Source organism: Sphingobium abikonense NBRC 16140 (genome assembly GCF_001598335.1).
In the GTDB taxonomy this organism is placed as follows: domain Bacteria; phylum Pseudomonadota; class Alphaproteobacteria; order Sphingomonadales; family Sphingomonadaceae; genus Sphingobium; species Sphingobium abikonense.
Genome location: NZ_BCYT01000015.1, coordinates 1 through 57,671, shown reverse-complemented (window position 1 = coordinate 57,671; position 57,671 = coordinate 1). Strand labels below are relative to the sequence as shown.

General features: G+C 62.4%; 38 protein-coding genes (1 of these 38 running past the window's edge). 16 read left to right on the top strand and 22 right to left on the bottom strand.

Annotated features, from left to right (window positions below):
- Positions 1 to 313, top strand: partial view of a M28 family metallopeptidase gene (locus SAB01S_RS14290; protein WP_062733770.1) — the end only. The gene continues 1,370 nt to the left of window position 1, outside the view; the window shows 313 of its 1,683 coding nt (coding positions 1,371-1,683); the start codon falls outside the window, past its left edge; its stop codon occupies positions 311 to 313.
- A 15-nt stretch (positions 314 to 328) separates the two neighbouring features.
- On the opposite strand, the gene SAB01S_RS14285 is transcribed toward SAB01S_RS14290, so the two are convergent.
- Positions 329 to 790, bottom strand: a complete 462-nt coding sequence (locus SAB01S_RS14285) for a DUF6265 family protein (protein ID WP_062733769.1) — start codon at positions 788 to 790, stop codon at positions 329 to 331.
- Between the two features lie 100 nt (positions 791 to 890).
- On the opposite strand from SAB01S_RS14285, the gene SAB01S_RS14280 reads away from it, so the two are divergent.
- Together SAB01S_RS14280 and aguB are read left to right on the top strand one after the other, a co-directional pair.
- Positions 891 to 1,877 (top strand): agmatine deiminase family protein, encoded by a 987-nt coding sequence (locus SAB01S_RS14280; protein WP_062733768.1) that lies wholly within the window; start codon positions 891 to 893, stop codon positions 1,875 to 1,877.
- A 106-nt stretch (positions 1,878 to 1,983) separates the two neighbouring features.
- A complete protein-coding gene (gene aguB / locus SAB01S_RS14275) occupies positions 1,984 to 2,832 on the top strand; it encodes an N-carbamoylputrescine amidase (protein WP_062733767.1) in 849 nt (282 codons plus the stop codon).
- A gap of 13 nt (positions 2,833 to 2,845) precedes the next feature.
- Here aguB and SAB01S_RS14270 read toward each other — a convergent pair whose 3' ends face one another.
- From SAB01S_RS14270 to SAB01S_RS14235, 8 genes are all read right to left on the bottom strand, one after another.
- Positions 2,846 to 3,529 carry a Fe2+-dependent dioxygenase gene (locus SAB01S_RS14270; RefSeq protein ID WP_062733765.1) on the bottom strand — a complete coding sequence of 228 codons (684 nt, stop codon included), beginning with the start codon at positions 3,527 to 3,529 and terminating at the stop codon, positions 2,846 to 2,848.
- A 62-nt stretch (positions 3,530 to 3,591) separates the two neighbouring features.
- Complete coding sequence (locus SAB01S_RS14265; protein ID WP_062733763.1) at positions 3,592 to 5,961, bottom strand: TonB-dependent receptor; 2,370 nt, start codon at positions 5,959 to 5,961, stop codon at positions 3,592 to 3,594.
- Positions 5,962 to 6,038: 77 nt separating this feature from the next.
- Positions 6,039 to 6,308 carry a ribbon-helix-helix domain-containing protein gene (locus tag SAB01S_RS14260; protein ID WP_062733761.1) on the bottom strand — a complete coding sequence of 90 codons (270 nt, stop codon included), beginning with the start codon at positions 6,306 to 6,308 and terminating at the stop codon, positions 6,039 to 6,041.
- Positions 6,308 to 7,030: an acetoacetyl-CoA reductase gene (phbB, locus tag SAB01S_RS14255; RefSeq protein ID WP_062733759.1), complete on the bottom strand. Its 723-nt coding sequence runs from the start codon at positions 7,028 to 7,030 to the stop codon at positions 6,308 to 6,310. Before phbB ends, SAB01S_RS14260 begins: the two co-directional genes overlap by 1 nt.
- A gap of 25 nt (positions 7,031 to 7,055) precedes the next feature.
- Positions 7,056 to 8,057 carry a ferrochelatase gene (hemH, locus tag SAB01S_RS14250; RefSeq protein ID WP_062733757.1) on the bottom strand — a complete coding sequence of 334 codons (1,002 nt, stop codon included), beginning with the start codon at positions 8,055 to 8,057 and terminating at the stop codon, positions 7,056 to 7,058.
- Positions 8,054 to 10,321, bottom strand: a complete 2,268-nt coding sequence (locus tag SAB01S_RS14245; RefSeq protein ID WP_062733755.1) for a xanthine dehydrogenase family protein molybdopterin-binding subunit — start codon at positions 10,319 to 10,321, stop codon at positions 8,054 to 8,056. Before SAB01S_RS14245 ends, hemH begins: the two co-directional genes overlap by 4 nt.
- Positions 10,322 to 10,360: 39 nt before the next feature.
- Positions 10,361 to 10,795 carry a CoA-binding protein gene (locus SAB01S_RS14240; RefSeq protein WP_062733752.1) on the bottom strand — a complete coding sequence of 145 codons (435 nt, stop codon included), beginning with the start codon at positions 10,793 to 10,795 and terminating at the stop codon, positions 10,361 to 10,363.
- Between the two features lie 68 nt (positions 10,796 to 10,863).
- Positions 10,864 to 11,637 (bottom strand): Mrp/NBP35 family ATP-binding protein, encoded by a 774-nt coding sequence (locus tag SAB01S_RS14235; RefSeq protein ID WP_245646494.1) that lies wholly within the window; start codon positions 11,635 to 11,637, stop codon positions 10,864 to 10,866.
- 271 nt (positions 11,638 to 11,908) lie between these two features.
- On the opposite strand from SAB01S_RS14235, the gene hflK reads away from it, so the two are divergent.
- The 4 genes from hflK (at position 11,909) to SAB01S_RS14215 (ending at position 17,230) form a co-directional block, all read left to right on the top strand.
- Positions 11,909 to 13,036: an FtsH protease activity modulator HflK gene (hflK, locus tag SAB01S_RS14230; RefSeq protein WP_174525661.1), complete on the top strand. Its 1,128-nt coding sequence runs from the start codon at positions 11,909 to 11,911 to the stop codon at positions 13,034 to 13,036.
- Positions 13,036 to 13,884: a protease modulator HflC gene (gene hflC, locus SAB01S_RS14225; RefSeq protein WP_062733747.1), complete on the top strand. Its 849-nt coding sequence runs from the start codon at positions 13,036 to 13,038 to the stop codon at positions 13,882 to 13,884. The genes hflK and hflC overlap by 1 nt, the downstream gene beginning before the upstream one ends.
- Before the next feature lie 136 nt (positions 13,885 to 14,020).
- The gene (locus SAB01S_RS14220; protein WP_062733745.1) at positions 14,021 to 15,520 is read left to right on the top strand and encodes a Do family serine endopeptidase; all 1,500 of its coding nucleotides are present in this window, start codon (positions 14,021 to 14,023) and stop codon (positions 15,518 to 15,520) included.
- A 99-nt stretch (positions 15,521 to 15,619) separates the two neighbouring features.
- Entirely contained in the window at positions 15,620 to 17,230 is a 1,611-nt protein-coding gene (locus tag SAB01S_RS14215) for a helicase HerA-like domain-containing protein (RefSeq protein WP_062733789.1), read from the top strand.
- Positions 17,231 to 17,379: 149 nt separating this feature from the next.
- On the opposite strand, the gene SAB01S_RS14210 is transcribed toward SAB01S_RS14215, so the two are convergent.
- Positions 17,380 to 19,515, bottom strand: a complete 2,136-nt coding sequence (locus SAB01S_RS14210) for a TonB-dependent siderophore receptor (protein ID WP_062733787.1) — start codon at positions 19,513 to 19,515, stop codon at positions 17,380 to 17,382.
- A 235-nt stretch (positions 19,516 to 19,750) separates the two neighbouring features.
- Between SAB01S_RS14210 and SAB01S_RS14205 the strand changes: the two genes are divergently transcribed.
- The 6 genes from SAB01S_RS14205 to rpoC all read left to right on the top strand — a co-directional run bounded on the left by SAB01S_RS14205 (position 19,751) and on the right by rpoC (position 33,678).
- The gene (locus tag SAB01S_RS14205; protein WP_062733743.1) at positions 19,751 to 21,058 is read left to right on the top strand and encodes an MFS transporter; all 1,308 of its coding nucleotides are present in this window, start codon (positions 19,751 to 19,753) and stop codon (positions 21,056 to 21,058) included.
- Complete coding sequence (gene cysK, locus SAB01S_RS14200) at positions 21,055 to 21,972, top strand: cysteine synthase A (protein ID WP_062733742.1); 918 nt, start codon at positions 21,055 to 21,057, stop codon at positions 21,970 to 21,972. Before SAB01S_RS14205 ends, cysK begins: the two co-directional genes overlap by 4 nt.
- A 10-nt stretch (positions 21,973 to 21,982) precedes the next feature.
- Positions 21,983 to 23,323, top strand: a complete 1,341-nt coding sequence (locus tag SAB01S_RS14195) for a cell wall hydrolase (RefSeq protein WP_062733740.1) — start codon at positions 21,983 to 21,985, stop codon at positions 23,321 to 23,323.
- Positions 23,324 to 23,394: 71 nt separating this feature from the next.
- Positions 23,395 to 24,723: an aminotransferase class V-fold PLP-dependent enzyme gene (locus SAB01S_RS14190; protein WP_062733739.1), complete on the top strand. Its 1,329-nt coding sequence runs from the start codon at positions 23,395 to 23,397 to the stop codon at positions 24,721 to 24,723.
- A 342-nt stretch (positions 24,724 to 25,065) separates the two neighbouring features.
- Positions 25,066 to 29,229 (top strand): DNA-directed RNA polymerase subunit beta, encoded by a 4,164-nt coding sequence (gene rpoB / locus SAB01S_RS14185; RefSeq protein ID WP_021226319.1) that lies wholly within the window; start codon positions 25,066 to 25,068, stop codon positions 29,227 to 29,229.
- 162 nt (positions 29,230 to 29,391) lie between these two features.
- The gene (gene rpoC, locus SAB01S_RS14180; protein ID WP_021226320.1) at positions 29,392 to 33,678 is read left to right on the top strand and encodes a DNA-directed RNA polymerase subunit beta'; all 4,287 of its coding nucleotides are present in this window, start codon (positions 29,392 to 29,394) and stop codon (positions 33,676 to 33,678) included.
- Positions 33,679 to 33,811: 133 nt separating this feature from the next.
- On the opposite strand, the gene SAB01S_RS14175 is transcribed toward rpoC, so the two are convergent.
- The 8 genes from SAB01S_RS14175 to SAB01S_RS14140 form a co-directional block, all read right to left on the bottom strand.
- Complete coding sequence (locus SAB01S_RS14175; RefSeq protein WP_218016156.1) at positions 33,812 to 34,717, bottom strand: polysaccharide lyase; 906 nt, start codon at positions 34,715 to 34,717, stop codon at positions 33,812 to 33,814.
- Positions 34,718 to 35,135: 418 nt separating this feature from the next.
- Positions 35,136 to 35,885, bottom strand: coding sequence for a CatB-related O-acetyltransferase (locus SAB01S_RS18985; RefSeq protein ID WP_281179054.1), 750 nt, complete (start codon positions 35,883 to 35,885; stop codon positions 35,136 to 35,138).
- 5 nt (positions 35,886 to 35,890) lie between these two features.
- A complete protein-coding gene (locus SAB01S_RS18170; protein WP_083951357.1) occupies positions 35,891 to 36,778 on the bottom strand; it encodes a sulfotransferase domain-containing protein in 888 nt (295 codons plus the stop codon).
- Between the two features lie 69 nt (positions 36,779 to 36,847).
- Positions 36,848 to 40,150: a glycosyltransferase gene (locus SAB01S_RS14160; protein WP_062733732.1), complete on the bottom strand. Its 3,303-nt coding sequence runs from the start codon at positions 40,148 to 40,150 to the stop codon at positions 36,848 to 36,850.
- 431 nt (positions 40,151 to 40,581) lie between these two features.
- Positions 40,582 to 42,867 (bottom strand): asparagine synthase-related protein, encoded by a 2,286-nt coding sequence (locus tag SAB01S_RS14155; RefSeq protein WP_062733730.1) that lies wholly within the window; start codon positions 42,865 to 42,867, stop codon positions 40,582 to 40,584.
- Between the two features lie 50 nt (positions 42,868 to 42,917).
- Positions 42,918 to 47,195 carry a glycoside hydrolase family 99-like domain-containing protein gene (locus SAB01S_RS14150; RefSeq protein ID WP_062733728.1) on the bottom strand — a complete coding sequence of 1,426 codons (4,278 nt, stop codon included), beginning with the start codon at positions 47,193 to 47,195 and terminating at the stop codon, positions 42,918 to 42,920.
- A 58-nt stretch (positions 47,196 to 47,253) separates the two neighbouring features.
- Positions 47,254 to 47,868 (bottom strand): hypothetical protein, encoded by a 615-nt coding sequence (locus tag SAB01S_RS14145; RefSeq protein ID WP_062733727.1) that lies wholly within the window; start codon positions 47,866 to 47,868, stop codon positions 47,254 to 47,256.
- Between the two features lie 144 nt (positions 47,869 to 48,012).
- Positions 48,013 to 51,123, bottom strand: coding sequence for a hypothetical protein (locus SAB01S_RS14140; protein WP_157078356.1), 3,111 nt, complete (start codon positions 51,121 to 51,123; stop codon positions 48,013 to 48,015).
- 334 nt (positions 51,124 to 51,457) lie between these two features.
- Between SAB01S_RS14140 and rfbA the strand changes: the two genes are divergently transcribed.
- The 3 genes from rfbA to rfbD are packed head-to-tail and all read left to right on the top strand — an operon-like array spanning position 51,458 to position 53,738.
- Positions 51,458 to 52,342: a glucose-1-phosphate thymidylyltransferase RfbA gene (gene rfbA, locus SAB01S_RS14135; RefSeq protein WP_021226325.1), complete on the top strand. Its 885-nt coding sequence runs from the start codon at positions 51,458 to 51,460 to the stop codon at positions 52,340 to 52,342.
- The gene (gene rfbC / locus SAB01S_RS14130) at positions 52,339 to 52,884 is read left to right on the top strand and encodes a dTDP-4-dehydrorhamnose 3,5-epimerase (RefSeq protein ID WP_009822218.1); all 546 of its coding nucleotides are present in this window, start codon (positions 52,339 to 52,341) and stop codon (positions 52,882 to 52,884) included. The genes rfbA and rfbC overlap by 4 nt, the downstream gene beginning before the upstream one ends.
- Complete coding sequence (gene rfbD, locus SAB01S_RS14125) at positions 52,881 to 53,738, top strand: dTDP-4-dehydrorhamnose reductase (RefSeq protein ID WP_062733723.1); 858 nt, start codon at positions 52,881 to 52,883, stop codon at positions 53,736 to 53,738. Before rfbC ends, rfbD begins: the two co-directional genes overlap by 4 nt.
- On the opposite strand, the gene SAB01S_RS14120 is transcribed toward rfbD, so the two are convergent.
- The 4 genes from SAB01S_RS14120 to SAB01S_RS14105 are packed head-to-tail and all read right to left on the bottom strand — an operon-like array spanning position 53,722 to position 57,396.
- A complete protein-coding gene (locus tag SAB01S_RS14120) occupies positions 53,722 to 54,933 on the bottom strand; it encodes a glycosyltransferase family 4 protein (protein WP_062733722.1) in 1,212 nt (403 codons plus the stop codon). The genes rfbD and SAB01S_RS14120 overlap by 17 nt on opposite strands.
- Positions 54,930 to 55,586, bottom strand: a complete 657-nt coding sequence (locus SAB01S_RS14115) for an ABC transporter ATP-binding protein (RefSeq protein WP_009822221.1) — start codon at positions 55,584 to 55,586, stop codon at positions 54,930 to 54,932. Before SAB01S_RS14115 ends, SAB01S_RS14120 begins: the two co-directional genes overlap by 4 nt.
- Positions 55,583 to 56,392 carry an ABC transporter permease gene (locus SAB01S_RS14110; RefSeq protein WP_062733720.1) on the bottom strand — a complete coding sequence of 270 codons (810 nt, stop codon included), beginning with the start codon at positions 56,390 to 56,392 and terminating at the stop codon, positions 55,583 to 55,585. Before SAB01S_RS14110 ends, SAB01S_RS14115 begins: the two co-directional genes overlap by 4 nt.
- The gene (locus SAB01S_RS14105) at positions 56,392 to 57,396 is read right to left on the bottom strand and encodes a KpsE/RkpR family capsule polysaccharide export protein (protein ID WP_245646492.1); all 1,005 of its coding nucleotides are present in this window, start codon (positions 57,394 to 57,396) and stop codon (positions 56,392 to 56,394) included. The genes SAB01S_RS14110 and SAB01S_RS14105 overlap by 1 nt, the downstream gene beginning before the upstream one ends.
- Between the last annotated feature and the right edge of the window lie 275 nt (positions 57,397 to 57,671).

The window sequence follows — 57,671 nt, the reverse complement described above, 5'->3', positions numbered from 1 at the left end:
AGGATACTACTACCGCTCGGACCATTTCAGCTTCGCCAAGCACGGCCTGCCGATGCTGTATTTCGAAGGCGGCGAGGATCTGGTGAATGGCGGCACGGCGGCCGGCATGGCAGCCGCGGAAGACTATACCAGGAACCGCTATCACGGCCCCAAGGACGAATATGATCCCAGTTGGGACTGGAGCGGCGTCGCGGCAGACCTCAAACTTTACTATGACGTCGGTCGCGCGCTTGCCGAAACCACCGACTGGCCCAATTGGGTCGAGGGCGATGAGTTCCGCGCCATCCGCGACAAGGATCGCGCCGGTCAGTAAGCCAGGGGCGAGGACCTATTTCCCGGCCGGGGAATAGGTCCAGCTCTGGGTCTGCGATCCATCCATTCGCGACGTTTCCGCCATCAACAGCCGCCCTTCGCGCCAGTAGCGGATACGTTGCGGATAATCATGATCGGGGTTGGCGAAGCTGATGTCGCGCACGCCCTGCTCGACCAGCTTGAATGGCGTTGTCGGTCCACCGTCGGGCGCGGCATGGAGTATTACTTCGCCCGCCCCATCGCGAATGATGCGGATGACCTCCCAGCCCAGCAGGCTTTCGCCGCGCCCGTTGCGGCCAACGCCAATCATCGTGCCGCCACGCGGCAGCGTCCACACTTCCTCCGCCCAGCGATCGCCGCGCTGCTGGACCCATTCGCCCGTCAGCCATTCGGGCAATTCGTCCGCCCATGCCTTGCCCGACGGCAAAAGCGACAGCAGCAAGGCCATCGCCACGGTCGGGATACCCGCCTTCCTCATCGCAACCCTCTGTCCAGACCGGTGATCGCGCGTTATGGAGCGCGCACCTTTTCCTGACCCATCATGATCCGGCATGCCAAGCCGGGCAAGGATATTGCACATGACCTTCCGCATGCCCGCCGAATGGGCGCCGCACGACTGGACCTGGATCGGCTTTCCGACCAACCCTGACGAATGGCCCGGCGCATTCGATGGCGCTCGCGAACAGATCGCGGCTTTCGCCAATGCCCTGCACGCCGGCGGCGAGGGCGAGGAGGTGCGCCTGGTCGTCGCGCATGACGAGGACGCAAGGGCCGCCCGCGATTTGGTCGATGCAGCTGTCCGCATCGTTGTCGCGAAATTGGGCGACGTATGGTTGCGCGACACCGCGCCGATCGCCGTGCTGAATGGCACGGGTGGGCGGGCGCTGGTTGATTTCGGCTTCAACGGCTGGGGCGGCAAATATCGGATGCCGGGTGATGAGGATATCGGCGCAAGGCTGGCGGCGACCACCGGCCTTCCCACATCGACGCAAAACTGGGTATTCGAAGGCGGAGCGATCGACACCGACGGCACCGGCCTGTTCGTCACGACCGAACAATGCCTGCTCAACCCCAATCGCAATCCCGACCTTGATCGCGGGAAGATCGAAACCTTGCTGGCGGGGAGCCTGGGCCTGTCGGACATGCTGTGGCTGGGGGAAGGCTTGCTCAACGATCATACCGACGGGCATGTCGACAATCTGGCCCGCTTCGTCAGGCCTGGCGTACTGGCGCTTCCCGTCGCCACGACTCCGGACGATCCCAATGCCGCCATCTATGCCGACGCGCGCAACCGCGCCAAGGCGCATGGGCTGGAGGTGGCGGACATCCCCTCCCCCGGCCTGGTGCTGGTCGATGGCGAACCGATCCCGGCCAGCTACATGAATTTCTATGTCGGCAACGCTGCCGTCATCGTGCCCGTTTATGGCCAGCCAAACGATGAGGCGGCGCTCGATGCCTTCCGCCCCTTCTTTCCCGGACGGGAGATTGTAGGATTGCGCAGCGACGCCATATTGTCGGGTGGCGGCAGCTTCCATTGCTGCAGCCAGCAAATGCCCAGTCTCTGATGTTCAACCCCGTTCGTCCTGAGTAGCCATTGAGCGAAGTCGAAATGGCGTATCGAAGGATGCTTCGATACGAGGCACGAGCGGTATGACATAAGCAGGAATTAGAATGACCAAGGTTACCGTCGCCGCACTTCAGCTCGCCTTTTCCGACGACAGGGCTGACAATATCGCGCTGGTCGCCGACCATGTGCGCAAGGCGGCGATGCGCGGCGCCAAGATCATCCTGCCACCCGAACTGTTCGAAGGCCCCTATTTCTGCCGGGTCGAGGACGAAGCCCTGTTCGCCAACGCGCTGCCGACGGACGAGCATCCCGCCGTGCAGGAAATGCGCAAGCTAGCCAAGGATCTGGGCGTCTACATTCCGACCAGCTATTTCGAGCGCGACGGCCAGCATCATTATAATTCGCTCGCCATGATCGATGACCAAGGCGAAATCATGGGCGTCTATCGCAAGAGCCATATTCCCGATGGGCCAGGCTATGAGGAAAAATATTATTTCCGGCCCGGCAATAGCGGCTTCAAGGTGTGGAAGACGCGGTACGGCACGATCGGCGTCGGTATATGCTGGGACCAATGGTATCCCGAAACCGCGCGTTGCATGGCGCTCATGGGCGCGGAGATGCTGTTCTACCCCACCGCCATCGGCTCTGAACCCTATGATGCGGAGCTTGATACCAGCCGCATGTGGCGGCGGGCGATGATCGGCCATGCCGTGTCCAACTGCATGCCTGTTATTGCCGCCAATCGCATTGGCGAGGAAGAGGGCCAGAGCTTCTACGGCCACAGCTTCATCAGCGACGAATGGGGCGATTATGTCTCCGAAGCCGATGCGAAGGACCATGGCGCGCTCGTCGCGACACTCGACCTCGACCGCGCGCGCATGCACCGCGCTGGCATGGGTTTCTTCCGCGATCGCCGGCCCGACCTTTATGGCCGCATAGCGCAAGACATCTGACCCCGCGGACGACCTAGACGTCGGCCCAGCGGCGCAAGAGATTATGATAGACCCCGGTCAGGCGGATGACTTCGGCATGGCCCTGCCCCAGCTGGGCGGCGACGCCCTGCACACTGCGATCGAGGTCGAACAGCATCTGCCGCGCGGCGTCGTCGCGGATCATCGACTGGAGCCAGAAGAAGCTGGCGACCCGCCGTCCGCTTGTCACGGGCTCGACGCGGTGGAGCGAGGATGAGGGGTAGAGGACAGCATGTCCGGCTGGCAGCTTCACCTGCTGCACGCCGAACTGGGTTTCGATCGTCAGCTCGCCGCCCTCATAGGCTTCGGGCGGCTCCAGAAACACCGTGACGGACAGGTCGGACCGCACGCGAAAGCCGGTGCCGGCCTGAATGCGCACGGCATTGTCGACATGCACGCCGAAGGATTGCCCACCCGCATAGCTGTTGAACAATGGCGGAAAGATGCGCAGCGGCAGCGCGGCCGCGATGAACAGCGGCGATCGCCCGAGCGCATCAAGGATCATCTGCCCCGCCTTTTTGGCGGCAGTGCCGTCCTCTGGCAGTTGCAGGTTGTTCTTGGCCAATGCGGATTGATGGCCCGACGTGATGTTGCCATCGACCCAATCCGCCGCATCGATAATCGCGCGGATGGCTGCAACGCCCGGCAAATCGAGAAGATCGGGGATGGCGATCAGCATGGCAGGATCGTTAGGGGAAAGCGGGGCGACGAACAAGCAGTCCGCCGCCCTCCCCCAATCAGTCAGAAGCTGTAGAACAGGCTGAACCGCGCGGCCCGCGCTTCCCCCGGCGTCGCCCAGCCGCCCGACACCACGCCCGTGTTGGAACTGACATTGTTTCGAATGCCGGTATAGTAGCGTTTGTCGAACAGGTTCTGGACGTTCAGCTGCGCCGTCAGGCCGTTGTTGAAATTCCACGACAGGAAAGCGCGATGGACCCAATAATCATCCGCTCGATACTGGGTGCGGTTAAGCAGATTGGTCTGGTTGAGCGCGAAGCTGCCCTGATAGGTGACGCCATAGCCGACCTCCAGCCCAATGGGCGTGCGGTAGCTGGTGTAGAGGCTGCCCGAATGCTTGGGCGTCTGAATCAGATCATCGCCCTTTGAAGGGTCCGGCAGGGCCGCGCTGTTGTTGCAAGCCGGCCGGGGATTGGCGAGGCAGTCGTTGGAGATGCCCTGAATGATCTTGCTGTCCAGATAGGTGTAATTGGCGAAGACCAGCCAGTTTTTGGTGATATTGCCCGTGAGGCCCAGCGCCACGCCATCGACGCGCGAATGGCCGTCCAGCACCTGGAAGGTGGCATTGGTCGCCGGGTCATTGGTCGACACGCGATAATTGGTACGCTCGTTGCGGAACAGCGCCGCCGTCGCCAGCAGTTTGCCACCCATCAGGTTCGCCTTGGCCCCGATTTCGTAGCTGCGCGCGGTTTCGGGCGCGACATCGCAATAGTCGACCAGCGACGCCCCGGACCCGCTGGTGCAACCCGCGCGCACCGTAGCGGAAGACGGCGTCTTGCTGTTGGCGAACGCGGCATAGAGGCTGGTGTCGGCCGTCGGCTTGAACACCGCGCCGATGCGATAGGAAAAGAGCGTATCCTGGCTACGCTGCCGCATACCGGTAGTTGTGGCGCCGCCGGCCGCCGGCGTCGCAATGCTGTCTGCGCGGAAGATGTTGCGCACATCTTCATAGCGCAGGCCACCATTCAGCTCGAACTGGCCGAATTCGATCGTGTCAAAGGCGTAGACCGCGATGTTGCGGCTGTCGCCATAGCTGCGGCCCGATGGGATATAGTTTGTCGGCCCGGTCCAGTCCGTATCGGGGTTGGCCAGGTCGATATCCGCCTGAGCCAGCACGCCACCGCTCGCGTCGCGCAGAAGATTGCCGGTTTCGATGCGGTAATCCTCCTGCGTGGCCGACGCACCGATGACCAGCGTGTTGCGCATCCCACCAGCGTCGCCGCTGACGATCCGCAGGTCGGTCTGGGTATAGAAAAGATCATTAAGCTGGTTGCGGACTAGTCCGCGCGGCCCGGACGGACGATAGGTGCCATTTGCCAATCCCGTCGGGCAGGCCAGCGGTGTCACCAGATCAACGTCCGTGATCGGCTGAACCCCGGTGGACAGGCAATAGGTGCCCTGCGGCGCGCTGGTGACACTGTCCTGCCGGACGCGCTGCCAGCGCCCCAATGTGCGCAGCGAGACGGCATTGCTAAACTGATGCGCAAAGATCGCGGTGAACCGATCGATATCGATATCCTGGCGATCGAGATTGGCGATCCCGAAATAATTGCTGGGGTCGACATCCGCCAGAGGGCCGTCATTGATGGCGTTTTTGAAATAGGGCACGCCATAGACAGGCTTGTTACGATCTTCCTGATGGAGATAGGCAAGCGTCAGGCTGGTCGGGCCGTCCATACCCAGCGTCACCGATGGCGCGACGCCCCACCGCTCAAACCGCTCGACATCGCGGCCCGGCACATCATTGCGATGGATCATGGCATTGAGCCGCACGCCGATGAAATCCGATACCCGCTGATTGCTGTCGATCGTCGCGCGATAATAATCGTCCGTGCCGATGCCGGCTTCGACGATGGTGAGGTCGCTCTGCTGCGGCGTCTTGGACACAAGGTTGATGGTGCCCCCGACCGAGCCGGACCCGTTATAGACGGAATTTGCGCCATTATAGACTTCCACCTGCTGCGTGTTGAAGGGATCGGTACGGCTATATTGCGCGCTGTCGCGCACGCCATCCTGGGTGATGTCGTTATTGGCGGAATAGCCGCGCAGGTTGATGCTGTCGCCATAGCCGCCCCCGCCCTCGCCAGCGCCGAATGTGATGCCCGGAACCGTGGACAGAACGTCGCGCAGCGTCAGCAGGTTCTGCTTCTTGATGGTCTGATCGGATATGATTGTGATCGTCTGCGGCGTGTCGATGATCGGCGCGATATTCTTGGGATTGACCAGTTCGTCGGCATAGGTAGCGCCAGTAACGACGATGGAATCCTGCGATATGGCCGCCGGCGCGGCTTCGGCGGCCAGCGACGGCCCCGCCGACAAAATCCCCACACAGCCCATCGCCAGATACGACATGCCCTTGGCGTCTGAAAACATCGATACCCCCCAACATCATGCGTTGCGGAGCTGCTATTGCGAATCGCTCTGACTGTCAACGCTATTGAGAATAATTCTTATAAGCGTTTTGGGGTATGTTCGGCGAAGAGCCAGCACCGGATCGCGCTCGCCAGATTGGGCGCTGGGTCGGCTATCATGCGCGCAAGGTCGATCCGCGCGATGAGGGCGTTTACCGGGATGGATTGGTCCGCCGCCGCTACGCGCAGCGCGTCCCAGAATATCGGCTCCAGGCTGATGGCGGTCTGGTGGCCGGCGATAGTCACACTCCGTTTTACGGGCGGAGCAAAGGGCGACCCGCCGGACTCGTCAAGGTCGCCCATGTCCATCAATACATATGCTGGCCGCCGTTGATCGACAGCGTGCTGCCGGTCACGAAGCCGCCATCCTCGCTGCAGAAAAAGGCGACGCCGCGCGCAATTTCATGGGCTTGGCCCAGCCGGCCGACCGGGATCTTGGCGACGATCTTTTCCAGCACCGGGGCAGGCACGGCGGCGACCATGTCGGTGTCAATATAGCCGGGCGCAATCGCGTTGACGGTCACGCCATATTTCGCGCCTTCCTGCGCCAGCGCCTTGGTGAAACCATGGATGCCCGACTTGGCGGCGGCATAATTGACTTGGCCATATTGGCCCGCTTGGCCGTTGATCGATCCGATATTGACGATGCGGCCCCAACCGCGCTCACGCATGCCGCCGAAACAGGCTTTCGCCATGTTGAAGCAGCCACCCAGGTTGATGCGCATGACTTCGTTCCAGTCGTCGAAGCTCATTTTCGCCAGAACGCCGTCGCGGGTGATGCCGGCATTGTTGACGACGATATCGACAGGCCCCAGCGCTTCGGCAACCTGCGCGCACCCGTCGAGGCAGGCCTGGTGATCGCCCACGTCCCATTTGAAAGCGGCAATGCCGGTCTTGTCCGTGAACGCCCTGGCCTTTTCGTCGTTGCCGGCATAGTTGGCGGCGACGGCATAACCCATTTCCTTGAGCGCGAGACTGATCGCCTCCCCGATGCCCCGCGTTCCGCCGGTTACGATCGCCACTCTCGACATATCAGCGTCCTCTTCCAAACAGGGGTCAGTCCATCCAACCCGAAAGTTCGCGGCTTATAAGCCTCTGATAGAGGGTGATAGCCTCCGCGGACGCGTTTAGACAGGGCAAATAGGCGAAATTTTCCCCGCCGGCGGCCAAAAAGGCGTCTTTTGCGCGCAGGGCAATTTCTTCCAGCGTTTCAAGGCAGTCTGCCGAGAAGCCGGGTGTTGCCACGGCAATATTGCGGACACCGTCGCGCACCAAACTGGCCAGAGTCGCTTCCGTTTCCGGCTCCAGCCATTTGGCGCGGCCGAAGCGCGACTGGAAACTCATATGGACCGGCAGCGCCAACGCCTCCCCCAACAGGCGGGCGGTCTTCACCGACTGGCAGTGATAGGGGTCGCCCAGCTTCAGCGTCCGTTCGGGCATACCGTGAAAACTGGCGAGCAGCGCATCGGGGCGGAACGGCAAGGCGGCGATTGCCCCTTCGATCGAATGGCGCAGGGCGTCGATATAGGCGGGGTCGTCATGATAGGGCGGCAGCGTGCGCACCGCTGGCTGCCAGCGCATCTTTGCGAGGGCCGCAAAGGCCGCGTCATTGGCCGTGGCGGTCGTCGCGCCGCTATATTGCGGATAGAGCGGCGCCAGCAGGATGCGGTCGCACCCGGCCTCCTTCATCGCCTTCAATCGATCGCCGATCGCGGGATTGCCATAGCGCATCGCCCATTCGACCAGCACCCCGCCCCCCATAGCCTGCCCAAGCGCCTGAGCGGTGGCCCGGGTATGGACGGCGAGCGGCGACCCCTCGGCCGTCCACACCTGCTGATAGGCGTGCGCCGATTTCTTCGGCCGCGTCGTCAAAATCGCGCCGCGCAGGATCGGCTGCCACAGCAAGGGCGGAATTTCGACGACGCGCCGGTCGGACAGGAATTCAGCCAGATAGCGGCGGACCGAAGCGACGTCCGGCGCGTCCGGCGTGCCCAGATTGATGAGCAGCACGCCAATCTTTGGCGCGGGGATGACGGGGTGTTCGGCGGGAAGGGTCATGGCGTTCCTACAAGGGGCAGGCTGCGGATGCGCTGGCCAGTCCAGGTGTATAGCGCGTTGGCGATGGCGGGCGCGACCAGGGGCGCGACAAGGTCGCTGACGCCAGTGGGCGCGGCGGTGCTGCGGATCAACTCCACCGATATCTCGCCGATATCGGCCAGACGCGGCAGGTTCATGCGGCCCAGTATCGCGCGCGTCGGCAGGCCGCGTGCATAAGGGACCGACGCGCCGGTCGCGAAGGCAAGGCCGAAGACCAGGCCGCTTTCGATCTGCTGGCGCATGATGTCCGGATGGACGGGATCACCAGCGTCCACCGCCGCGATGATCCGGCCGACCGCGATCCGATCGCCCGCCATGGATGCCTCGACCATGATCGCGGCATAGGCGCCGTCGATCATATGCGCCGCCATTCCCTGCCCGCTGCCGGCAATGCCGCCCTGCCACCCCCCCATCGCCGCTGCCGTGGTCAGGCAATGGGCGAGCCGGGGATTGCCGCCGAGCATCTGGATGCGAAAGGACATGGGCTCGATATTGGCGAGATGCGCCAATTCGTCGATGAAACTTTCGGAGAAGAAGACGCCGTGCAGATGCGCATTACCACGCATGAAGCCAAGCGGCAGGCCGACGTCGGCCGGGTAATGATCCACCGCCCAGTTGGGGATGGCATAGGGCGGCGCCATGCCCGCGACAGCGAGCCTGTTCGCGCTGTCCGCCGCATCCCGCGCGGCTTCATGGGGCAGCTTGCCATCGGCGATGCGCGCCCATGTCTGCGTCATCGCGCAGGGTGCGGCGACCTTTGCCAGCCAGCCCTCAATCGCGCCATTACGACCGACCTTGGCGGCCATGCGCGCGCGCGCCGGCGCGCTCCGTCTGTCCTGAATGACATCTTCCAGTCGCGACCATAAGAGTTGCACGGGCCGTCCCATCTCCCGGGCGATCAAGGCGGCCTGCACGCCCACGTCCCAATCCATCGCCCGGCCAAAAGAGCCACCGGCATGCAGCGGATAAAGCGTTACGGCATCGCGGGTCATGCCAAGCGCATCCGCGATGGCGTCACGCGCCAGGCCCGGCGCCTGGGTCGCCATCCAGATTTCCGCGCCGTCCGAAGTGACGCGCGCGGTCGCGCAGGGCGGCTCGATCGCGAGATGGAGGGAGGCATCGACCTGATATTCGCTGGCAAGGATGGTCGCGCCGTCAAACACCGGCTCCAGATCGCCCTGCGCATAAAGGCGTCGGCCCGATGATTTGGAAAATGCCGCCTCCAGCGCGGCGTCGATGCCGTCGCTGCCGACCGGCGTTCCCCGCAGCGTGAAGACGGGATCGGCGAGGTCCAGCGCCTTGTTCGCCGCCCACCAGTTGCTTGCCACTGCGGCGACCCAGCGATCCTGCTTCACCAGCTTCAAAAAGCCCGTGACGCCGCTCGCAGCGCGGTCGTCCAGCCCGGCAAGGACGGCGTCACCGATCGGTCCCTGCCGGACCGATGCGAACACCATGTCGGGCAGGCGGATGTCGGCGGCAAAATTATGGGTGCCGTCAATCTTGGACGGGGTATCGAGGCGCGGCAGATCCTGCCCGGCCAGACGCCCATCCTGTCCTTGGCGATAGGGCAGGATTGGCGGCAGATCGAAGGCAACCGCCTCCCCCGCCACCTCGCCGATCTTCATGCGGCGCTGCGCGCCGTCGGAGATCAGGCCTTCCTGTATGTCGCAGCTTTCCCACGGAATGCCCCAGCGCGCGGCCGCCGCCTTGCACAGCAGGACGCGGGCCGCCGCCCCGGCGTCGCGATAGGCGTCATGGAACATAGGGATCGACGTTCCTGCGCCCGTCAGCATCAGCGCGCTGCGTGTGGCATATTGGTCGATCGCCCAGCGACCGGCATCGCCCAGCAATCGGGTCCAGTCGCTGGCCAGCCACTGCCGCGCGAGCAAGTCATTGGCGTATAGCGGACTGATCGGCGCGCTCTGCACCGCCACCGTGCGCCAGTCCGCGCCCAGTTCGTCCGCCAATATCTGCGGCAGGACCGTCGTCACCCCCTGCCCCATTTCGGTTTGGGGGACGACCACGATGATCTGGCCCGTCCGGTCGATCTTCAAGAAGGCGTTGACGATGGTTTCCGTGGGTCCGGCAGCCAGATTGGGGGCATAGGTGCGCGGCCAAGCCCCCCAGGCGAGCAAAAGCCCCGCCGCCGCGCCGCCGCCGATCAGCAGCGTGCGCCTGTCGAGGCCTTTTTCTCTGACCGATTGCTTCCGCGGTGCGCGCCCCATGATCCGCCTGATACTGGCGCGCGATGCCGCTGCCTAGAGCTATTCGGCGCGGATGGGCGGAACGCCTAGACGCGGAATTTCGATGGCGGGGCAGCGGTCCATTACCACGTCCAGCCCAGCCGCTTCGGCGCGCGCGGCCGCTGCCTCGTTCACGACACCGATCTGCATCCAGACCGCCTTCGCGCCAGCAGCTATGGCGTCGTCCACTGCCTCGCCCGCCGCTTCGCTGCGGCGGAAAATATCGACCATGTCGATCGGCACGCCGATGTCCGACAGGCGTCCCCAGACAAATTCGCCATGGACATGCTCGCCTGCCAGCTGCGGATTGACCGGGAGCACGCGATAGCCATGGTCCTGAAGAAAGGCCATGACGCCATAGCTCGGCCGATCCGGACGATCCGATATGCCGACCAGCGCAATGGTGCGGATGCGGTCCAGCAGCGCGGCGATATCCTGCGGGTTGGTAAGCGGCATGGCGTCCTCCTTATCTTGGCACGACAGAAGATGCACGAGGCGGCCGGACGTTCCCCGTCAGCCCCGGATCAGGCGGAGGCGGGCTGCTCAAGCCATGCCGCCACCTTTTCGGCAATGGCGCGGAAGTCGTCGGCATGGGGGCCTTCTCCCGCCGCCGGCGGATCGCCCGCATCGGACTGGCGGCGAATGTCGATGGCGAGCGGCACGCGGCCCAGGAACGGCATGGACAGCGTCGCCGCTTCCCGTTCCGCGCCACCCTGACCGAACGGATCGGAAATTTCGCCGCAATGGGGGCAGGCATAGCCCGCCATATTCTCCACCAGCCCGACCATCGGCACGCCCGCTTGCGCGAACAGGCTGACGGCGCGCGTAGCGTCGATGAGGGCAAGGTCCTGCGGCGTCGACACGATCACCGCGCCGGCGGGCTTGTGCTTTTGCACCATCGACAGCTGAATGTCGCCGGTGCCCGGCGGCAGGTCTACGATCAGCAGGTCCGTATCGCCCCAATCGGCGTCGATCAGCTGGCCGAGCGCCCCGCTCACCATCGGCCCGCGCCAGGCGAGCGCCTTGCCCGGCTCCACCAGATGCGCCATCGACAGCATCGGCACGCCCATCGCGCCGGTGACGGGGATCAGTTTCTTGTCGCGGGCGACGGGCTTTTGATCCTCGCTGCCCATGAGCCGCGCCTGCGAGGGCCCGTAAATGTCGGCATCGACCAGCCCGACCTTGCGGCCAAGGCGATGCAACGCAATGGCCAGATTGGCCGACAGCGTCGATTTGCCAACACCGCCCTTCCCTGACGCGACCGCAAGAATGCGCATCGCACGACGCTCGGCAGTCATGGCGATCCGCACATCGCTGACCCCCGGCACGGTCAGGCCGCCTTCGCGGATGGCCGCGACCAGTCCATCGCGCTGATCGGGACCAAGGCCACCCACATCGAGCGCGAGCGTCATCACCCCGTCGCGCAGGCGCGGCGTGCTGACGCGGCCATCGGTCAGGGTCTTTAAGCGGGCGGCGAAATCGTCAAGATCGGTCATGGCGATGCGCTGTAGGCAAGTTTCGCGCCCATTGGCACTGTTTTTCGGGCGAGAGCCTTCCTATAGAGGGGGCATGAGAAGAATTTTCGGGTGGATGCCCGCGATCACAGCGATGGTCCAAGGCCCCTGGGGGGGCAAGAATGACGGACCCGGCGGGGACGGACCAAAGGATGGCGACGGCGGCCCGCGCAACCCCTGGACCCAACCCGGCAAGCCGACCGGTGGCGGGCAAAAGGGGCCTTCCGCGATCGAGGAACTGTTGCGCCGTGGCCGCGACAGTTTCGGTCAGGGCGGCGGGGGACGCAATGGTGGCTTTGGCGGCATGCCGCCCTCGGCCGCGGGCAAGGCGCTGTGGCCCATCGCCATCGGCATCATTCTGATCTTGTGGCTGCTGCTCACCAGCATCCATCGCATCGGCCCGCAGGAACGTGGCGTCGTGACCTTCGTCGGCAAATATAGCCGCACCCTGTCGCCGGGCATCAGCCTGACCCTGCCCGCCCCGTTCGAAGCGGTGACGACGGTCGATGTCGAGGAAATCCGCACCATCGACATCGGCTCGGTCAGCGCGGAGAGCGAAAATCTGGTGCTGACCGGCGACCAGAATATCATCGACCTTGCCTATTCGGTGCGCTGGAACATCCGCAATCCCGAACTCTATCTGTTCCAGCTGTCGGACCCCGATGACACGGTGCGCGAAGTTGCGGAAAGCGCGATGCGCGCGGTGCTGGCGAGCGTCAGCCTGGACGATGCGCTGGGCGCGGGCCGCACCACCATCGAGCAGCAGGTCGAACAGCGGATGCAGGAGATATTGGACGGCTATAAATCCGGCATCCGCATCCAGGGCGTCGCGATCAAGCAGGCCGATCCGCCGACCGCCGTCAACGACGCGTTCAAGGAAGTGTCGGCCGCGCAGCAGACCGCGCAGACCTATCTCAACGAAGCGCGCGCCGCCGCGCAGCAGGTGACGGCCAAGGCCCAGGGTGAGGCCGCCGCCTTCGACAAGGTCTATGAACAATATCGGCTGGCGCCCGAAGTGACGCGCCGGCGCATGTATTATGAAACCATGGAGAGCGTCCTGTCGGATGTCGATAAGACCATCGTCGAGGGGAGCAATGTGACCCCCTATCTGCCGCTGCCCGAACTCAAGCGGCGCGCGCAGGCGACCCCGACGCCCGAAGCATCCAGCACGGAGGGCCAGTGATGCCCGGATTCCTGCGTCATCCCGTCGCGCTGGCCATCATCGCGCTGGTGCTGCTGATCATCGTCGGCAGCACGGTCGCGATCGTGCCCGAAACCAGGCAGGGCGTGGTCGTCCGCTTCGGTGACCCCAAATATATCATCAACAGCTATCGGGCGAACGAACCCTTTGGAAAGACAGGCGCGGGCATCATCCTGCGCGTGCCGTTCGTCGACCAGATCGTCTGGATCGACAAGCGCGTCCTGTCGGTCGAGATGGAGCGGCAGCAGGTGCTGTCGACCGATCAGCTGCGCCTGCAGGTCGACGCCTTTGCGCGATACCGCATCGTCGACCCGCTGCGCATGTATATTGCCGCTGGCAATGAGGAGCGGGTCAGCGATGCGCTGCGCCCGATCTTGGGGTCTGCCCTGCGCAACGAACTGGGCAAGCGGCCCTTCGCCGCGCTGCTCAGCCCCGAGCGTGGCCAGGTGATGGACAATATCGAGGCCGGACTTAACCGGGTCGCCCGCCAATATGGCGCGCAGATCGTCGACGTGCGGATAAAGCGCGCCGACCTGCCCGATGGCGCGCCGCTGGAAAGCGCGTTCAACCGGATGCGCACGGCCCGCTCTCAGGAGGCGCTGACCATCCGCGCGCAGGGCGCGAAGCAGGCGCAGATCATCCGCGCGGAGGCGGACGCGAACGCCGCGCGCATCTATGCCGAAAGCTATGGCAAGGACCCGCAATTCTACGATTTCTATCGTGCCATGCAAAGCTATCGCTACACCTTCGCGCCTGAACGCAGCGGCGAGACCAACATCATCCTGTCGCCGGACAATGAATTCCTGCGGCAGTTCCAGGGGGGGCGTTGACAGTCGGTGGCCCAAGCGGCTGTTTTGTTACGGAACCAGTGTCATTCAATGAGGGTTAAGGCAAGGCGGCGCATTTCTTGACTCCCCCCAGAGTCCCGCCTTCCATTTCCTGAAGACCAGAAGAGGACCTTCACGAGTGCGTTACGCTTATGCCATCACCGGCGCCCTGCTGCTCGGCGGCACCGCCCTTGCCGTCACTACCAGTTCCAATGTCGGCGCGCAGGTCGCGCAGAATGAAGGCTTGCAGGCCGCAGCGCCCGCCGGCGCTCCCGCAAGCCTCGCCGACATGGTCGAAAAGCTGCAACCGGCCGTCGTCAATATTTCGACCAAGCAGCGCGTGCAGGTGCAGAACCCCTTTGCCGGCACGCCGTTCGGCCAGCTGTTCGGTCAGGGCCAGCCGCAGACGCGGCAGGCGCAATCGCTCGGCTCCGGCTTCATCATTTCGGCTGACGGCTATATCGTCACCAACAATCATGTTGTGTCTGCCGGCGCGGAAGGCGCGAGTGTCGAGCAGATCACGGTCACGATGACCAATCGCGAGGAATATACCGCCAAGTTGGTCGGGCGTGACGCGGCCACCGACATCGCCGTGCTCAAGATCGAGCCGAAAAAGGCGCTGCCCTTCGTCAAGTTCGGCGACAGTTCGAAGGCGCGCGTGGGCGACTGGGTCGTCGCAATCGGCAATCCCTTCGCACTGTCGGGCACAGTCACCGCCGGCATCATTTCCGCCCTGCATCGCGGCACCGGCGGCACCTATGACAAGTTCATCCAAACCGACGCGTCGATCAACCAGGGCAATAGCGGTGGCCCGATGTTCGACATGCGCGGCAATGTGATCGGCATCAACAGCCAGATCCTCTCCCCCTCCGGGGGCAATGTCGGCATCGGCTTTGCGATCCCGTCCGAACAGGCCGAACCGATCGTCAGGACGCTGATGAAGGGGCAGACGGTCAAGCGCGGCTATCTGGGCGTACAGATCAGCCCGCTGGGCGAAGACCTGGCCGAATCGCTGGGGCTGGCCAAGAATAGCGGCGAGTTCATCCAGGGCGTCGAGCCCGGCAAGGGCGCGGACAAGGCTGGGATCAAGGCCGGCGACGTGATCGTCAGCGTCAATGGCCAGGAAGTGAACCCCGACCAGAATCTCTCGTCGATCGTCGCCAACCAGCCGATCGGGGCCAAGGTGCCGATCGTCCTCATCCGCAACGGCCAGCGCATGACGGTGACCGCCGTCGTGGGTGAACGCCCGCCCGAGGACGAACTGAACAGCTTTGCCCAGAGCCAGGACGACGAGGATTTCAGCGATCAGCAGCAGCAGACGCCCGGCAAGGCCGCCGAGCAGTCGCTGGGCATCGCCGCCATCCCGCTGACGCCCAGCATCATTCGCCAGCTTGGCATCCCTACCGACACGCGCGGCATCGTGATTACCGGCGTCGACGGATCGACCGACGCGGGGGCCAAGGGCCTGCGCCGTGGCGACGTCATCATGAGCGCCAATAATCGCCCGGTGACCACCCAGGCGGAACTGGATGCACAGGTGAAGGCGGTCGCAGGTCAGGGGCGCAACGCCATCCTGCTTCAGGTGCTGCGTCGCGGCCAGCCGCCGATCTTCCTGCCGGTGCGCCTGCGCGACAAATAAGGCTTCCGTCTCCTCGCCCCTTGTGGGCGGGGCAGATATGCGGCTAATTCCGTCATCTCCGCTTGTGCGGGGGTGGCGGTTTTTTATTGGGGGATCGCGATGAGCGACGGACTTTTCATCGGCCTTGGTTCACCGGAAAAGGACGGCGGCCTTCCCCAGACGCTGAACCTGCGCCGCGCCAACCGGCATGGCCTGATCGCGGGCGCGACCGGGACTGGCAAGACCGTAACGCTCCAGACGCTGGCCGAGGGTTTTTCCGCGCGCGGCGTTCCGGTATTCCTCGCCGATGTGAAGGGCGACCTGTCCGGCATCGCGATGGCCGGATCCCCGACCGCGAAGAATGCCGACAAGCTGGTGGCCCGCGCGCAGGAGGTCGGGGTCAGCGATTACAGCTATGCCGACAATCCGGCGATCTTCTGGGACCTGTACGGGCAGCAGGGCCATCCCGTGCGCACGACGGTCAGCGAGATGGGGCCTCTGCTTCTGGCGCGGCTCATGGGCCTCAACGATACGCAGGAAGGCGTGCTGTCGATCGCCTTTCGCTATGCCGATGACGAAGGGCTGCTGCTGCTGGACCTGGGCGACCTGCAAGCGATGCTGGCCTATTGCGCCGACCATGCCGGCGACCTGTCGGCACGCTATGGCAATGTAAGCAAGGCCAGCGTCGGCGCGATCCAGCGGCAAGTGTTGCAGCTGGACGCCCAGGGCGGCGACCATTTCTTCGGCGAGCCCGCGCTCGACATCCACGACATGCTGAAAGTGGATGAGAAGGGGCGCGGCTATATCAACGTGCTGGCGGCCGACAGGCTGATGCAAAGCCCCAAGCTCTACGCCACATTCCTGCTATGGCTGTTGTCCGAACTGTTCGAGACGCTCCCCGAAGTCGGGGACCCGGACAAGCCCAAGCTGGTTTTCTTCTTCGACGAAGCGCACCTGCTGTTCGAGGATGCGCCCAGAGCGCTGACCGACAAGATCGAGCAGGTTGTGCGGCTGATCCGATCCAAAGGCGTCGGCGTCTATTTCGTGACGCAGAACCCGATCGACATTCCAGAGGATGTAGCGGGACAGCTGGGCAACCGGGTCCAGCACGCGCTGCGTGCCTTCACGCCGCGCGACCAGAAGGCGATCAGGGCGGCGGCCGACACTTTCCGCATCAACCCGGACCTGGATGTCGCAACCGCGATCACGGAACTCAAGGTCGGGGAGGCGCTGGTCTCGCTGTTGCAGGAGGACGGATCGCCGGGCGTCGTGCAACGGACGCTGATCGCCCCGCCCCGGTCGCGGCTGGGGCCGATCGAGCCAAAGGAGCGCGCGATCATCCAGTCCATCTCGCCGGTCGCCGGCAAATATGACGAGGCGGTCGACCGGGAGTCGGCCGAGGAGATATTGGCGGCGCGGGCGGACGCCGCAGCGGCGGCGGCCGCAGCGCAGAAGGCCGAGGCGGAGGCCGAAAAAGCAGCGGCGGCGCAGGCCAAGCTGGAGGCGAAGCAGCGCGAGGCGGAATTGAAGCGGCAGGCGCGTGAGGCGGCGCGGCCCAGCAATCTGGATAGGGCGGTGCAATCGGCGACGCGGTCGGCGGCCTCGTCGGTCGGGCGGCAGGTTGCCAACGAACTGGGACGCGCGGTGTTCGGCGGATCGTCGCGGCGCAAATCGTCGGGTGGCATCGCTGGTCAACTGGTGCGCGGAATCCTGGGCAGCCTGTTCAAATAAAATGGAAAAATAGATAAGGCCGACAATGAAAGCGACATAAGTAACACCATTCAAAAGTCGTTAGGCTGCTAATTTATAACCATATGATTATGTTGTCGCTTTGACGGATCTGGGCCGACCGTTCGAAGACGTGCCGGCCCCACGTGCGATCAAAAGCGATAGGTTGCACCGATAGTGAAGTTGCGCGGCGGGCCGTAGCGATATTGGCTGAACGAGCCCATATTGCTGTAGAATTTTTCATCGAACAGATTGTCGACATTGGCCTGTAGCTGCAATTGCGGCGTCACCGCATAGCGCGCCATCAGCGCAACCAGCGTATAGCCGTCCTGCTGGAAACGGAAGGCGGCACCGGTGATGGGGTTTGTGCCATCTGAATAGGCCTTGCTCCGATAATTGACGCCGCCGCCGATGGTGAGGCCGGTGAGCGCCCCGCCCAGATCATAGGTTGTGAAGATCTTGAGCAGCTTGCGCGGCTGGTCCGTGTTGGCGGGGACATCGTCCGCATCCTCGGCCTTGAACTGGCTGTAGCTGGCATTGACGTTCCAGCCGGGCATGGGCTGCCCAGTGGCTTCCAGCTCGAACCCCTTGCTGACCACGCCCGCCGCCGCGCGATAGGGCTGGAACAAGAGCCCATCAACGATGACCTGCGGCCCGTCCACCTGACCCAGATTATCCTGTTCGATGCGGAACAGCGCGATGGAGGTTTGCAGCGCGTCGCCGAAGAAGCTGCTCTTGAGCCCGATTTCATAGGCGTTGCCGTCCAGCGGATCGAGCAACCGGCGTTCCCGGTCATAGAGATTTTGCGGCTGAAAAATCTTGGTGTAGCTGGCGTAGACGCGGTGGTTGGGCGTCACGTCATAGAGCGCGCCGACATAGGGGATGATGACATTGTCATCGCCATAGTCGCTGGTGGTGCCCCAGGCATAGCCGGTCTGTTTCCAGCTGGCGATGCGGCCGCCCACTATGAGCTTGAACGGATCGGTGATGTTGAGGCGCATGGCACCATAATAGCCGGTCTGCTTGATCCGTTCCTGCTCGTTGCGCACCGGTGTCGTGCCCCAGACGGGTTCGGGATAGGGCACTCCTTCCTGACCGATCACCGGCAAGTCGGTAAGCCAGGGCAAGGGTGCTTCGAAATTGTCGGTATGACGCTTGAGGATGCTGTGCAGCGCGCCGATCACCACTTCATGGTCGCGCCCGAACAGTGGCACCAGCCCCTTCAATTGCGCGTCAAAGCTGTTCTGGATGCTCTGCCCTGACGATTTGTAGGGATTGGTGCCGTCCATCGTGCCCGTGTCCTTGTCGACCGTGCCGTAGAGATAGAGGAGCTGGGTATCGGCGATGTTCTTCAGGCGATTATAATTGACGCTGAGGGTCCAGCGATCGCCAAATTCCTGACGCACCGTGGCGAAGATATTCTGGTTGGTGGTGCTCCAATAGGTCCAGTCCGCCGAGGTGGTCTGCGAACGCGGCAGGTCCGTCAGCGTGCCGTCACTGTAGAAGGTGGGCAAAGACCCCCACAGGATGCCGCGCGGCTTGGTATCCTGATGGCTGATGCCCGCGCGCACCAGCGTGCTGTCGGTAAGGTCCGCGTCCACCACGCCATAGAGCACCCACTTCTTGCGATGCTGGATGTCGATATAGCTGTCCCCTTCCTCGTAGCGCCCGACCACGCGCGCACGCACGCGACCATCGGCGGTCAGCGGACCAGCAACATCGGCGGACAGGCGCCAGGTATCCCAGCTGCCGATGCTGGCGCTGGCATAGCCGGTGAGTTCGGTCGCGTCGGCATGTTTGCGCACCAGGTTGACCGAGGCCGAGGGGTCGCCCGCGCCCGACAGCAGGCCGGTCGCGCCCCGGACGATTTCCACCCGTTCGTAAATGGAGACGTCGATGCTGGTTTCGCCATTGCCGCCCGCCAGCGTCCAGGCCGCCGGGACGCCGTCGACCTGCGTGTTACGGATTTCGAAGCCGCGCGCGAAGAAGGTGTTGCGCACATCATCAAATTCATTGGCGGCAACGCCCACCGCATTGGTGATGACGTCCTTCACCGTGATGAGATTCTGGTCGAGGATGCGCTGCGCGGTCATGATGCTGACCGACTGCGGCGTCTCAAGCGTGGTGAGGCCAAGGCCAGTCGCGGTGTCGATCTTGTTCGGCAGCGTGTAGGTCCCGGTCACGACGATGGTGTCCTCGTCAGGCGCCGCGTCGGGCGTCTGCGCGAAACCCGGCCCGCTCAGGGCGCATAGAGCGGCGGTCGATGCCCAGGCGATTGTCCGTATCATGATGCGATGGTCCCCCATTCCTGTTCGTGGCCGTCCGCTAAATGGAATGAGAGTGATTTGCAATAGCTTTTGATTGTGGTGATGGCGGCATCCAACCTCCGGCACTCCGTGCAGGATGAGAGGCCACTCATAACCGGCCTTATGCAAGGTGCGCGGAACATGCCGCGCAGCGGCTACAAGGCGGATGCCGTTCGCGCCCGTTGCCCGGCCCCTACTCCCCCGCTAAGGCGCGGGCATGACCGAGCCTGATGCCCTGCCCCGCCATCCGCTGCGCTTTCCCAATTTCCGCGCCTATCTGATCGGCCGGCTGGCGGCGGTGCTGGCGCAGTATGGCATGATGATCGTGCTGGGGTGGCAAGCCTATAATATCGCGCGCGAGACGATGACGACCGCCGGCGCGTCGGCGCAACTGGGGCTGATCGGGCTGGCGCAGTTCCTGCCGCTGTTTTTTCTGACGCCGGTCACGGGATGGGTGGCGGATCATTTCGACCGCCGGATCATCACGCGGATTACGCTGACCGTGCTGGCGACGGCATCGGGGCTGCTGGCCTTTGCGACCTATGAAGGCTGGGTCAGCCTGCCGCTGATATTCGGCATGGCGGTGATCGTGGGCACGGCGCGCGCGTTCAATGGCCCGGCCTATGGCGCGCTGGCCCCCAATCTGGTGCCGCTGGCCGTGCTGCCCAATGCGATCGCCATTTCCTCGGTCGCCTGGCAGGCGGGGATGATCGCCGGGCCGGCATTGGGCGGCTATGCCTATGCGGCGACGCCCTGGGGCGCCTATGCCCTGGCGGCGGGCCTGTTCACCGTCGCGCTGGGCGCGATGCTGCTGATCGGTCCGGTGCCGCAGCCGCCGCGCCAGACGGGCCGCCACCCGATCCGCCAGATGATCGACGGCTTTGCCTATGTGAAGGGCAACCGGCTGGTGCTGGCGACGATCACGCTGGACCTGTTCGCCGTCCTGCTGGCCGGTGCGACGGCGCTGCTGCCGGTCTATGCCCGCGACATATTGCATGTGGGATCGACGGGCCTGGGCCATTTGGCGGCGGCGCCGGGCATCGGCGCGGCCGTGACGGCTTTGTGGTTTTCGTTTCGCCCGATGAAGAGCGAGGTCGGGTTGAAGATGCTGGGCGCGGTGATCCTGTTCGGCATCGCCACCATCATATTCGGGTCCACCGCCTTCTTGTCGCGCGACATCGCGATGCCCGTGGCGCTGGGCGCGCTGGTCGTGCTGGGCGGCGCGGACATGGTGTCGGTATTCGTGCGCCAGTCGCTGGTGCAGCTGCATACGCCCGACGCGATGCGCGGGCGCGTATCAAGCCTGTCGCAGCTCACCATTTCCGCGTCCAACGAACTGGGCGAGGCGGAATCGGGTTTCCTGGCCGCGTTGGTAGGGCCGGTGGCGGCGGTGATCGGTGGCGGCGTCGGCGCGATCATCATCACGCTTCTATGGTCGCGACTCTTTCCAGAATTGCGCCTTGCACGTAGCTTCGATCCACCCGACATCGGGCGCGCGGAAATCAGCCAGGAGAAGGCATCATGAAAGCAGCCACGATACTCGAAACCGTCGGCAACACGCCGCACATCCGGATGCAGCGCCTGTTCGGCGAGGCCGAAGTGTGGATCAAGTCGGAACGGTCAAACCCCGGCGGGTCGATCAAGGACCGGATTGCGCTCGCCATGATCGAAGCGGCCGAAGCATCGGGCGAGCTGAAACCGGGCGGTACGATCATCGAGCCGACATCGGGCAATACCGGCGTTGGCCTGGCCATGGTGGCGGCGGTCAAGGGCTATAAGCTGGTGCTGGTCATGCCCGAAAGCATGTCGATCGAGCGGCGGCGGCTGATGCTGGCCTATGGCGCCAGTTTCGACCTCACCCCGCGCGAAAAGGGGATGAAGGGCGCGATCGAGCGCGCGCTGGAGCTGGTCGGCCAGACGCCGGGCAGCTGGATGCCGCAGCAATTCGAGAACCCCGCCAATATCGACGTGCATGTGCGCACCACCGCGCAGGAGATCCTGGCCGATTTCGCCGATGCGCCGATCGACGCGCTGGTGACGGGCGTGGGCACGGGCGGCCATATCACCGGCGTGGCCGAGGTGCTGAAAAAACAATGGCCGTCAATGAAGGTCTTTGCCGTCGAACCGACGCTTTCGCCGGTCATCAGCGGCGGCCAGCCCGGCCCGCACCCGATCCAGGGCATCGGCGCGGGCTTCATTCCTGCAAATCTCCACACGCAGCTGCTGGATGGCGTGGTGCAGGTCGATCCAGCCGATGCGAAGGATTATGCCCGCCGCGCCGCGCGCGAGGAGGGAATGCTGGTGGGCATATCGTCCGGCGCTACGCTGGCGGGCATCGCGCAGAAGCTGAAGGACATGGCGCCGGGCAGCCGGGTGCTGGGCTTCAACTATGATACGGGCGAGCGATATCTGTCCGTGCCGGATTTCCTGCCGGAATAAGCCGATCCGCATGGCCGCGCGCGCCGACGCCCCCTCCCCGCTCGCCTGGATCGCCTGGGCGCTGATCCTGATCGGCCTGCCCATGGCGGTGGCCGGGTGGGAGACGCGCTGCCGGGACGTGGCGCACGGGCCTGAACAGGCACGCGGCCGCGTCGCGCGCATCGAGCAGCCGCCCAGCCCGCCGCCGCCGGTCGAGCCGGTGGAGGTCTATGCGCTGGAACGGGACGAGGCGCGCCGGTTCAACGCGGCGGTGCCCTTCTCCAAACTGGCCAACCCGGCCGCGCGGCCGTTCGTCTTTGCCGGATCGCCCGAGGATCTGGCGCGCGCAGTCGATTGCCTGGCAGCGGCGCAAATCTACGAAGCGGGCGACGATGCCACCGGTGAGCAGGCGGTGGCACAGGTGGTACTGAACCGCGTGCGCCATCCCGCCTTCCCCAAGACGGTATGCGGCGTGGTGTTTCAGGGGCAGGAGCGGCGCACCGGTTGCCAGTTCACCTTCACCTGCGACGGCGCGCTGGGGCGCACGCCGGGCGCGGCGGCCTGGGACCGGGCGCGCGCCATCGCCAGGGCCGCGCTGGCGGGCAAGGTCTACAAGACGGTGGGCTATGCCACCCATTATCATACCGACTGGATCGTGCCCTATTGGAGCGGCAGCCTGGACAAGATTGCGGCGGTGGGCACGCATCTTTTCTTTCGCTGGCGCGGATGGTGGGGGACGCCGCCCGCCTTTCGCTTCGGGCGGCAGGGCGGTGAACCGCTGATCGGCAAGATCGCCCGGCTGTCGCCCGCACATGAGGGCGGCGAGGTGCCGACAATGGCGCAGGACGCGCCGATCGGCACGGCGGGCGGCCTGGAGGCACTGGTGACGCAGCCGCGCAAGGCGATTGGTGCGGATATGCTGGGCAAGTCGGTCGCGGGCGTGAAGCTGGCGGTGCTGGGGCCGGACGGCAAGAGTTTCCTGGTAGAACTGCCGGGCGGCGGATCGCCCGACAGCTGGCCTGCGCTCGCCCGCACATTCTGCGCCGGGCGGCTGGAATGCCGGATCATGGCATGGAGGGCGGGCGCGACACCGGCGAAGCTGCCGCTGACCGATCCGCAGCTCGATGCGATGAGCTTTGCCTATATCCATGACGCGGGCAGCGGATTGCAGCGCGCGCTGTGGAATTGCGAGCAGACGCCCCGGCCCAAGGACCAGTGTATGCGGCGGCGGGTGACGCCTCCTTCCTCACCGGCCCCTGCCCCGCCCGCCGATGCCGGGCTGGCCGGGGTGCGCAAGAAGGAGCGGTTCGAAACGGTGACGATCGCGCCCTTGGCCGCGCCATCGCCCACATCCCAGTCGCGACAGGAATAAGCGGCGAATGCCGTAGCGGATACCGCGATTGTTCTCGTTACGGTATAGCATCACGACAATATGGGGGCTTCATGGTTACGCGACGGCATTTTCTGGGGGGATCGGCCGGCGCGGTCGGGCTGGCCATGGGCGTGGCGGGCAGTGCGCAAAATGCTGGCGCGGCGGACGACTGGCCGGTCGATCCGCCCTTTCGCTTCACCGGCGACATGGACGATTTCGACGCGGCGCAGAGTGCGCTGGCGGCGCTTTATGATGTGCGGCGGGATTTTGCGACATTCGATGCGGCCTATTATGGCGCGATGACCCGGCCGGTGCAGGCGGCCTATCAGGCGCGGTCACATTGGGTGAATCGCAACCATGCGCTGTTCCTGCGCGGCGGATCGCCGGGGCATCCGCGCGACTCCGAACTGGATGCCTCGCGCGCAGCGGTGGCGCGGATGCTGGGTGCGGGGACGGACGAGATCGCCCTTTCGGCCGGCGGCACGGAGGCGCTCTATGCCCTCATCGCCAATTATGCGCCTTTGCAGCCGGGCGACGCGGTGATCTACGCCGATGTCGATTATGACGAAATGCAGTTCGCCTGCGACTATCTGGCGCAAAGCCGGGGGGCGCGGCTGGTGCGGTTCAACCTGCCCGAACCGCATAGCGAGGCGAATATCCTGGCCGCTTATGACAAGATATTGCGGGATACGCCGCGTGCCAAATTGCTGCTGCTCACCCATTTGTCGAACCGCAACGGGCTGGTGCCGCCGGTCAAGGCGATCGTCGCCATGGCCAAGGCGCGCGGCGTCGACGTCTTTCTGGACAGCGCGCAGGCGGTGGGGCACCTGCCCTTCACCGTCGCCGACACGGGCGCGGACTTTATCGGCTTTTCGCTGCACAAATGGTTGGCCGCGCCCTTGGGTACGGGCGGCATCTATATCGCGAAGGATCGGTTGCAGGACATAAAGCCATGGCTGGGCAATCGCATCCATGATGCCGATGACATTCGGGCGCGCATCCCGACCGGGACGGTCGATTTCGCCGCGCGTCTGACCGTGCCTGCGGCCATCGCGATGCAGGATGCGATCGGGCTGGAGGCCAAGCATCGCCATCTGCTGCGCCTGCGCGATTATTGGGTGGATCGGGTGCGTGACGTTCCGGGGCTGGAGATGCTGCTGCCCGACGAGCCGGGGCGCTATGGCGCAGTGAGCGCATTTCGGCTGCCGGGCATGCACGGGCCGGACGACGCGAAGAAGGCCGCCAGGCTGTTCCTCGACAAATATCGCCTGCTGGTGATGGCGAAGGCGGGGTTGGCGAGCGGACCGGTGCTTCGAGTGACGCCTGCCCTGTTCAACGGCAGCGCCGAACTGGACCGACTGGTGGCGGCGATCATCGCCGAGCGCGGCCTGTTTGCCTGAGCAGGCCGATGAAACCGATGGAGACTTTACGCGTTCCCCCTCTTCACAAGTCCCCTGCCCCTGACTATATGGGCGGTTCGAAAGTCGGCGAATGATGGCCCATGGCCCTTGTACGCCGCGCCCGGATCGCTCGGGAGCCTTGGCCGCGTTGCGCACGGCCGGTGGCAGGAATAGGGCGATTTCCCCGGGTTACTCAGACGCTGCAGTGCGGATCGGACAGTCCCGGCCCGCACTTTTTTGCGTGGGCTGAACGGGGCGAATCGCCTCTTTCCCGCTCATGGATCGGCTGAATTTTCGCTGCGATGCGAAAATATGCGACGAATTACTCAAGGCAGGACACGCATGGCGACCAAGGCTCTTCCCCCCATCAGCAACACCGGCGCGAAAAAGCGCATCCGCAAGGTGTTCGGCGACATCCACGAAGTGGTGCAGATGCCGAACCTGATCGAGGTTCAGCGGGAGAGCTACGAACAGTTCCTGCGGTCCGACCCCAAGATCGGCTATGTTTCGGGCCTGGAAAAGACGCTGCGCAGCGTGTTCCCGATCCGCGATTTCGCCGGCACGGCCGAAATGGACTTCGTTCATTACGAGCTGGAAGACCCGAAATATGACGTCGAGGAATGCCGTCAGCGCGGCATCACCTACGCCGCCCCGATGCGCGTCACGCTGCGCCTGATCGTGTTCGAAGTCGACCAGGATACCGAGACCCGCTCCGTGCTCGATATCAAGGAGCAGGACGTCTATATGGGCGACATGCCGCTGATGACGGGCAACGGCACCTTCATCGTCAACGGCACCGAGCGCGTGATCGTCAGCCAGATGCACCGTTCGCCGGGCGTCCTGTTCGACCATGACCGCGGCAAGACCCATTCGTCGGGCAAATATCTCTTCGCCGCGCGCGTCATTCCCTATCGCGGGTCGTGGCTGGACTTCGAATTCGACGCCAAGGACATCGTCAACGTCCGCATCGACCGCAAGCGCAAGCTGCCGGTCACGGCGCTGCTGTATGCGCTGGGCCTCAACGCCGAGGAAATCCTGGCGCAATTCTACAACAAGGTCGTGTTCCTGCGCGGCGAAGGCGGTTGGCAGATTCCCTATGTCGCCGAAGCCTGGCGCGGCATGAAGCCGGCGTTCGACATTGTCGACGCCAAGTCGGGCGAAGTCGTGTTCGCCGCCGGCCAGAAGATCAGCCCGCGCGCCGCCAACAAGGCGGAAAAGGATGGGCTGGAAACGCTGCTCATTCCGACCGAGGAAGTCTATGGCCGCTACAGCGCCTATGACCTCATCAACGAGAGCACCGGCGAAATCTATATCGAGGCGGGCGATGAAGTTTCCCCTGAGAACCTTGAAAAGCTGGACAAGGCGGGCATCGACCGGCTGGAGCTGCTGGATATCGACCATGTGTCGACCGGCCCCTGGATCCGCAACACGCTCAAGGCCGACAAGGCCGAGGATCGCGATCAGGCCCTGTCCGACATTTATCGCGTGATGCGCCCTGGCGAGCCGCCGACGAAGGAAACCGCCGAAGCGCTGTTCGCCGGCCTGTTCTTCGACCCCGAACGCTACGACCTGTCGGCGGTCGGCCGCGTCAAGATGAACATGCGCCTGGATCTGGACGCCGAGGACACCGTCACCACGCTGCGGACCGAGGATATCCTGGCCGTGGTCAAGGAACTGGTGAACCTCAAGGACGGCAAGGGCGAGATTGACGATATCGACAATCTGGGCAACCGCCGTGTCCGTTCGGTCGGCGAGCTGCTGGAAAACCAGTATCGCGTCGGGCTGCTGCGCATGGAGCGCGCGGTCAAGGAGCGCATGTCTAGCGTCGATGTGTCGACCGTGATGCCCAACGATCTCATCAACGCCAAGCCCGCCGTGGCCGCCGTGCGTGAGTTCTTCGGCTCGTCGCAGCTCTCGCAGTTCATGGACCAGACCAACCCGCTGTCCGAAGTCACCCACAAGCGCCGCGTGTCGGCGCTTGGGCCGGGCGGTCTGACGCGCGAGCGCGCGGGCTTCGAAGTCCGCGACGTTCACCCGACCCATTATGGTCGCATCTGCCCGATCGAGACGCCCGAAGGCCCGAACATCGGTCTGATCAACAGCTTGGCGACCTTCAGCCGCGTCAACAAATATGGCTTCATCGAAACCCCCTATCGCAAGGTGGTCGATGGCAAGGTGTCGGGCGAGGTCGTCTACCTGTCCGCCATGGAAGAGGCCAAGCACACGATCGCCCAGGCGAACGCGGAACTGACCGAGGATGGCGGCTTTGCCGAAGACCTGATTTCGGCGCGTGAAGCGGGCGAATTCCTGATGGCGCCGCGCGATCACATCACGCTGATGGACGTCAGCCCCAAGCAGCTGGTATCGGTCGCGGCCTCGCTCATTCCGTTTCTGGAAAACGATGACGCCAACCGCGCGCTGATGGGATCGAACATGCAGCGCCAGGCGGTGCCGCTGGTCCGGGCCGAAGCGCCGTTCGTGGGCACCGGCATGGAAGGCACGGTTGCGCGGGATTCGGGCGCGGCGATCACCGCCAAGCGCGCCGGCATCGTCGACCAGGTCGATGCGACCCGTATCGTCATCCGCGCCACGGGCGATGTCGAACCCGGCCAGTCGGGCGTCGACATCTACACGCTCCAGAAGTTCCAGCGTTCCAACCAGGACACCTGCATCAACCAGCGCCCGCTGGTGAATGTCGGCGACCTGATCGATGCGGGTGACGTCATCGCCGATGGTCCGTCGACCGAGTTTGGCGAGCTGGCGCTGGGCCGCAACACGCTGGTCGCGTTCATGCCCTGGAATGGGTACAACTATGAAGACTCCATCCTGATCTCCGAGCGGATCGTGAAGGATGACGTCTTCACCTCGATCCATATCGAGGAGTTCGAGGTCATGGCCCGCGACACCAAGCTGGGGCCGGAAGACATCACCCGCGACATTCCGAACGTCGGCGAGGAAGCGCTGCGCAACCTCGACGAGGCGGGCATCGTCTATATCGGCGCTGAAGTGGAGCCGGGCGACATCCTGGTCGGCAAGATCACGCCCAAGGGCGAAAGCCCGATGACGCCGGAAGAAAAGCTGCTTCGCGCGATCTTCGGTGAAAAGGCAAGCGACGTGCGCGACACATCGCTGCGCCTGCCGCCCGGCGTCGCCGGCACGGTTGTCGAAGTGCGCGTCTTCAACCGCCACGGCATCGACAAGGACGAACGCGCCATGGCGATCGAGCGGGAGGAAATCGACCGCCTGGCCAAGGACCGCGAGGACGAACGCGGCATCCTCAACCGTGCGACCTTCAACCGGTTGCAGGAAATGCTGCTGGGCCAGACCGCTTCTGCCGCGCCCAAGGGCGTCAAGAAGGGCGTCGTCATCGACGAGGCGCTGCTGAACGAGGTCGAGCGCCATGAATGGTGGAAGTTCGCGGTCGAGGACGATCAGCGCCAGGCCGGCATCGAAGCCGTCAAGGCGCAGTATGACGAAGCGGTGAAGCTGATCGTCGAGAAGTTCGAGGATCGCGTCGACAAGCTGCAGCGCGGCGACGAACTGCCCCCGGGCGTGCTCAAGATGGTCAAGGTGTTCGTCGCGGTGAAGCGCAAGCTGCAGCCGGGCGACAAGATGGCCGGCCGTCACGGCAACAAGGGCGTCATCAGCCGCATCCTGCCGATCGAGGACATGCCGTTCCTGGAGGATGGCACGCATGTCGACATCGTGCTCAATCCGCTGGGCGTGCCGAGCCGCATGAACGTCGGTCAGATCTTCGAGACGCATCTGGGCTGGGCCGCGCGCGGCCTGGGCCAGCAGATCAAGCATGCGCTGGAAGACTGGCGCGAGGCCAATCCGAACGCGGAAGCGGGCGCAATGCCGGACGCGGTCAAGCAGCGGCTGCTCGACGCCTATGGCGAGCAATATGTCGACCAGATCGAGCGGCGCGACGCCGGGCAGATCATCGACCTGGCCGAACATCTGGGCCGCGGCGTGCCGATGGCGACGCCGGTGTTCGACGGCGCGCGGGAAGCTGACGTGTCGCGGATGCTGGAGATCGCCGGGCTGGACGCATCGGGTCAGTCGGACCTGTATGACGGCCGCACGGGCGACAAGTTCGACCGGAAGGTGACCGTGGGCATCATCTATATGCTGAAGCTGCACCACCTGGTCGACGACAAGATCCACGCGCGTTCGATCGGCCCCTACAGCCTCGTCACCCAGCAGCCGCTGGGCGGTAAGGCGCAGTTCGGCGGCCAGCGCTTCGGGGAAATGGAAGTGTGGGCGCTCCAGGCTTATGGCGCCGCTTACACGCTCCAGGAAATGCTGACGGTGAAGTCCGACGACGTGGTCGGCCGCACCAAGGTCTATGAGGCGATCGTCAAGGGCGACGACACGTTCGAGGCCGGCATTCCCGAAAGCTTCAACGTCCTCGTCAAGGAAATGCGCTCGCTGGGCCTCAACGTCGAACTCGCCGCGATGGACGAGGTCGAGGACGACGACGGCATGGCGCAGGCGGCGGAGTAAGCCGGGCCAAATGCAATTACCGTTCGGCCTGAGTAGCCATTGAGCGAAGTCTAAATGGCGTATCGAAGGACCCTTCGATACGGGACTTCGACAAGCTCAGTCCCTACTCAGGGCGAACGGACGAAGATTTGAACCTCAAGCCTTTGGCTTAGGAGCTAAAAAATGAACGAACTGACCAACTTCGCCAACCCGGTCGCCAAGCCGGAAACATTCGACCAGATCCAGATCGGCCTTGCCTCGCCCGAGCGCATCCGCAGCTGGTCCTTCGGCGAGATCAAGAAGCCGGAGACGATCAACTATCGCACGTTCAAGCCCGAACGTGACGGCCTCTTCTGCGCGCGCATCTTCGGTCCGATCAAGGATTATGAGTGCCTGTGCGGCAAGTATAAGCGCATGAAGTACAAGGGCATCGTCTGCGAGAAATGCGGTGTCGAAGTCACGGTGTCGAAGGTCCGCCGCGAGCGGATGGGCCATATCGAACTGGCCGCCCCCGTCGCGCACATCTGGTTCCTGAAGTCGCTCCCCAGCCGCATCGGCCTGCTGCTCGACATGCAACTGAAGCAGCTGGAGCGCGTCCTCTATTTTGAATCCTACATCGTCACCGAGCCGGGCCTCACCCCGCTGGAAAAGTTCCAGCTGCTCACCGAGGACGAGCTGCTCGACGCGCAGGACGAATATGGCGAGGACGCCTTCTCCGCCGGCATCGGCGCCGAGGCCGTCAAGCAGATGCTGATGGACCTCGACCTGGAAGGCGAGAAGCAGATCCTGCTTGAGGAACTGGCGACGACCAAGTCGGAGCTGAAGCCCAAGAAGATCATCAAGCGCCTGAAGGTCGTCGAGAGCTTCCTGGAATCGGGCAACCGGCCCGAATGGATGATCCTGGACGTCGTGCCGGTCATCCCGCCGGAATTGCGCCCGCTGGTTCCGCTGGACGGCGGCCGCTTCGCGACATCGGACCTCAACGACCTGTATCGCCGCGTCATCAACCGCAACAATCGCCTCAAGCGCCTGATGGAGCTGCGCGCGCCCGACATCATCGTGCGCAACGAGAAGCGCATGTTGCAGGAAGCGGTCGACGCCCTGTTCGACAATGGCCGTCGCGGCCGCGTCATCACCGGCGCTAACAAGCGTCCGCTGAAGTCCTTGTCCGACATGCTCAAGGGCAAGCAGGGTCGCTTCCGCCAGAACCTGCTCGGCAAGCGCGTCGACTATTCGGGCCGTTCGGTCATCGTGACCGGGCCTGAGCTCAAGCTGCACCAGTGCGGGCTCCCGAAGAAGATGGCGCTCGAACTGTTCAAGCCCTTCATCTACGCCCGCCTCGACGCCAAGGGTCTGTCCATGACCCTGAAGCAGGCGAAGAAATGGGTCGAGAAGGAGCGCAAGGAAGTCTGGGACATTCTGGACGAGGTGATCCGCGAGCATCCGGTGATGCTGAACCGCGCGCCGACGCTGCACCGCCTGGGCATCCAGGCGTTCGAGCCGGTCCTGATCGAGGGCAAGGCGATCCAGCTGCACCCGCTGGTCTGCTCGGCCTTCAACGCCGACTTTGACGGTGACCAGATGGCCGTTCACGTCCCGCTGAGCCTTGAGGCCCAGCTGGAAGCGCGCGTGCTGATGATGTCGACCAACAACATCCTCTCGCCCGCCAACGGCAAGCCGATCATCGTGCCGTCGCAGGACATGGTGCTGGGTATCTATTATCTGTCGATGGAGCGCGAAGGCGAGCCGGGAGAAGGCATGCTGCTCGCTGACATGCAGGAAGTCCACCAGGCGCTCTATGCCAAGGCGGTGACGCTGCATTCCAAGATCGTCAGCCGCGTTCCGCAGACGGACGAGGATGGCAATCAATATATGAAGCGGTATGAGACCACGCCCGGTCGCATGCTGCTGGGCGAATGCCTGCCCAAGTCGCATCGCGTGCCCTTCGACGTCGTCAACCGCCTTCTCACCAAGAAGGAAATCGGTGACGTCATCGACCAGGTCTATCGCCATACTGGCCAGAAGGACACGGTGCTGTTCGCCGACGCCATCATGGCGCTGGGCTTCCGCCACGCGTTCCAGGCCGGCATCAGCTTCGGCAAGGACGACATGGTCATCCCCGACAGCAAAGTGACGATGGTCGATGAGACCAAGGCGCTGGTGGCCGATTATGAACAGCAATATCAGGACGGCCTGATCACCCAGCAGGAAAAGTACAACAAGGTGATCGACGCCTGGTCGCGTTGCGGCGATCAGGTCGCCAACGCCATGATGGACGAGATCAAGGCCCAGCCCAAGGACCCCAAGACGGGTCGGATGGCGCCGATCAACTCGATCTACATGATGGCGCATTCGGGTGCGCGTGGTAGCCAGGCGCAGATGAAGCAGCTGGCGGGCATGCGCGGCCTGATGGCCAAGCCGTCGGGCGAGATCATCGAAACGCCGATCATCTCGAACTTCAAGGAGGGTCTGACCGTCCTTGAATATTTCAACTCCACCCACGGCGCCCGCAAGGGTCTGGCCGACACCGCGCTCAAGACGGCGAATTCGGGTTATCTGACCCGCCGTCTGGTCGACGTCAGCCAGGACTGCACCGTCGTCGAGGAAGATTGCGGCACCGAAAAGGCGCTGGAGATGAAGGCGATCGTCCAGGGCGGCAGCGTCATCGCATCGCTGGGTGAGCGCATCCTGGGCCGCACCACGGCCGAGGACATTGTCGACACCAAGGACAATAGCGTGGTGATCCCCATCGGCACGTTGCTGGACGAAGCCATGATCGCGCAGATCGAGGCGATCGGCACGCAGGCGGTGAAGATCCGCTCGCCCCTTATCTGCGAAAGCAAGATGGGCGTGTGCGCCAAATGCTACGGCCGTGACCTGGCCCGTGGTACGCCGGTCAATATCGGTGAAGCGGTCGGCGTCATCGCGGCGCAGTCCATCGGTGAACCGGGCACGCAGCTTACCATGCGGACCTTCCACATCGGCGGCGCGGCGAACTTCAACGAAACGTCGAACCTGGAAAGCGTGGCGGACGGCACGATCGAGCTGCGCGACATGCCGACCATCACCGACAAGAATGGCCGTCGCCTGAGCCTCGCCCGCAACGGCGAGATCGCGATCATCGACAGCGAGGGCCGCGAGCGCGCGACCCATCGCCTGCCCTATGGCGCGACGATCCTGTTCGAAAATGGCGCCGCGGTGGCCAAGGGCGACCGGATCGCCGAGTGGGATCCGTTCACCATGCCGGTCATCACCGAAAAACCGGGCATCGTGAAGTATCAGGATCTGATCGACGGCAAGACGCTGACCGAACAGACCGACGAAGCAACCGGCATCGCCCAGCGCGTCGTCACCGAACATCGCGGTTCGGCCCGGTCGAAGGAGGATCTGCGTCCGCGCCTGACCCTGCTCGACGATCAGTCCGGCGAAGCTGCTCGCTACATGCTGGCGATCGGCGCGACCCTGTCGGTCGACGATGGGGCGCAGGTTCAGGCCGGTGACGTGCTGGCGCGTGTCAGCCGCGAAGCGGCCAAGACCCGCGACATCACGGGCGGTCTGCCGCGCGTGGCGGAGCTGTTCGAAGCGCGCAAGCCCAAGGACAACGCCATCATCGCCAAGGTGTCGGGCCGCGTCCAGTTCCTCAAGGATTACAAGGCGAAGCGCAAGATCGCCATCAATCCCGAGGATGGCGGCGAGCCGGTCGAATATCTGATCCCCAAGAGCAAGGTGATCGACGTTCAGGAAGGCGACTATGTCAAGCGCGGCGACAACCTGATCGGTGGTTCGCCCGACCCGCACGACATTCTGGAAGTGCTCGGCATCGAGCCGCTGGCCGAATATCTGGTCGCGGAAATCCAGGAAGTCTACCGCTTGCAGGGCGTGAAGATCAACGACAAGCATATCGAGACGATCGTTCGTCAAATGTTGCAGAAGGTTGAGATCACCGTGTCGGGCGACACCACCTTGCTGGTGGGCGAGCAGGTCGATCGCGAGGAAATGGACGAAGTGAACGCCAAGCTGGGCGCTGGCATGCAGCCGGCCGAAGGCAAGCCGGTGCTGCTGGGCATCACCAAGGCGTCGCTGCAGACCCGGTCCTTCATTTCGGCCGCGTCCTTCCAGGAAACCACCCGCGTCCTCACCGAAGCGGCGGTTCAGGGGAAGAAGGACACGCTCGTGGGCCTCAAGGAAAACGTCATCGTCGGCCGCCTGATCCCGGCGGGCACGGGCGCTGGCATGAACCGGATGCGGGTTGCCGCCTCGTCGCGTGACGCGGCGCTGCGGGCCGCGCTGCGGGCGTCGAACGAAGCACATCTGATCGCGCCCAAGACCGCTGCCGAGGAACATGCCGCCGAACTGGCGCAGGGTCCCGAAGCGGCGATCGGCAATGATCCGCTGGCGATGGTCGAAGGGGAAACCCACGGCACCGACGCGGACGCCGGCGATTATCTGCAGCAGAGCGACGAGGGCTGAGCCCTTTGAAAAGGACGGAGCCGCACCCTATCTAGAGTGCGGCTCCCAAGCCCCCGCGCCGTCACAGGCGCAAAAAGAGCCCGCCGATGCAGCAATGCGCCGGCGGGCATTTCTTATGTGCTGTAACCAGCTGTCAGCGGTCGAGCCGGATGTCGTCGAAATAGACGGTCTGGTGGCCGCTGGGATCGGCGCTGCGATAGCTGCCCAGCTCAAAGCCGAGCTTCGGACTGACGCCGTAGCGGGCGGGATCGAACCCCCATTCCACGGGCCGGTCGAACTTCTTGACGTCGTTGAGCCAGAAGCCGACGCGCCCGATCATCTCGCCATTCCGGTCATCCGATTGCAGGACGAAGGAATAGTCATTCCACTGCCCCTTGCGCACCTGGCCGCGGAACAGCACGCCCGCGTCGCGCTTGTCATAATATTTGAGATTCTGCGCGTCGGGGCTGCGGGCGACGATGATGAACTCCTCGACGCCGGGCGATTTATTCTTGCGTCGGGATTGCGGGACGATGCGTAGCGACAGGATCGGGCCGCCGGGGTTGACGCTCTTGACCTTGTTCACCTTCCCCTTTTCCTTGGGCTGGAAAATCTGGAAGTGAATCATCTGATGCGGGGGCGTGTCATAATCCTCGCCCAGCTTCATCGCGAAGCGGATGCGCGTCACTCGATCGTCACCAATGACCATCCGCCCCTGCTCGCCGCCCGGCAGCGGCTTATAATGGGACCAGAAGCTGTACATGATCTTGTTTTTCGCCGCGCCCTTGGCGCTGGGGTCAAGCGAGACGCGCAGGCAACTGGGCGGCGTATGGCACTCCTGTGACACGACCTCCGGCCGCTCCGCCGCGCGCGTGCCCTTGTCGATCGTAGCGCGAAATTCCTGATTGGTGCGCGGGTCGAGGATGGCGGTTGCGCCCTTGGCCTTCATGCTCTGCTTCTGGTCGAAATCCAGAGACAGGCGCTGCTGAGGCTGTGCCCACGCCGCTACGGCCATCAAGCCATATATGGGGAAGACATATTTGAGGCGTGTGACTCGCATAATCATATCCCGATCACCTTTCGTGCGATGGGATGGGAACGTGCACAGGCTCAAACTGATCCATGTGTGCACGACCTATGCAGAGAGACAGGAGGATAAAAATCCGGACCACGCGCTCCAGTTAGATAAAGTCTATCTATTTAATTGACATATAGGGCAGAAGGGCCTATCTGAATTGAGCATTCCCGAGGCGACGACGTCAGGGCATTTAGGTTGCCGAGGATGTGAACATGCCCCCACAGACAAAAATCCGCCATCTGACTGTTGAGCAACAGATCGAAACGTGCCGCGACATCATTGAGGAATGCGGCAGGAGCAATGACAGATTGGCGCGCCTGGTGGCCAGACTTGCAGAAATGGTCGCCGGCAATCTGGAAGGCCACTATGCCCATTTCCAGTAGAGACGCGTGGGATCAGTCTAGCTTCGGAGAACCTTGAATTTCTCCGGCTTATATTCTTCGAGCCCGTCGTCGATCAGCCGCTCCAAGCCGTCCAGTGCGTGCGAAGGATTGGAAAAATCAATGCTGCGAATTTGCCAAGGCGCAAACCGCCACCATTTGAGCCGCAACAGTCGCTCGATAAGCGGTTCGTCAAAACGATATTTCAGAACCTGCGCCGGTGAACCGACTGCAATTGCGTACGGAGGAATGTCTCTCGTCACCACGCTGCGCGCGCCAATGACGGCGCCATCGCCGATCGTGACGCCATTCTTGATATACACCCCATGTGCGATCCAGCAGTCATTGCCGATCCGTGTAGGTTGAGGCCTTCCCAGAACAGCATTTTTTACATGGGCCTGACGATCCGCATCATAGGCTTCCTTGAATTCAAAGCCCTCCCGAAGATCAAAAATACCGCCCTGATACTGAAATGGATGAGTGCTCAGCCAGTCAATCGGATGATTGCCCTGACCGATGTGCAAGCCATTGGAGAGAGAGCTGTAACGGCCAATATGCGTGTGATACAAAAACCCGCCGCTCACATAGGAAAATGCTCCCATCGAAAAATCGTGGAAGACGCGCGTTTCGGCAATCCGGGCGGGCGGTTCCAAGTCCCCCCAAAAGCGGGCAATATCCTTTGCCGCAAGATTGTGATTTATGCCGAAGTTTCTCAACAGTTCAACGATTTGACTGTCTTTGCTTTTCGCTTGCACCAGCACACCCCCCACAAAATTCAATAGTCAGCCAAGGTCGGGCTGGTGCCCCAAATATCCACCGTGTCCGGATAAAGAGCATGCATACGAAGAATTTCACCTGCATAAACTCTATTAAGGAACTCAATATCCTCCGGTTCCACCACTGGTGGTTCAATCTCAAGCATTTTCTTGTATCGCCCATCGGAGGCTTTCAGTCGACGAACCTGCTCGATGCCGTCTTGGAATGCTAATACGCCACCGTCATATGTGATGCGAAAGTTGGCGTTACTGTCTTCCTTGGATTTTTTCGACGTATCGTGAACAGCAAGGTCGGCGTCCAGTCCGAGCCAGCCGAAAATCTGACTGTCAAAATACGGTTTGTCTTTGCCGTATTGCTCTAAAAAAAACACCCTGACTTGGTCTTGAGAAAAGACACTTCGATAATTCTCAATATGATCCGAATAGAAACCTATATCAACGATACCAAATTTCTTCGGAAGATTTCGGATACGATCACTTGTCTTCAATCTTCCCATGCGAAATTGATGGAAGAAAGCAGAAATTGCGCGCAGCGAAGGATGGCGCAAGATCACAAGTATCTTTGTTTCTATACCTAAAAAGGATTTTATCGATTCTGGAATTGGCGGTTTAACTGGACGGGGCAATTGGACAAACCGGTTGTCGTCGCGTTCCGTCCACAAATATCCGGGTGTCGCGTCTAATCTATACGCATAGTTTCCTGAATTGGCATAGCGACGCAGATAGGAGTCTATCTCCATATACCATTGGTTTTTGGAGAAGAAATTTAGCTCTTTTTCGGGCGGCATGAAGATATGGGGGTGCGCTGCCAATCGGGTTGCCAGCGTCGTTGTTCCTGCTTTCTGCGCTCCAGCTATGATCAGGTTCGGGCGGACATCTAAACCCATTAAATTCCGTTCTTTCAAATTGATCTGCTCGTCGTGACTAGGGAACGAGCTACGCCCGCCTATCCCCTATCACCCCTTCGCCTCGATCCGCGCCCGCCAGCAGGCGATGCCTTCGGTCTCCAGTTCTGGACGATCAATCATATATTCCGCAACCATAAATCCGTCGCGGGTATAAAAATCGACATCGTCGCCGGGGAAGGCCTCGCCCCAGCGGGCGGTGTAGCTGTAGCGGTTGTGGATGATGAAGCGGCCCCTGCCCTTGGTCCGGCCTTCATGATGGATGACGGTGGAACCGGCGGCATACTCAAAGACATGGCGGCCATGGCCCAGGCGATAGCACAGGTCGATATCTTCCTGCCCGTTGATGAAGATCGGGTCGAACCCGCCGACCGCGGCGAAATCCACAGCGCGCATCGCGAAACAGGCCCCCGTGATCGCGCGGAAACGGCGATTGTCCGCGACCAGCGGTGAATTGGCGTCCTCATCGACATAGATGGGGTAGCCGAGCGGCGTCTTGCCCGAAAAGACCACGCCGACACACTGCACCTTGCCATCGGGGTAGAGCAGCTTGGGCTGGCTGCCCATGACTTGCGAGTCGGCGAGCGGCGCCAGCAGCGGCTCCAGCCAGCCGGGCTGCACTTCGGTGTCGTTGTTGAGGAAGATGATGCGCCCGCCCTGCGACGCGGCAAAGCCGACATTGTTGCCGAGCGAGAAGTTCAGATTGTCGAAATTGTGGATGACGCTGATGCGCCCGTCCCGCTCCGCCCACTGATCGAGCAGTCCCGACGTTTCCTCATCGCTGCCGTTGTTGACCATGATGATCTCGACCTTGGCGCGGCCGCACTGGCGCACCAGCGCATTGAGGCATTTGTTGGTCAGCGAATATTGATTGTAGACGCACACGATGATCGACACGAGGTCGGGATCGCGCTGCGGCGCGTTGCTGCGCAGGCTGTGCCAGTCGATCATCGTCTGGTTGAGCGACAGGAAGCGGCGCTCAGGCCCGACGCGATGGACGCTGGCGTCCACAGGCTCGCCCACCGGCGCGTCGCGCCAGGCCGGACGGGTGGCGACGGCATCCTCCTCATAGGCCCTGGCGGCGAGCGCGCGCAGCTGCTTCATCTTGCCCGATCCGAACGCCGCCTTCACCTTGCGCGCATAATCGGGATGGCGTTGATGGACGATCTCCATCGCCGTCTTGATAAGGCCGTCCTTTTCCGCGCCGAAGCTGGCGGTGCGCTGGTGGAAGACATAGGCGTGGGGCGAAATGAAATTCTTCCACCCGGCCTTGATCGTCCGCATGCAAAAGTCGTTTTCCTCGCCATAGCCGCGCGGAAAAGCCTCTTCATCGAACAGGCCGATATGATCCATCAGGTCGCGGCGGATATACATGCAGAAACCGTTGCCGGTCGGCACGTCGATGGGATCGGACTCCTGTGTGAAGCTGATGATCCGGTGCGCCCATTCGTCATGCGAAAGGCCTTCGGGCCGGGGATTGACGATATTGGGCGTGGGAAAGGAAAAGCTGCCCGAATTGTCCCCCATGGCGGTGACGGTGCCGGCCTTGGGCGTGCCCAGCGCCACCTTGCGCATGCCCTCGATCCAGCCGTCATGGACGATGGTGTCGCTGTTGAGCAGCAATATGTCGTCATCCCCGGCCCAGGCGATGCCGCGATTGATGGTGCGGGTATAACCCATATTCTGCGGGTTCACGAGCAGGTTGAAACCGGGGTTGAGCGCGAAACGCTCCAGCAGGGGCTGCACCCGCTCGTCGCTGCTGCCATCGTTGATCATCAGCACCCGGTGGCGGGTCAGGTCGGTGCGGGTCAGCACCGATTGCAGGCAACGCTCGACCGCTTCGGGCGCGTTATAGACGGGCACGATGATGGTCAGGCGGCGGGTTTCGTCGATGCGCAGCGGAACCGGCTCGTGCAACATGACGGAAAGCGCATGGCGCAGATTGTTGCGCAGCACGACGGGCGCGAACTGGCGCAGGATCTTTTCGCGGCCAGCCTCCCCCATGGTGGCGATGCGATCAGGGTCCTGGCACAGCGTTGCCACCCGCGCGACGACGGCGTCGATATCCTTGTGGTCCACCAGGAACCCGGTCTGGTTGTCGTCGATCAGTTCGGGCACCGCGCCCCAGCGATAGGCAATGACCGGCCGGCGCGCGGCCTGCGCTTCGGCGACGGTGCGGCCGAAGGATTCGGCGAAATGCGACAGGGCGAGCACCACGTTAAGCTGCGCCATCGCCTCGGCCGGCGTGTCGGCATAGCCGGCAAACTCCAGATTGCCTGGCAGGCCGGCGGCCTTGAGCTCGGCGACATAGTCGTTTTCGGGGCCGATGACGCGGAAGAAGGCGTTGGGCGCCACAGCTTCCGCGCGGCGCGCGACCTCGACGAAATCGGCGATCCCCTTTTTGGGGATGTTCGAGCTGACGATGCCGAAGACGATCCGGTCCTGCACGACATTAGCCATGTCGAGCGCGTCGACCTTCGCGACATTGGGCGCGTGAAAGCTGCGCTTGCTGCGTTCAAACAGCTTTTGCGTGGCGGCGGAATTGGCGATCACATAGTCGGTCTGATGCAGGATGCGGTCGATAATGCCCTTCGCATCCATGCCCATGCGGTTGCACAGATGTTCGTCATGGTCGATCAGCTCGCGGGCATGGATCGCCGTCACTCGCCCGGCCCTGCGCGCGGCGATCAGCGGATCGACCAGCACGATCGTATTGCAATAGACCAGGCTGATATTGCACTGTTCGATGATGTGCGTGAAATCCTCGATCGAGGTTTCGTCCGGCCCGCGATTCTTGGTCCATTGGCCATAGGGAAAGGCGAACAGGCCGCAGGATCTGGACCGCAGCAATTCGATATAGTCGGGATTGCCTTCCTTGGGCACGGCGACATAGATGTTGAGGCGCAACTGACCAAGCGCATCGAGCATGTCGATGAAGCTGCGTTCGCCGCCGAACATATGCGCGTTGACCTCATGCGCGCACAGCAGGACCGATGGCGCGTCGGCGATGACAGCGACATCGCCCTGCTTCCAGGACGCCGGATCAAGCGCGCGACGCCGGGGGCCGAGCCGGCGATTTTCGCGATGCCCGTTCTTCACATAATGGAGCAGCGGGTTCATGCCCGCCGCGCCCACATCCGGGTTCATTTCCAGATAGCCGCTGGTGCTGAACTCGCTCGACGGATCGCGCCGCAGCAGCGACCCCAGCCACAGATAATGCGCCGCGGCATCCACGCCCAATATCTGGACGTCGGGATAGGTGCGCAGATACCAATCCTCATTGAACAAGGGAGACTGCTTGATCAGCGCCACATGCTCAGCCGGAGCGGCTTCCGCCGGGATCAATTTATGCACTTTGCCCTCGCATTACACAGCAATCAAATTGCGGCAAACTTGGGCCTATGCCCTAAGCTGCACCCCGAGGCCGGCCGCGTGCGGCAATAAAATATGTTACCATCTCGATTGTGTGCTCGCAGTCGCAGCAAAGCAAGGGCTAACAGCAAATTAACCTTATTTTATCGGTCCAATCGAAGGTTTTCGGGCTTCGTCGAAGCTATCTAGCGACCGTCTTGTGATGGCAAACCTATTGAAAATGGTGCAGTCGCAACAAGATAGTCAGTGCCTACGCCGATAGTAGGAGACGACCGAAAAAGTAGCGCCCCAACACCCAATCAATTCGCCTATGTGACCGCCGCAATGCGTATGAAACGAATCACATGCCCAAGGGGTCATGACAGCCTCCCAGCCAAAGCATGGATCTGCCGTCGGGAAGCTTTTAAGCCGGGTCAATATGAATGGGCGACCATATGCTCGCGGGAGAAGCCGGCCCCCTGGTCAAAAAAGACTTCCAGCCTTCCCCCGTCCTGAGGCATTAAAGCCACGATATCGCAGCTTTTAATTCCAGACATATTATCTATATTGTTGAAATATATTTGCGGATCGTCACCTGTCGAAGTGATCTTAACTTCTTTGCCTGACGCTGAGACGATCTTTAATTGTGAATTACATCTATATTGCGATGCATGCAGCTCAGCCACACGGCCATCTGAGTAGTTCAGGATCATTTTTTGAATGGTGATATCACAAGGTCTTTCGGCGGGATCTACACGAAAATTACGCAGATTCACTCGAGGAAAGGGAATGTGAAAATCACGCTTCAGCTGCTTGGATGTATCAATATTAACTGAAGCCTGTTCGCGTCGATGCGACAGTTCGACAATATTTGTTATCATCACCCCCGACGGCAGTCTGGAATTTTCAATTTTATCCGGCGCCCTGCTTTGGTCATTGGCGGACAAAATCAATATTTCGCAAATGTTAGCGATTGTACGTACAATCGGAGTATTTTTGATCAATGCGGGGTTATCGAGAAACTCCGTAAAGCGTTTGACGTCGATGACGCTCTCCAAGCCGGAAAACTTATTTGCCTCCAGATAATCTTTGATAAATCGTCCACCACTCTTCGCCAAGGTAACTTGCCAAGGCGCAGAAGGATGTTGAGGCACTGGCAACTTCAGTTCGACCCCGGGCAGCTTCACGTTCAGGGCGCGATCCTGATAGTGGTCTGGCCATTGTTTATTTAGATAAGGAATTTCCAACAAATCCGGCCGCAACGTCATCATGGCTTCAAAGATGAATTTCCGACCACGTCGATCGGCAAGTGACTGCTTCAGCCCGGTGCGTGACGCATATTTAGACGCCAAGGGCGCAAGCCGATAAATGGTTCCCACATTCGCAGCCATCGCCCCGCCCCACCACGGGAGTCGAAAGTCGAAATAATAGAGTTCCGGCAGGTCGTTCAGCTCGGCGCCCTGCGCCAAGGCCGCCTCCATCCATTCGTCATCCATCGACTGATCATAGTCTACCGCTTCCCGCAGCAGGATACTCATGGGATCATAAACCTGTTGTGGTTCGCGCATGAATTTCCGCGCCACGTCGCGGGACGTGACATCAATCTCCGCGCTGCTTGCCCGCACACGTTTGAAATAGGCATCGAAGTAGCCGACAAGATCGAGGCGCGTCTGCGTTGCCGTGGCCGCCCCTCCGTCCCAAGCACCAGGCGCCCCTTCATAGCGGAAGGCGTGCCGCCGCAAATCCGTCCAGATCGCATCCACCGGGCGTTCTGTCGCTACCTTGGGCGGTGTGTGGATATTTGTGACATGTTTGACGCCTGCTTTCTCGGCGACAATTGCGGCAGCAGCGATATCCGGGTTGTCCGGAAAGCCATATGTGAAGGCTTCAATTCGGTCAGCGATGCGACTCTGCGTTGCGGCTGCCAGCACCAACCTGGAATCCTCACCGCCCGTTAGCGAAATTCGAATTGGCTGGCCGTCCAATCCGGGGAAGTAATCGAGCGAATCAAAATTGTGGATAATCTCCGATATGGACCGGATATAGTCGCCCCGCCCCGGCTCTCCCCGCGCGGTGAAAATCGGTGTACCAGATCGCCGGATATTCAAATCCGAACCTTGTGACCATTGTATCGCAAAGCCAGGCCGCACCATCCGGACGCCCTTCAGGAACGAGCGCTCCGTGAACTTATTGCCCTTTGCAACAAGGTCCGCAATCTGCTGCCAATCGGTTTCCAGCCTGCCCGACCTCGTCAACAGAGGGTTCAGGAACATTTGCCGGTTGGAGGCAGCAAAATAATCTTCGTTGTTCAGGTAATAAATCGGTCGCAGACCGGTGAAGTCCGATAGCACATTGATCGTGCCGCCATTTTCTTCATAGTTTACGGCGCAAAATTCGCCATCAAGATAATCATTTGCTTCAAAAATGCTACGCTTTTCAAATACGTCACGAAACAAATCCAGCGTATTTTCTCCGCGTGATTTGAGGAAGCAAAAGCCTTCATAGGCCATGAACCGCTCGCCGAACTGACCGCTCTTTTCTCCCAAGCCTAGGAAATCGTGACTTTCCGTAGAGGCAAAATATACGTCATCCGCCAGCGACAATATTTTTCGACGATGCGGCTCGTAAAGAACAAGATGATCGAGCCCCTTGATCAACCGATCGAAAAGTGCCTCTTTCGCAGATTTGCTCTTTGCCTTGACGATCAGGAAATGATGCATGTCGGTCCTCGAATTTCTGCTGTCCTAGCACCGCGTGGGGTGCTGGCCCATCATTTCGTCACGCGGGCGGTCGCCTGGCGGAGGGCAGTCATGTCCGGCCCGGAAAAGGCGGCCTTCACCAGGCGGGCATAGTCGGGATAGCGTTTCATCACGACGTCGACGCCTTCCTTGACCAGCTTGTCCTTCTCGCCCTTGAAGCTGGCGGTGCGGATATGGAAGACGAAGGCCCAGGGCGAAATGAGATTGACCCAGCCCGCCTTCATCGCCCGCATGCAGAAGTCGTTTTCCTCACCATAGCCGCGCGGGAAACCATCTTCGTCAAAGGTGCCGCATGCGTCCATCATCGCACGACGGATATACATGCAGAAGCCCGAACCGGTCGGCACTTCGGGTGCCGGGCAGTCGACCGCGGCCTGCACCATCATCAGCGCATATTCCTCATGCGTCAGATGATCGGGCTTGTCGCATTTCTGGTTGTGACGCGGGAAGGAGAAGGCGCCGGCATTATCGCCCATGGCCGTCACCGTGCCGACATTGGCGCGGCTATAGGCGGTGGCGCGTAGCCCCTCCAGCCAGCGCGGCGTGACGACCGTGTCGCTGTTGAGCAGCACGACGTCCCGCCCGGCGGCCTGACCGATGCCAAGGTTGATCGTCTTTGTATATCCCAGATTGCGGGGCGAACGCATGATGGTGAGGCCCGGCGTCCCGGCAAAACTGTCGAGCACCGGTCCAACCGCCGGATCCGGGCTGCCATCGTCGATGACGAGCAGTTGGTTGTCCTTCAAATTGGTGTGCTTGATGACGGAGGCGATGCAGGCCCGCACTTCCTCCGGCGCGTTGTAGACAGGGATGACGATGGTGCAGGGCAAGGCCGCGCCGATGGTCTGGGCGGCAGGCTCCATCGGGCTGGCCGAACCGACATCGGCGTCGGGGGTCATCGGCCGGCCCGTGATCCGGCCATAGGCCTGGCCGACATGATCGCGCAGACGCTGCTGCGAGAAATTCTGGCGGATGAAGGTAGCGCCCTTTTCCCCCATCGCGCCGATCTTGGCGTCATTTTCGCACAGGTCGACCACCGCATCGACCACCGCGCCGACATTCTTGAACGGCACCAGATAGCCGGTTTCGCCATGCTGGACGAGTTCAGGCAGCGCCCCCCAGCGATAGGCGATGACGGGTCGATTGGCCGCCATGGCTTCGGCGACGGTGCGGCCGAAGGATTCAGCGAAGGTCGACAGATTCAGAAGGACATTGAGTTCCGACATGGCGGATCGCGCGCTGTCCTTGTAACCGGCGAAGATCAGATTATCCGGGCGCTCGCCCTTCGCAACCTCGTCCATCCATGCGTCGATCTGCGGCGTGCGCGGGCCGATGATGACGAATTTGGCCCGGCTGGTGCGGGCGGCCGACAGGCGGGCGACCTCGACGAAATCGGCGATCCCCTTCTTGGGGATGTTCGAACTGACGATGCCGAACTTGATCGTGTTGCCGAACAGGTTGCGCATCTCGAAATCCTCGACCGTGACCGCATTGGGCACATAGAGGGTCCGGTCGTCCCGCGCGAACAGCTCGCAGGTGGCGCGGGAATTGCCGATCAGCCAGTCGGTGCGGTCCAGCACCGTGCTGATAATCTCCCCGGTGGTGAGCGCCATGCGTTCCTGAAGGCCATTGTCGAGCGAGAGGAGCTCGCGGACATGGCTGAGCGCCGTGCGCCCCATGCGCCGTGCCGCCGCGATCGGCTCCAGCAGGACGATGGTGTTGGCATGGACGATGTCGACGGCATGGCGCGCGATGATGTCGGCGAAGTCGAGCATCAGCCAGGCATAATTGTCGCGATTGTCCATCCACTGCGGATAGCGGAAGGCGTAGGCGCCCGCGCACAGCTTCTGGATCGCCTCGATATAGGCGCGATTATTGTCGCTGGGCAGCGTCATGATGACATTGACCGGCATCGTCGCCAGCGCTTCGAGCACGTCGAGCAAGCTGCGTTCGCCGCCGAACAGCTGATGACCGGAAATATGGGCGCACAGCAGGATCGTCGGCTTGGTAGGGTCTACCTCCCTGTAACCACGATACCAGACCGGCCCGCGCGGCATGGCGCCGTCCGCCGCCAGCGGGCTGCCCAGATGCGCAAGGCGGCCCTCCTGCTTGGGCGCGGCGGCGATGCCGGCAGGCAGCGTCACCGCCTTCATGCCCGGCGTCGCGTCGACTGCGGAGCGGAATGCGGCAAGGTTGGTCCGGCCCCATCGCTGGTCGGGCTCCAGATAGGTGCCCTCCGCCCATTCATTCCATGCGTTGATGAACATCAGCGTTTCAGGCGCGCCATTATGGCGGCTTTCCTGATCCAATATGCCCTTGATCCAGCGGCGGAACCCCTGCGGCGTTGCGCCATGGAAGACGCGCGCATCGGTCAGGCGGCGGGCCATATTGTCCCAGCCCAGCATCGCGCCGCGATGCACGGGCCATTCATAGCCATCGGCATAGCGTTCGACATCGCCGTCGACGACCGCGCCATAGTCGAAAATCTCGCCACCAAAATCCTTGTGCAGGTCATGCACTTTCGCGCGCAGATCGACCCGCGCGCCTTCATGCGGCGGGAACAGGACATAGCTGTCGATCCCGTGATCCTGCGGCTGCCCCGCCAGCGATTCTAGGCCGAAACGCACCGCGCACAGATGGATTTCGCCAAGCCCGGCCTTGCGGCATTCCTCGCGCCAGATGCGCGCGGTTTCGAGCCAGTTGGGAATGATCGAGATGCGATAGACGAGCAGGACGGGCTTGCCGCAATGCCGGATCCAGCGCGGATCCTTCATCATCGGGATCATTTCGTGAATGAAGGCGATATTGCTTTCGAGCGAATAATCCTGCTGCATCAGGACGTGGCGGTTCTGCCCATCCCAGTTGCGCGACCAGTTTTCGTTCGCCCAGCACACGCAAAAGCCGGTGTCGATACGCGATGACCTGGCGAATTGCTCGATCGGCTGGTTGAGCAGCTTCTTGCCGTTGAACCAGTAATAATAAAAGCAGAAGCCATGAATGCCGAATTCGCTCGCCAGTTCGGCCTGTCTTACCTGCGTTTCTTCGAGGCGCAGGTCATAATAGCCAAGGTCCGCCGGCACGCGGGGCTGATAATGATGACGAAACAGCGGCCTGCCGCGCACGACATTCTGCCATTCGGTAAAACCCTTGCCCCACCATTTGTCATTTTCGGGAATGGGGTGGAACTGCGGCAGATAGAAAGCCACGGCCTTGAGGGGACGATCAGGCGTAGAGGGCTGCGCCGGGGACCGGGCAGCGGTGCGAACATCCATGCCGCCTTCGCGTGCCACAGCGGACAAAAGTCCCAGCACCGTATCGCGGCCGGGGAATTTCGTATAGTCGCCAGCGCCGGCCAGTTCCGCAGGCCGCACCGCCACAGCAAGAGGCCGACCAAGCAGAGGCTTGAGCCAGACTGCCGGGCCATCGACCAGCAGCAACGGGTCTTGACCCAAGGTCAGCCCCAGGCGCGGCAATGCCGTATTGAGGGCATCGACGAGCCTCTTGCGCCCCGCATCCTGGCGGTCGAGCACGGAGGCGCGAACGCCGGCCAGGCCCCATTGCGCGTCGCCGACGAATGCGGATTGAAGCGCGAACGCCTGCTCGATGGCATCGCCCGAACCATCCTGCGGTGATATCCAGAGAATGTCGGCATAGCCGTCCAGCGCGCCCGAACCGGCTACACGCGCAAAGCCGCGCGCATTGCCCGCCTCATCCGGTTCACCCAGCAGGGTCAGCGAGACGATATTATCGGGCAGCGCTCCGGCACCCAGCCGATCCATCGCCCCCATCAGGAACAGGTCGAGCGCTCCAAGGCGGGAAAGCATCTGTCCGATCCTCGCGCCGTCATCCTTGAGCGTGAGGTTAAGGACGACGGCAAGCGGGGCATTGGGTTCCAACCCGCGCAGTCCGAAAGCATCGGTCGCATGGCGGATATCGCCAGCAACGTCGACCGCGCCAGGCACCGGCTGATGCGCTTTTGCGACGGATTCGACCAGTTTCACCGGGGACTTGCGCGCCGGCAACGGCTCGCGTCCTTCCGCCTCGCCATAGCGGATATAATGGAGCAACGGGTCCATGCCCGCCGCCACGACATCAGGATTGACTTCGACATAATGACGCGTGTCGAACCGGGGGCCAGGATCGCGCTGGAGCAAAAGACCGAAGCGCACGAAATGCTGAATGGGGGTGACGTCCACCAGCCGCGCGTCGGGAAAGGTCTTCACATACCAGTCCGCATCGAACAGCCCGGATTGTTCGACTTCGCGCGCAAGATCATCAAAAGTCAGCATTGTCAGCCTTCATGGAAGCAAGCGGCGCCGGACCCGGAGCCTGATATCGGCAGGAGGGTCAGCGGGGCTTTTCCTGGAGGGCGGCGGCGCAACGGCGCAGATCCTCCATCGTGCGATTGACCGAGCGCCCTTCGCGCAGGCCGTGGGTGACGAAATGCTCGGCCGCGTTGACGCCCGCTTCGGACACGTCCGGGTTCTGGTTGAGATACCATGTGGCGTCGAACAGGCTATGCTCGTCCAGCAACGCGCATTTGCGCTGCAAACGCACATTGGCTGGCAAATATTTGGGCGCCGCCTGACGCAACAGGGCGCCGAGCAGGCGCGTGACCAAAAGATGAACCTTGTCCGCCTGCGCCACCAATTCCTGCACGCGCATTTCGCGATCCTGCGCGCGCTTGAGCGCGGACATCAAAGTCGCATTTTCCTTGAATCGCGCGGCCAAAGCGGCCTCATGTTCGCGCACGGCCGCGGCCTGCTGATCCTTGGCGGCGAGCAGTTCGGCCTTCAGCTTCTGAAGGTCGCCGTCGGCCCGCTTGGCCTGAGCCTCCGCGGCCTGTCGCGCCGCCGCTTCATCCGCAAGTTGCGCGCGCAGGAACCGCAATTCGGCAGCGGACCGATCGTCCGCCATTTCAGCGGCGCCGACCGCATTCCCCTGGCTTTCCAAATCCACCACCGCTCCGCTTCCTTTGTTCAAAACTGCCTTCCGCCAAGCTCACTCATACCGGTTCCCGCTTTTGAACCAAGCGCCGCAGAATGATGCTGCGACTATGGCAACAACCCTGATGATGCAAGCCTCGGCCCGGTGCGCCTGATCGCATCAGCGCTTGGTCGACGACTGCACCAATTCGCGCAATGCGGCCATTTTCGCGTTGGGCGAACGACCTTCGGCCAAGCCGTGGCGAATGAAGTGCAAGGCAGGGTCCAGCGGTGACACGGCGACGTCGGGATAAGCCGATACATACCAGTCGGCATCGAAACCGCCATGCTCGACGATCAGGCGGCGCTGCTGCTGCTCGGTCTTCTTCCGCGTCAATTTGGGGAATGGCAAGACCGCCTGGGCCAGCATCGTTTCCAGCGACGATAACAGGCGATGATAGAGGTCAATATTGTTTTGCTGCGTCGTCAAAACGGTGGCGCGAAGTATTTCCCTCTTCCGTGTCATGTCCTGAAGGTCGGCTTCAACGGCCTTCACGGCATCGGCATGGGCCTTGCGCAGCTTGTCCGTTTCAGCAGCTTGCTGCTCGATGTCCCCGCGCAGCCGAGTTACTTCCTCAGAGTGGGTGCCCTCTCGCACCCGTGCTTCCTCGAGCCGCTGCCGATATTCGCGTAGCGCAACATCCCGTTCGGCAAGATTGGCTTCGGTATCACGCTGACGTTGCAGGACAGAGTCCAGTTTCTCGGTCGATGCCCTTTCCCGCTCGGCGAGGGATTGTTCCAGACCGCGCACCTGTTCCTGCGCCTGACGGAGCCGCTCCTGCTCCTCGTCGCGGATGCGCGTCTGTTCGGCCAGGTCCGCCCGAAGCTGCTCGATCGCACCATCCCGTTCGGCGAGATTGGCTTCCGCGTCGCCATGCCGTTGGCGCATTTCAGTCAGCATCTGGCGGGTTTGCGCCAGCTCCAGTTCGCGATGATTGACCGACGTCTGAAGCTGGATGGTTTCCGCCGTGCGCTCGCGCAAATTCTGTTCGAGCGTCGTGATGGATCGGTTCGCCCGTTCCATGGCGGCGCCATGCCGCTCGCGCTCCGCCTCATGGCGGTCGTTTGTGGCGCGCAACTGCGCGTCGCGCTCGCCCAAGAACTGGTTCGCCTCCACCAGGGCCTGACGCGCCTGTGCAAGCTCCATTTCGCGCAACGCAAATTGCTCGGTCAATGTCGCGATTTCACTGAAACGGGCCTTGAGCGCTTCTTCCGCCGCCGCCTTGGCCCGCTCCAGATCGCGCAGCTTTGCCTGGGCCTGGGCCAGAGATTGCTCAAGCTCGGCGCGTGCTTTCGCGTCAGCACCCTGCTGCTCGTGCCAGTCGTTGCGGGCATTGAGCAGAGCCTCGGCCGCCTGCTCGGTTTCCAGCTGGCGCTGGCGCAGAGCGCTCTGCGTCTGCGCCAGTTCATCCTGAAGCCGCGAAAGTTCCTCCTGATGCGTGGCGCGTTCCTGCGCCAGCTGCCCCGATAATTGCTCGGCCCGCTCTTCCCACTGTTTGGCAAGCGCCTCGGTCTGGGCGCCCTTCACCTGATGGTCGGATGATGCCTGTTCCGCCTCCTCCAGCTTGCGCAAGGCATCGGACAGCGACTGCGCGCTTTCTTCCTGCCGCGCAGCTGCTGCTCGCTCCGCCTCCTCGGCCCGGCGCTTCGCCTCCTCAATGGCGGCGGCGCTCTCTTCCCGCTGCGTCGCGGCCTGTCGCTCGGCTTCCTCCGCGCGACGTTGCGCGTCTTCTATCGCTGCGGCGCTTTCTTCCGCCTTCTGCCGCGCAGTCGCCGCCTGTTGCTGCGCCTCCTTCACTGCCGCCAGCGCGCCGGACAGGTCCCCTTCCAGCTTGGCCCGCATTTCCCTAAGCGTATCACGCTCCTTCTGCGTCGCCAGGTGCCGCGCTTCCAGCGCCTCCTTGGCGCGCTGGATCGCATCGGCCTGCTCCTGCGCCTTCACCGCGCGCGCCTCGACCTCAGCCTGCGCAGCCTTGAGTTCCTCGACCTGCTTGCGCGATCCGCCAGCCTGCTGCTCCAGCAACCGACCGCGCTCGCGGAGACTATCGCGTTCCTTGCGCGCCTCTGCCAGCTGTTGTTCGGCGCTTGCCCGCCCCGTTTCCAGTGCGGAAAGGCGATCCTGCGTCGTCGACAGGCTACGTTCCAGCTCCGCCTTGCCCGCGCGCAGGACGTCAAGCTCCGCCTGTGCAGTGGCCGCAGCGCCCTCCAGCTCGGCCTGCCGGGCGCCCGCCTTTTCGCGCTCCTGCTGCAACTGCGCGATCTTGGCGTGCCGGTCCTCATTATCCTTGGCGATCGTGCCGAAGGCGTGACTGGCCGCGACAAATTGGCTGCGGACATCGTCCAGCGCCGCGCGCCCCTCCGCGCTCTCACCGTCGTCGGCAAAGGCCATCAGCGTTTCATAGGTGCGAGAAACCCAGTCGGACGCATAGCTGAGCGAACGGAGCACACGGGCATTATCGCGATGATGCCGCATGTCGGCGGAGAGGAACTGCGCGATTTCGCGGCGCGCCTTGACCGAATTGCGCGGCCAGATCAGGCCCAGATCATCCTGCGTCCGCTCGATGAGGCCGGCGGTATCCTCCAGCAGATCGTCAAATGTCGTGAAGATGCGTCGCAGGCCCCGCGTTCCACGCTCACCATCCAGCGTATAGCGCAGCCACAGCAGCACGCCCTTGGACATCAGGAAATTGTTGCGCCGCTCCAGCGATCGCGCGACTTCGACGGGATTGCGCAGCGGATGGATGGCGACCTGATCAATGCCCAGCTCATCGAAGATCGACCGCCAGAAGGGCATCAGGATCGACAGACGCGGGTCCTTGAAAATGAAGAGCGGCGAGTCACCGAACTCGCTGCCCACCAATTCCATCGCGCGGTCGCGAAAGCGCTGCACCGCCGACGATTTGAACCAGTCCGGGTTGAATTCCAGCCATTCGGACCATTCGCCGCCGCCCGATACGAGCATTTCCTCATTAAGGTCCTTGATCGGCTTCGATTCCCAATAGCCGGTCGAATTCCATTGGTCAGCGCCGATCAGGCGCGGCGGCATGTCACCCCCCAGCAGGTTGAGAGCGCGCGACAGGGCGCTCGTACCGGAACGGTGCGATGCGACGATCATGACGGCGGTGCGCTTGACCGATGAAGATGCAGCGGCCGAAGCCTCCGTCTTCTGTGCCTGACCTGATTTCGCCCCGCCAGAAGCCTGCGTTTTTCCCGTCGACACCTTATCGTCCACCCTTGACCGCCCCTCAGACTGAATGGCCGCACCTTCTGACGCCATGGTCGCGCGTGTCAATCATAAACCCCCGCCCTGTCCCGCATTGCAACATTCGCAGCTTCTCGCAGCATTGGGCTATGCTGCTTCCATCACAAGCGAAATGCCACAGCTTTGCGGCACCGCAATGCAGCAAAGCGCAGCCGGTGAGCGACCCATCCCGGCTTGCGCCTCACAGCGGCTTTCTTGTCCTCACTATCCCAAGTCTGCCATCTACTGCTTTTCGCGCCGCAACATCGCCTTGCAATCAATGCCCGCCAACCCTAAACCGCGACGGTCTTTGAGGGAGCTTGATGTGCGCAAGGGAATTATATTGGCCGGCGGATCCGGCACAAGACTCTATCCGCTGACCAAGGGCGTCTCGAAACAATTGATGCCCGTCTATGACAAGCCGATGATCTATTATCCGCTGTCGACCCTGATGCTGTCGGGCATTCGCGACGTCCTGATCATCACTACGCCCCATGATGCCGCGGCCTTCCAGGCACTTCTGGGCGACGGCAGCGAATGGGGCATGTCCCTGTCCTATGCGGTGCAGCCCGAACCCAAGGGACTGGCCCAGGCCTATCATATCGGCGCGGATTTCGTGGGCAGCAATCCCTCCACGCTCGTGCTGGGCGACAACATCTTTTACGGCCACGGCCTGGTCGACCTGTTGCGCAACGCCGGGTCGCGCGACAATGGCGCCACCGTCTTTGGCTATTATGTCAGCGACCCCAAGGCCTATGGCGTCGTGTCGTTCGATGCGCAGGGACGTGCCGAAACCATTGAGGAAAAGCCCGAACAGCCCAAGTCCAACTATGCGGTCACGGGCCTCTATTTCTATGACGGACGCGCGGTCGACATGGCGCGCGATCTGCAACCCTCCCCGCGTGGCGAACTGGAGATCACCGACCTTAATCGCCTCTATCTGGAAGAAGGGTCGCTGTCGGTCGAGATCATGGGGCGCGGCTACGCTTGGCTCGACACCGGTACGCATGGATCGCTGCTCGACGCCGCACTCTATGTGCGCGTGACGGAGGACCGCCAGGGCCTCAAAATCTGCTGTCCCGAGGAAATCGCCTGGCGGCAGGGCTTCATCGACGACGCCCAGCTGGAAAAGGTCGCCGCCCCGCTGCGCAAGAGCGGTTATGGCGACTATCTGATGGGCCTGCTCGGCGGCAAGGGAGCGATCGCGTGAACATCATCGAAACCGCCATTCCCGGCCCCGTTATCATCGAACCGCGCGTGTTCGGCGACGAACGCGGCTTCTTTTACGAAAGCTATAATGCCGGCGCGTTCAAGGCGGCCGGGCTGGACCTGAATTTCGTCCAGGACAATCACAGCAAGTCGGCCAAGGGCGTGCTGCGCGGCCTTCATTTCCAGAATCCCAATCCGCAGGGCAAGCTGGTCCGCGTGACCGCCGGCCGCGTGTGGGACGTCGCCGTCGACATTCGCCGGTCCAGCCCGCATTTCGGCAAATGGGTCGGGGTCGAACTGTCCGCCGCCAACAAGCGGATGTTCTGGGTGCCCGAAGGCTTTGCGCATGGCTTCATCGCCCTGGAGGACGGCACCGAATTTCTCTATAAATGCACCGCGACCTATGATCCGTCTGCCGAACATTCGCTGATGTGGAATGACCCGGCGGTCGGCATCGAATGGCCGCTCGAAGGGCTGGAGCCGCAATTGTCGGGCAAGGACGCGCAGGGCAAGGCGCTGAGCGAGATCGAGGCGTTCGCATGAAGGCGTTGATCACGGGGGCCAAGGGGCAGCTTGGACGGGGTTTGCAGGCGACCGCGCCGGCGGGCGCGACATTGATATGCGTCGATGTCGATGAATTGGACATCACCGACAGCGACGCGGTCAATGCTTTCGTGGCGCGGGAAAAGCCGGACCTGATCCTCAACGCCGCCGCCTATACCGCCGTCGACAAGGCGGAGGCGGACGAAGACGCCGCGATGGCGATCAACGGCACCGCAACTGGGACTCTGGCTGATGCCGCCCGGTCCGTCGGCGCGCGGTTCGTCCATGTGTCGACCGACTTCGTGTTCGACGGGCGCGCGGGCATCCCCTATGCGCCCGACGCACCGACCGCGCCGCTCAGCGCCTATGGCCGCACCAAGCTGGCGGGCGAGCGGCTGGCCGGGCCGGATGCGCTGATCGTACGCACGGCCTGGGTCTATGCGCCGACCGGCGGCAATTTCGTGCGGACCATGCTGCGCCTGATGGCGGAACGGCCCGAAGTGCGGGTGGTCGCCGACCAGATCGGCACGCCGACCTATGCCCCTGGTCTTGCATCCGCGCTCTGGACCATGGCCGGCAACGGCGTGTCGGGCATTCACCATTATACCGACAGCGGCGCGGCCAGCTGGTATGATTTCGCGGTGGCGATCCAGGAAGAAGGATTGGCGACCGGCTTGCTTACCCAGGAAGCGCAGATCGTGCCGATCCCGACCAGCGCCTATCCGACGCCGGCCGTGCGTCCGCATTATTCGGTGCTGGACAAGGCATCGACCTTCGACGCGCTGGGAGGCGCCACACCGCATTGGCGCGCCAATCTGCGTGTCATGATGCAGGCGATCAAGACGAACGGCTGATCGGCGATTCGTGGACCAGCTTCAGCGCGCGAAGCAAGGCCCGCGCGCTGTCGTCCCACCCCGTACCGGCATACGGGTCCGGGTCCGGCGCCTTGAGCAGATCGACCAGTCGATCTGCAAGCGCGGCTGGCGTCTCGTCCTGGAAGAAAGAGAGGCCCGGTCGCTCCAGTTCGCGAAAGACAGGCAGGTCCCGCGCCAACACCTTGCGACCGTGACGCAGCGCCTCGGCGACCGGCAAGCCATAGCCCTCCCCCCGTGAAGGGACGGCAACCAGCGACGCCCGCATATAAAGCTCGGTCAAAAGCTCATCGCTGGCGTTATCGAGCCACAGGAAGCGTGGCTCGCGCTGCGCCAATGCGCGCATATGCGCCTGCAAGGCTTCGGTCCGCCAACCCGGGCGACCGACGACCACGAGATGGGGTGCGGTCGGGTCAGTCCGCCACAGATGCTCCATCGCTGCGATCAGGCTGTCATGGCCCTTGCGCGGTTCGATGGTCCCGACCGCCAGCACCATGTCCTGACCCTGCAATCGGTCCAGCGCCGCGATACCCTTCGCATCGATACCCACGGTCGGGCTGGAATGCTCGATCGCGCCGCTGAGCGGCATGACATGCACCTCGATCCGCTCACGCACCGGCGCGGGCGCAGCTTGCAGCATGTCGTTCAGATCGCGCGCGACTTGCCCGGAAATGCAGATGGCGCGATCGGCATAGCGTATCAGCAGCTTGATCCAGCCGCGAAAATTGCGCCCCGTACTCTCGGGAAACCAGTCCGGTCGTTGCAGCGGCAACAGGTCATAGACGATCAGGTTGATGGACGCCCCCGCCCGGCACCACCGGGCAATCTGTCGCCGGTGCCGGATCAACCTGTGTGCCGCAAGGTCAAGGCCCAGAAACAGGTCGCCCCCGCCCGCCCGCACCAAGGGCGCGGTCCGCGCAGGCAACGAAAATGCCTGAGTGACGGGATCAAAATGCGCAACCGCATAGCCGCGTCGCGCCGTCGCTGCGACGGGTACCAGGACGACATCCGATATGTCCGCCTCGATCAGACGCTGCCAGAGCGCGCGCACCACCCGCTGAATGCCGGTGCCCGCATCATGCTGCGCAATGGTGGAGACATCGACGAAAAGACGGCGTTGCGTCGGCCTAGACGCCCCCGGCTTCAGCCAAGAGCCTAACCATTTCAGCCAATTCATCCGGTAGCGTTGGCCTGATAGAAGGCGAAGGCCTCGTCCATGTCATCAAATTCGGTCAATGTGCTGCGCGCCAGAACGGCGGCGCGGTCGCAACGATCGCGCACGAAATTGTCGTTGTGCGACACGATGATCATCGCGCGGTCCTTCCGCTTGACGAACAGTTCGTTGTAGCATTTTTCCTGAAAACGCTTGTCGCCCACCGCCACGATCTCATCGATCAGGAAGCAATCGAAGTCGACCGCGAGGGAAATGCCAAAACCCAGTCGCGCCCGCATACCGGCGGAATAGGTCTTGATCGGTTCCTTCAGATAACGGCCAAGCTCGGCAAATTCCTCCACCGCCTGTTCGGCCTCTTCCGGATCCTTGTTATAGACACGGCAAATAAACTTGAGATTATCCAGACCCGTCAGCGAATGCTGAAACGCGCCGGAAAAGGCGAGCGGCCAGGATATCGACATGTCGCCGACGATCCGACCACCAGTGGGTTGTTCGATACCGCCTATCAACCGGATGAGAGTAGACTTTCCGGCGCCGTTGCGACCCAGAATGCCGATTTTTTCGCCACGGTTGATTGTGAAGCCCACATCCTTGAAGACCCAATGCCGGCCGGTACGCGTGCGATACGCCTTGCTGATATTTTCCAGACGGATCATGCGGGCACCAGATTGCGGCTTGCGCGGCGGATTTCAACCAGACCGAGCAAGGTGAAGACCAGGTTGACTGTCGCCATATAGCCCAGGTCGTAATGCGCAACAAACTCGGATCCGAAAAATCCGTCGCGCACGCATTCTACGCCATGAACCATTGGCAGCAACAGCACCCAGTCGCGGAACTCGGGCGGAAGCGAGTCCACCAGAAAGGCCGATCCGGACAGAGGGAATAAGAGATATTGCATCGGATGCCAGAATTTATCGACCAGTTCGGATCGGTGCGACAGCGCGCCAACGAACATGCCGAGCGCGCAGCCCCACCAAGCCAGCATCAACCATCCGCCGACGACTTTAAGGGGGTCCTCCGGCAAACTGAGCCAACCAATCGCCGCAAAAATGATCGTCAACACCAGGAAGGATGTCGCGACGCTAACCCCTTCCAGTAACAGGCGCGAAGCGAAGATGTCGAAAATCTTCACATTGCGGTGATACATCAGCGACAAATTAGGCTCGATGGAATCGACCAGCCGCGATGGCATGTTTCGCCAGACCAGCACGCTGGAATAGCCGGTCACCGCAAATGCAGCGATCGTCAGACTGGACCCATGAACGGCCTTCAGCGCGCTCCAGATCAGAGTCACGCCGACCGTGAAGATCATTGGTTCGACGAACAGCCACAAAAAGCCGATATTGTGACGGCCAAAGCGCGTGATGACCTCACGCAGGATGAGCGCATGGATGACCCGACGCTGAATCGCGAAGGAGTGCGCGAAGCTGGTGCGCGGCACCTCCGGACCATTCTCGTCCATCAGTCCTTATGTTCCTTGATACCGCTGACCAGCATCGACAGCACCGCCCAAACGACCATGCCAACGGCGAATACGCCCAGGATCGCGCGCATGCGATGCGGTTCGGTGGGATAATCCGGGATATTGGGTTCGACAATGCGCTCGACATAGGCGCGCTTCCGCCGCGCCTCGTTACGCGCATCCTGCAACGACGTGATCGCCGCCGCCAACACCTTGTCCGCAAGCTGGCTTTCAAGCTGCAGCCGCTGATATTGCGCCGCGGTGGCGGCCAGCGACTTCTGGTTGCCGGCCACTAGACCAACCTGCTGGTCGATTTCGCGGCTCAGTTCGCGCACGCGGGTCTGCAAAATTGGAATTTGCGGATTCTGCGGCGTGAAAGCGCGCAACTGGACCAACTGCGTCTTGGTCGAGATCATCTCGTCCTGCAGCTTGGAAATCATCTGCAACTGGACGGTCGCCTGCTGTTCGGGATCGACCACGCCTTCCTGATTGCGATATTGGGAGAGCGCCAGCGCGGCCTTGCGCGCGACCGCCTTGGCCTCCTCCAACTCCTTCGACGCATAGGCGATCAGGTCGGCGCGAGAGCGCTGGTTCAGATCATTGACCAGCGTTTCGGCCTGGGCGAGCAACCGGCGATTGATTTCATAGGCGTCCTTGGGGGCAAAGGCGCGCACTTTCAGCGTCGTGATCGATGCGCCCGCATCATAGGCGACTTCGATCTTCTTGGTGTAGAAGTTGAACAGCCGATCGCGAGACACGCCAGAGCGCCAGGGGTCGAAACGGTTCAGGACGGAAATGGAATCATTGCCATAGGCCCTGGTCACCAGACCGTCGCGATTGAGTTTCGCAAGGGCGTCCCGCGACAGGATATAGTCGCGCGTGGCATAGCCTTCATTGCTGGAATTGCCGCCGGACTTGATCAGCGCGCCCAGGCTGGAGGGTTCACTCTTTTCCGCATTCTGCACGACGAAATGCGATTCAGAGATATAAAGGTCGGAACTCAAGCCATAATATAAAGCGGCAATCGCCGTAGGAATCAGGACCGAAGCGATAAAGAGAGTCGGTACGCGGCCGACACGATCAGGAATTTTCAGCATTGGCACTCGTCAGCCCATAGTTTGGGCTTGTGTTAGGAGTGGCATCCTTCAAAGTCCAGCATATTGCATCGCGGCACAATAGTGGCACCCTGGACGTCACGACCTGCCCACTGCATGTTTGTAATCGGCAAAGGGCGTGCTAGGGCGGGCGCTCCTTCCTACAGCAGGGGCTGTCTGGCTTT

Excerpts from the sequence above, each read along its gene's own strand:
- SAB01S_RS14285 (WP_062733769.1), bottom strand. The coding sequence starts at position 790 with ATGAGGAAGGCGGGTATCCCGACCGTGGCGATGGCCTTGCTGCTGTCG.
- SAB01S_RS14280 (WP_062733768.1), top strand. The coding sequence starts at position 891 with ATGACCTTCCGCATGCCCGCCGAATGGGCGCCGCACGACTGGACCTGG.
- aguB (WP_062733767.1), top strand. The coding sequence starts at position 1,984 with ATGACCAAGGTTACCGTCGCCGCACTTCAGCTCGCCTTTTCCGACGAC.
- SAB01S_RS14270 (WP_062733765.1), bottom strand. The coding sequence starts at position 3,529 with ATGCTGATCGCCATCCCCGATCTTCTCGATTTGCCGGGCGTTGCAGCC.
- SAB01S_RS14265 (WP_062733763.1), bottom strand. The coding sequence starts at position 5,961 with ATGTTTTCAGACGCCAAGGGCATGTCGTATCTGGCGATGGGCTGTGTG.
- SAB01S_RS14260 (WP_062733761.1), bottom strand. The coding sequence starts at position 6,308 with ATGGACATGGGCGACCTTGACGAGTCCGGCGGGTCGCCCTTTGCTCCG.
- phbB (WP_062733759.1), bottom strand. The coding sequence starts at position 7,030 with ATGTCGAGAGTGGCGATCGTAACCGGCGGAACGCGGGGCATCGGGGAG.
- hemH (WP_062733757.1), bottom strand. The coding sequence starts at position 8,057 with ATGACCCTTCCCGCCGAACACCCCGTCATCCCCGCGCCAAAGATTGGC.
- SAB01S_RS14245 (WP_062733755.1), bottom strand. The coding sequence starts at position 10,321 with ATGGGGCGCGCACCGCGGAAGCAATCGGTCAGAGAAAAAGGCCTCGAC.
- SAB01S_RS14240 (WP_062733752.1), bottom strand. The coding sequence starts at position 10,795 with ATGCCGCTTACCAACCCGCAGGATATCGCCGCGCTGCTGGACCGCATC.
- SAB01S_RS14235 (WP_245646494.1), bottom strand. The coding sequence starts at position 11,637 with ATGACTGCCGAGCGTCGTGCGATGCGCATTCTTGCGGTCGCGTCAGGG.
- hflK (WP_174525661.1), top strand. The coding sequence starts at position 11,909 with ATGAGAAGAATTTTCGGGTGGATGCCCGCGATCACAGCGATGGTCCAA.
- hflC (WP_062733747.1), top strand. The coding sequence starts at position 13,036 with ATGCCCGGATTCCTGCGTCATCCCGTCGCGCTGGCCATCATCGCGCTG.
- SAB01S_RS14215 (WP_062733789.1), top strand. The coding sequence starts at position 15,620 with ATGAGCGACGGACTTTTCATCGGCCTTGGTTCACCGGAAAAGGACGGC.
- SAB01S_RS14210 (WP_062733787.1), bottom strand. The coding sequence starts at position 19,515 with ATGATACGGACAATCGCCTGGGCATCGACCGCCGCTCTATGCGCCCTG.
- SAB01S_RS14205 (WP_062733743.1), top strand. The coding sequence starts at position 19,751 with ATGACCGAGCCTGATGCCCTGCCCCGCCATCCGCTGCGCTTTCCCAAT.
- cysK (WP_062733742.1), top strand. The coding sequence starts at position 21,055 with ATGAAAGCAGCCACGATACTCGAAACCGTCGGCAACACGCCGCACATC.
- SAB01S_RS14195 (WP_062733740.1), top strand. The coding sequence starts at position 21,983 with ATGGCCGCGCGCGCCGACGCCCCCTCCCCGCTCGCCTGGATCGCCTGG.
- SAB01S_RS14190 (WP_062733739.1), top strand. The coding sequence starts at position 23,395 with ATGGTTACGCGACGGCATTTTCTGGGGGGATCGGCCGGCGCGGTCGGG.
- rpoB (WP_021226319.1), top strand. The coding sequence starts at position 25,066 with ATGGCGACCAAGGCTCTTCCCCCCATCAGCAACACCGGCGCGAAAAAG.
- rpoC (WP_021226320.1), top strand. The coding sequence starts at position 29,392 with ATGAACGAACTGACCAACTTCGCCAACCCGGTCGCCAAGCCGGAAACA.
- SAB01S_RS14175 (WP_218016156.1), bottom strand. The coding sequence starts at position 34,717 with ATGCGAGTCACACGCCTCAAATATGTCTTCCCCATATATGGCTTGATG.
- SAB01S_RS18170 (WP_083951357.1), bottom strand. The coding sequence starts at position 36,778 with ATGGGTTTAGATGTCCGCCCGAACCTGATCATAGCTGGAGCGCAGAAA.
- SAB01S_RS14155 (WP_062733730.1), bottom strand. The coding sequence starts at position 42,867 with ATGCATCATTTCCTGATCGTCAAGGCAAAGAGCAAATCTGCGAAAGAG.
- SAB01S_RS14150 (WP_062733728.1), bottom strand. The coding sequence starts at position 47,195 with ATGCTGACTTTTGATGATCTTGCGCGCGAAGTCGAACAATCCGGGCTG.
- rfbD (WP_062733723.1), top strand. The coding sequence starts at position 52,881 with ATGAAGGCGTTGATCACGGGGGCCAAGGGGCAGCTTGGACGGGGTTTG.
- SAB01S_RS14120 (WP_062733722.1), bottom strand. The coding sequence starts at position 54,933 with ATGAATTGGCTGAAATGGTTAGGCTCTTGGCTGAAGCCGGGGGCGTCT.
- SAB01S_RS14115 (WP_009822221.1), bottom strand. The coding sequence starts at position 55,586 with ATGATCCGTCTGGAAAATATCAGCAAGGCGTATCGCACGCGTACCGGC.
- SAB01S_RS14110 (WP_062733720.1), bottom strand. The coding sequence starts at position 56,392 with ATGGACGAGAATGGTCCGGAGGTGCCGCGCACCAGCTTCGCGCACTCC.